Origin of the sequence: Streptomyces sp. NPDC092296 (assembly GCF_044755465.1) — a bacterium.
Taxonomy (GTDB): Bacteria; Actinomycetota; Actinomycetes; order Streptomycetales; family Streptomycetaceae; genus Peterkaempfera.
On record NZ_JBIVRB010000021.1, the window covers coordinates 1 to 57,671 of the forward strand.

47 protein-coding genes, 1 tRNA gene and 1 pseudogene (1 of these 49 running past the window's edge) are annotated in these 57,671 nt (G+C 71.3%); 16 read left to right on the forward strand and 33 right to left on the reverse strand.

The genetic code is table 11. The annotated features are described in order from the left end of the window. The 15 genes from ACIQGZ_RS27870 to ACIQGZ_RS27940 form a co-directional block, all read right to left on the reverse strand. On the reverse strand, positions 1–561 hold a 561-nt coding region (locus tag ACIQGZ_RS27870; RefSeq protein ID WP_402607033.1), incomplete at its 3' end, for a flavodoxin-dependent (E)-4-hydroxy-3-methylbut-2-enyl-diphosphate synthase. A 109-nt stretch (positions 562–670) separates the two neighbouring features. Then, positions 671–1,699 carry an adenosyl-hopene transferase HpnH gene (hpnH, locus tag ACIQGZ_RS27875; RefSeq protein ID WP_402607036.1) on the reverse strand — a complete coding sequence of 343 codons (1,029 nt, stop codon included), beginning with the start codon at positions 1,697–1,699 and terminating at the stop codon, positions 671–673. Positions 1,700–1,701: 2 nt separating this feature from the next. Then, on the reverse strand, positions 1,702–2,439 hold the full coding sequence (locus tag ACIQGZ_RS27880) for a 1-hydroxy-2-methyl-2-butenyl 4-diphosphate reductase (protein WP_402607038.1): 738 nt from the start codon (positions 2,437–2,439) through the stop codon (positions 1,702–1,704). Further along, positions 2,436–4,670 carry a squalene--hopene cyclase gene (shc, locus tag ACIQGZ_RS27885; protein WP_402607168.1) on the reverse strand — a complete coding sequence of 745 codons (2,235 nt, stop codon included), beginning with the start codon at positions 4,668–4,670 and terminating at the stop codon, positions 2,436–2,438. The genes ACIQGZ_RS27880 and shc overlap by 4 nt, the downstream gene beginning before the upstream one ends. Before the next feature lie 63 nt (positions 4,671–4,733). Then, positions 4,734–5,816, reverse strand: a complete 1,083-nt coding sequence (locus ACIQGZ_RS27890) for a polyprenyl synthetase family protein (protein ID WP_402607040.1) — start codon at positions 5,814–5,816, stop codon at positions 4,734–4,736. A 125-nt stretch (positions 5,817–5,941) separates the two neighbouring features. Then, positions 5,942–7,486 (reverse strand): FAD-dependent oxidoreductase, encoded by a 1,545-nt coding sequence (locus ACIQGZ_RS27895; protein WP_402607042.1) that lies wholly within the window; start codon positions 7,484–7,486, stop codon positions 5,942–5,944. Between the two features lie 109 nt (positions 7,487–7,595). Next, positions 7,596–8,453: a presqualene diphosphate synthase HpnD gene (gene hpnD, locus ACIQGZ_RS27900; protein ID WP_402607170.1), complete on the reverse strand. Its 858-nt coding sequence runs from the start codon at positions 8,451–8,453 to the stop codon at positions 7,596–7,598. Between the two features lie 41 nt (positions 8,454–8,494). After that, entirely contained in the window at positions 8,495–9,544 is a 1,050-nt protein-coding gene (gene hpnC / locus ACIQGZ_RS27905) for a squalene synthase HpnC (protein WP_402607172.1), read from the reverse strand. 322 nt (positions 9,545–9,866) lie between these two features. Then, a complete protein-coding gene (locus tag ACIQGZ_RS27910; protein ID WP_402607045.1) occupies positions 9,867–10,697 on the reverse strand; it encodes an ABC transporter ATP-binding protein in 831 nt (276 codons plus the stop codon). Next, entirely contained in the window at positions 10,690–11,604 is a 915-nt protein-coding gene (locus ACIQGZ_RS27915; protein WP_402607047.1) for an ABC transporter permease, read from the reverse strand. Before ACIQGZ_RS27915 ends, ACIQGZ_RS27910 begins: the two co-directional genes overlap by 8 nt. A 127-nt stretch (positions 11,605–11,731) precedes the next feature. Then, positions 11,732–12,577, reverse strand: coding sequence for a glycosyltransferase family 2 protein (locus ACIQGZ_RS27920; protein WP_402607174.1), 846 nt, complete (start codon positions 12,575–12,577; stop codon positions 11,732–11,734). Between the two features lie 50 nt (positions 12,578–12,627). Further along, positions 12,628–13,443, reverse strand: a complete 816-nt coding sequence (locus ACIQGZ_RS27925) for a CDP-alcohol phosphatidyltransferase family protein (protein ID WP_402607049.1) — start codon at positions 13,441–13,443, stop codon at positions 12,628–12,630. Beyond that, entirely contained in the window at positions 13,421–14,482 is a 1,062-nt protein-coding gene (locus ACIQGZ_RS27930) for an iron-containing alcohol dehydrogenase family protein (RefSeq protein WP_402607052.1), read from the reverse strand. The genes ACIQGZ_RS27925 and ACIQGZ_RS27930 overlap by 23 nt, the downstream gene beginning before the upstream one ends. Then, entirely contained in the window at positions 14,470–15,225 is a 756-nt protein-coding gene (locus tag ACIQGZ_RS27935; protein ID WP_402607054.1) for a sugar phosphate nucleotidyltransferase, read from the reverse strand. The genes ACIQGZ_RS27930 and ACIQGZ_RS27935 overlap by 13 nt, the downstream gene beginning before the upstream one ends. Next, positions 15,222–17,177, reverse strand: a complete 1,956-nt coding sequence (locus ACIQGZ_RS27940; protein WP_402607176.1) for a DUF5941 domain-containing protein — start codon at positions 17,175–17,177, stop codon at positions 15,222–15,224. Before ACIQGZ_RS27940 ends, ACIQGZ_RS27935 begins: the two co-directional genes overlap by 4 nt. Positions 17,178–17,602: 425 nt before the next feature. On the opposite strand from ACIQGZ_RS27940, the gene ACIQGZ_RS27945 reads away from it, so the two are divergent. Both ACIQGZ_RS27945 and idi read left to right on the forward strand, forming a co-directional pair. Further along, the gene (locus tag ACIQGZ_RS27945; protein WP_402607057.1) at positions 17,603–18,541 is read left to right on the forward strand and encodes a cation diffusion facilitator family transporter; all 939 of its coding nucleotides are present in this window, start codon (positions 17,603–17,605) and stop codon (positions 18,539–18,541) included. A gap of 228 nt (positions 18,542–18,769) precedes the next feature. Beyond that, on the forward strand, positions 18,770–19,339 hold the full coding sequence (gene idi / locus ACIQGZ_RS27950; protein WP_402607059.1) for an isopentenyl-diphosphate Delta-isomerase: 570 nt from the start codon (positions 18,770–18,772) through the stop codon (positions 19,337–19,339). Positions 19,340–19,556: 217 nt separating this feature from the next. Here the strand turns inward: idi and ACIQGZ_RS27955 are convergent, their stop codons facing one another. Both ACIQGZ_RS27955 and ACIQGZ_RS27960 read right to left on the reverse strand, forming a co-directional pair. After that, a complete protein-coding gene (locus tag ACIQGZ_RS27955; RefSeq protein ID WP_402607062.1) occupies positions 19,557–20,051 on the reverse strand; it encodes an ATP-binding protein in 495 nt (164 codons plus the stop codon). A gap of 208 nt (positions 20,052–20,259) precedes the next feature. Continuing rightward, on the reverse strand, positions 20,260–21,006 hold the full coding sequence (locus tag ACIQGZ_RS27960) for an HdeD family acid-resistance protein (RefSeq protein WP_402607064.1): 747 nt from the start codon (positions 21,004–21,006) through the stop codon (positions 20,260–20,262). A gap of 180 nt (positions 21,007–21,186) precedes the next feature. On the opposite strand from ACIQGZ_RS27960, the gene ACIQGZ_RS27965 reads away from it, so the two are divergent. Further along, a tRNA-Leu gene (locus tag ACIQGZ_RS27965) sits at positions 21,187–21,274 on the forward strand. Between the two features lie 350 nt (positions 21,275–21,624). Further along, complete coding sequence (locus ACIQGZ_RS27970) at positions 21,625–21,831, forward strand: hypothetical protein (protein ID WP_402607179.1); 207 nt, start codon at positions 21,625–21,627, stop codon at positions 21,829–21,831. Here the strand turns inward: ACIQGZ_RS27970 and ACIQGZ_RS27975 are convergent. Next, positions 21,740–22,198, reverse strand: a complete 459-nt coding sequence (locus ACIQGZ_RS27975; RefSeq protein ID WP_402607066.1) for a recombinase family protein — start codon at positions 22,196–22,198, stop codon at positions 21,740–21,742. The two genes, ACIQGZ_RS27970 and ACIQGZ_RS27975, sit on opposite strands and share 92 nt — an antisense overlap. Before the next feature lie 160 nt (positions 22,199–22,358). Here ACIQGZ_RS27975 and ACIQGZ_RS27980 point away from each other — a divergent pair, with 160 nt between their 5' ends. The 3 genes from ACIQGZ_RS27980 (at position 22,359) to ACIQGZ_RS27990 (ending at position 25,068) form a co-directional block, all read left to right on the forward strand. Then, the gene (locus tag ACIQGZ_RS27980) at positions 22,359–22,775 is read left to right on the forward strand and encodes a very short patch repair endonuclease (RefSeq protein ID WP_402607069.1); all 417 of its coding nucleotides are present in this window, start codon (positions 22,359–22,361) and stop codon (positions 22,773–22,775) included. 101 nt (positions 22,776–22,876) lie between these two features. Then, the gene (locus ACIQGZ_RS27985; RefSeq protein WP_402607071.1) at positions 22,877–23,869 is read left to right on the forward strand and encodes a DNA cytosine methyltransferase; all 993 of its coding nucleotides are present in this window, start codon (positions 22,877–22,879) and stop codon (positions 23,867–23,869) included. Between the two features lie 134 nt (positions 23,870–24,003). Continuing rightward, positions 24,004–25,068: a DNA cytosine methyltransferase gene (locus tag ACIQGZ_RS27990; protein WP_402607074.1), complete on the forward strand. Its 1,065-nt coding sequence runs from the start codon at positions 24,004–24,006 to the stop codon at positions 25,066–25,068. 68 nt (positions 25,069–25,136) lie between these two features. Here ACIQGZ_RS27990 and drmB read toward each other — a convergent pair whose 3' ends face one another. The 4 genes from drmB to ACIQGZ_RS28010 are packed head-to-tail and all read right to left on the reverse strand — an operon-like array spanning position 25,137 to position 36,851. Then, complete coding sequence (gene drmB / locus ACIQGZ_RS27995) at positions 25,137–26,990, reverse strand: DrmB family protein (RefSeq protein ID WP_402607076.1); 1,854 nt, start codon at positions 26,988–26,990, stop codon at positions 25,137–25,139. Beyond that, positions 26,987–30,217 (reverse strand): helicase-related protein, encoded by a 3,231-nt coding sequence (locus tag ACIQGZ_RS28000; RefSeq protein ID WP_402607078.1) that lies wholly within the window; start codon positions 30,215–30,217, stop codon positions 26,987–26,989. Before ACIQGZ_RS28000 ends, drmB begins: the two co-directional genes overlap by 4 nt. Beyond that, a complete protein-coding gene (locus ACIQGZ_RS28005) occupies positions 30,214–32,133 on the reverse strand; it encodes a UvrD-helicase domain-containing protein (protein ID WP_402607081.1) in 1,920 nt (639 codons plus the stop codon). Before ACIQGZ_RS28005 ends, ACIQGZ_RS28000 begins: the two co-directional genes overlap by 4 nt. Then, complete coding sequence (locus tag ACIQGZ_RS28010; protein ID WP_402607084.1) at positions 32,130–36,851, reverse strand: DEAD/DEAH box helicase; 4,722 nt, start codon at positions 36,849–36,851, stop codon at positions 32,130–32,132. The genes ACIQGZ_RS28005 and ACIQGZ_RS28010 overlap by 4 nt, the downstream gene beginning before the upstream one ends. Positions 36,852–38,155: 1,304 nt before the next feature. Here ACIQGZ_RS28010 and ACIQGZ_RS28015 point away from each other — a divergent pair. From ACIQGZ_RS28015 to ACIQGZ_RS28030, 4 genes are all read left to right on the forward strand, one after another. Further along, entirely contained in the window at positions 38,156–40,282 is a 2,127-nt protein-coding gene (locus ACIQGZ_RS28015; protein ID WP_402607086.1) for a helix-turn-helix transcriptional regulator, read from the forward strand. Continuing rightward, positions 40,279–41,256 (forward strand): hypothetical protein, encoded by a 978-nt coding sequence (locus tag ACIQGZ_RS28020; RefSeq protein ID WP_402607089.1) that lies wholly within the window; start codon positions 40,279–40,281, stop codon positions 41,254–41,256. Before ACIQGZ_RS28015 ends, ACIQGZ_RS28020 begins: the two co-directional genes overlap by 4 nt. Beyond that, a complete protein-coding gene (locus ACIQGZ_RS28025; protein WP_402607092.1) occupies positions 41,253–42,158 on the forward strand; it encodes a DUF6339 family protein in 906 nt (301 codons plus the stop codon). The genes ACIQGZ_RS28020 and ACIQGZ_RS28025 overlap by 4 nt, the downstream gene beginning before the upstream one ends. A 72-nt stretch (positions 42,159–42,230) precedes the next feature. Continuing rightward, positions 42,231–42,419 carry a hypothetical protein gene (locus ACIQGZ_RS28030; protein ID WP_402607095.1) on the forward strand — a complete coding sequence of 63 codons (189 nt, stop codon included), beginning with the start codon at positions 42,231–42,233 and terminating at the stop codon, positions 42,417–42,419. A 74-nt stretch (positions 42,420–42,493) separates the two neighbouring features. Here ACIQGZ_RS28030 and ACIQGZ_RS28035 read toward each other — a convergent pair whose 3' ends face one another. The 3 genes and pseudogenes from ACIQGZ_RS28035 to ACIQGZ_RS28045 all read right to left on the reverse strand — a co-directional run bounded on the left by ACIQGZ_RS28035 (position 42,494) and on the right by ACIQGZ_RS28045 (position 43,843). After that, positions 42,494–42,619 carry a hypothetical protein gene (locus ACIQGZ_RS28035; RefSeq protein WP_402607098.1) on the reverse strand — a complete coding sequence of 42 codons (126 nt, stop codon included), beginning with the start codon at positions 42,617–42,619 and terminating at the stop codon, positions 42,494–42,496. Positions 42,620–43,061: 442 nt separating this feature from the next. After that, positions 43,062–43,541, reverse strand: a pseudogene (locus ACIQGZ_RS28040) (IS3 family transposase); the annotation flags it as partial. A 2-nt stretch (positions 43,542–43,543) separates the two neighbouring features. Further along, positions 43,544–43,843: a transposase gene (locus ACIQGZ_RS28045; RefSeq protein ID WP_402607101.1), complete on the reverse strand. Its 300-nt coding sequence runs from the start codon at positions 43,841–43,843 to the stop codon at positions 43,544–43,546. 3 nt (positions 43,844–43,846) lie between these two features. Between ACIQGZ_RS28045 and ACIQGZ_RS28050 the strand changes: the two genes are divergently transcribed. Then, entirely contained in the window at positions 43,847–44,509 is a 663-nt protein-coding gene (locus ACIQGZ_RS28050; protein ID WP_402607104.1) for an FG-GAP repeat domain-containing protein, read from the forward strand. Positions 44,510–44,670: 161 nt separating this feature from the next. Here ACIQGZ_RS28050 and ACIQGZ_RS28055 read toward each other — a convergent pair whose 3' ends face one another. Beyond that, on the reverse strand, positions 44,671–45,051 hold the full coding sequence (locus ACIQGZ_RS28055; RefSeq protein WP_402607107.1) for a VOC family protein: 381 nt from the start codon (positions 45,049–45,051) through the stop codon (positions 44,671–44,673). A 471-nt stretch (positions 45,052–45,522) separates the two neighbouring features. Here ACIQGZ_RS28055 and ACIQGZ_RS28060 point away from each other — a divergent pair, with 471 nt between their 5' ends. Both ACIQGZ_RS28060 and ACIQGZ_RS28065 read left to right on the forward strand, forming a co-directional pair. Then, a complete protein-coding gene (locus ACIQGZ_RS28060) occupies positions 45,523–45,888 on the forward strand; it encodes a DUF485 domain-containing protein (protein ID WP_402607110.1) in 366 nt (121 codons plus the stop codon). Beyond that, positions 45,885–47,504: a cation acetate symporter gene (locus ACIQGZ_RS28065; protein WP_402607113.1), complete on the forward strand. Its 1,620-nt coding sequence runs from the start codon at positions 45,885–45,887 to the stop codon at positions 47,502–47,504. The genes ACIQGZ_RS28060 and ACIQGZ_RS28065 overlap by 4 nt, the downstream gene beginning before the upstream one ends. Before the next feature lie 107 nt (positions 47,505–47,611). On the opposite strand, the gene ACIQGZ_RS28070 is transcribed toward ACIQGZ_RS28065, so the two are convergent. Both ACIQGZ_RS28070 and ACIQGZ_RS28075 read right to left on the reverse strand, forming a co-directional pair. Continuing rightward, a complete protein-coding gene (locus ACIQGZ_RS28070; protein WP_402607116.1) occupies positions 47,612–48,292 on the reverse strand; it encodes an NADPH-dependent F420 reductase in 681 nt (226 codons plus the stop codon). Positions 48,293–48,323: 31 nt separating this feature from the next. Then, entirely contained in the window at positions 48,324–49,136 is an 813-nt protein-coding gene (locus tag ACIQGZ_RS28075) for an inositol monophosphatase family protein (RefSeq protein ID WP_402607119.1), read from the reverse strand. A gap of 125 nt (positions 49,137–49,261) precedes the next feature. Between ACIQGZ_RS28075 and ACIQGZ_RS28080 the strand changes: the two genes are divergently transcribed. Beyond that, positions 49,262–50,179: a LysR family transcriptional regulator gene (locus tag ACIQGZ_RS28080; RefSeq protein WP_402607122.1), complete on the forward strand. Its 918-nt coding sequence runs from the start codon at positions 49,262–49,264 to the stop codon at positions 50,177–50,179. A gap of 59 nt (positions 50,180–50,238) precedes the next feature. On the opposite strand, the gene ACIQGZ_RS28085 is transcribed toward ACIQGZ_RS28080, so the two are convergent. Continuing rightward, entirely contained in the window at positions 50,239–51,567 is a 1,329-nt protein-coding gene (locus ACIQGZ_RS28085; protein ID WP_402607125.1) for a hypothetical protein, read from the reverse strand. A gap of 607 nt (positions 51,568–52,174) precedes the next feature. Between ACIQGZ_RS28085 and ACIQGZ_RS28090 the strand changes: the two genes are divergently transcribed. Continuing rightward, on the forward strand, positions 52,175–53,491 hold the full coding sequence (locus tag ACIQGZ_RS28090; protein ID WP_402607128.1) for a PP2C family protein-serine/threonine phosphatase: 1,317 nt from the start codon (positions 52,175–52,177) through the stop codon (positions 53,489–53,491). A 29-nt stretch (positions 53,492–53,520) separates the two neighbouring features. On the opposite strand, the gene ACIQGZ_RS28095 is transcribed toward ACIQGZ_RS28090, so the two are convergent. The 4 genes in view from ACIQGZ_RS28095 to ACIQGZ_RS28110 are tightly spaced (at most 3 nt apart) and all read right to left on the reverse strand, a layout consistent with a single transcriptional unit that may run on beyond the window. Continuing rightward, complete coding sequence (locus ACIQGZ_RS28095; protein WP_402607131.1) at positions 53,521–54,426, reverse strand: ECF transporter S component; 906 nt, start codon at positions 54,424–54,426, stop codon at positions 53,521–53,523. Then, positions 54,423–56,096: an ABC transporter ATP-binding protein gene (locus ACIQGZ_RS28100; protein ID WP_402607134.1), complete on the reverse strand. Its 1,674-nt coding sequence runs from the start codon at positions 56,094–56,096 to the stop codon at positions 54,423–54,425. The genes ACIQGZ_RS28095 and ACIQGZ_RS28100 overlap by 4 nt, the downstream gene beginning before the upstream one ends. Further along, a complete protein-coding gene (locus tag ACIQGZ_RS28105; RefSeq protein WP_402607136.1) occupies positions 56,093–57,313 on the reverse strand; it encodes a CbiQ family ECF transporter T component in 1,221 nt (406 codons plus the stop codon). Before ACIQGZ_RS28105 ends, ACIQGZ_RS28100 begins: the two co-directional genes overlap by 4 nt. 3 nt (positions 57,314–57,316) lie before the next feature. Continuing rightward, positions 57,317–57,671 carry the end of a hypothetical protein gene (locus ACIQGZ_RS28110; RefSeq protein WP_402607139.1) on the reverse strand. 638 nt of this gene lie beyond the right edge of the window, so 355 of the gene's 993 nt are visible here — the last part of the coding sequence; its start codon lies beyond the right edge, outside the window; its stop codon occupies positions 57,317–57,319.

A 57,671-nucleotide genomic window follows, 5' to 3' on the forward strand; every position in this document is an offset into this window, starting at 1 on the left:
GATGTCCCGGAAACCGTGCTCCTCGAAAAGCGAGCACTCCCACAACGCCGACTCCACCAACGCCTCAGGCGTCGCCCGCCCGTACTTCTCCAGCAGCCGCCGGTCCAGCGACCCCGCGTTCACCCCGATCCGAATCGGCGTCCCCGCGGCCGAAGCAGCCTTCGCGATCTCCCGCACCTTGTCGTCGAACTGCTTGATGTTCCCCGGATTCACCCGCACCGCCGCACACCCCGCGTCAATCGCCGCGAACACGTACTTCGGCTGGAAATGAATATCCGCGATCACCGGAATCTGCGACTTCCGCGCGATCAGCGGCAACGCCTCCGCGTCATCCTGCGACGGCACCGCCACCCGCACGATCTGACACCCCGACGCCGTCAACTCCGCGATCTGCTGCAACGTCGCATTGACATCAGCCGTCACCGTCGTCGTCATCGACTGCACCGACACCGGCGCATCACCACCCACCGGCACACCCCCCACCATGATCTGCCGCGACCGGCGGCGCACAGCAAGCGGCTTGAGCGGCATGGAAGGGATACCGAGTGAGATCGCGGTCATGGGTGTCACCCTCACTGTGATGCAGTTCGGTTCTGGGGAGTAGATGGGTGAGTGGGCGCCCGCCGTGGCGCGGGCCGGCGGCCCGCGCCACGGCACACGGTGGTGCTGCTCAGTGGCCGCGGTTGCTCGCGACCGTCTCCTTGGCCGCCCGGATGGACGCCTTGAGCGACCCCATGGTCGCCAGCACGGCGGTGGGCTCGTAGCCGCAGTGCGCCATGCAGTTCTCGCACCGCGCGTCACGGCCCCGGCCGTACTTGGACCAGTCGGTCTTCTCGATCAGCTCACGGTAGGTGGGCACATACCCGTCGGCCATCAGGTAGCAGGGGCGCTGCCAGCCGAAGAGCGAGTAGTTGGGGATGCCCCACGCGGTGCACTCGAAGTCGACCTTGCCCTCCAGGAAGTCCAGGAAGAGCGGGCTGTGGTTGAGCCGCCAGCGCAGCCGGTTGCCGCCGGCGAACGCCTTCTTGAACAGCTCGCGGGTCTGCTGCACACCCAGGAAGTGCTCCTGGTCGGGTGCCTTCTCGTAGGCGTAGCCGGGCGAGATCATCATCTCGTCCACCTTCAGCTCGTCATTGAGGTAGTCCAGCACCTCGATGACGGTCTGCGGGGTGTCGGTGTTGAAGAAGGTGCTGTTGGTGGTGACCCGGAAACCGCGCGCCTTGGCTTCCTTGATCGCCGCCACCGCCTCGTCGAAGGTGCCTTCCTTGTCCACCGAGGCATCGTGCCGCTCCCGCAGGCCGTCGATGTGCACGGTGAAGGCGAAGTACGGCGAAGGGGTGAACTTGTCCAGCTTCTTGCGCATCAGCAGAGCGTTTGTGCAGAGGAAGACGTACTTCCGCTTCTCCACCAGCTGCCTGACGATCTCGTCGATCTGCGGGTGCATCAGCGGCTCGCCGCCCGCGATGGAGACCATCGGGGCGCCGGACTCCAGCACCGCGCCGACCGCCTGGGCGACCGGCATCCGCTGCTTGAGCACCCCGGCGGGGTGCTGGATCTTGCCGCAGCCCTCGCAGGCGAGGTTGCAGGCGAACAGCGGTTCGAGCTCCACGATGAGCGGGAACTTCTCCCGGCGCTTCAGGAGTTTCTGCTGAAGGAGGTACGTGCTGATCCGCGCGGTCTGGCGCAACGGCATGGCCATGACTAGCTCGCCTCCTGAGGGAGCGTCCGGATGGTGGTTTCGGATGTGTGGGTACGGTCGGGTGCGCTGTCCTGGGAGGCCAGAGCACGATGCCAGGCGGTGAAGGCGGGCACGGCGGAGCGGAGTGCACGCCAGGCGCGCACTCCGCTCGGGACGGTGCCGGGGCGCAGCAGCTCCTGCTCGGGGGTGTCGACCACGATGCGAGCGGCGGCCACGGGCAGCCCGGGGGCTGCCCGTCGGGCGGCGGCGAGCACCGCGGCGGTCTCCATGTCGACGGCAGTCGCGCCGCCGGAGTGCAGTCGGTGGCGGGCGGCGGCACCGCGCACCACGTGGTCGGCCGAGTGCAGCCTGCCGGTGTGCACCGTCAGACCATGGGCGCGCAGGGCGTCGGCGAGCAGGCGGGACGTGGGGATCTCGATCGAGGTCTCCTCGTCGTCGCGCACCTCATCGGCAACAACGGCGTCCCCCGGACGTATTCCCGGGCTGACGGCGGCGCAGAAGCCGGTGACCAGCAGGGCGCTGTGCCCGTCGGTGCCACCGGCGAGCAGGCCGCTGACGGACCGCCCGGCGCGGTCCGGGCCCATGCCGGTGGCGGCGAGCACCGCCGGGCCGCCGGCCCGGGAGTGCCCACCGGGCGCCGTCCAGTCGCCGCCGCGCAGCGCCCACCGCTCCACACCGAGGGCGCAGACCACCAGCAGCGGTGCGCCTGGGGTGGAGGTGGGCGATGCTGACGGTCTCATCGCACCGCCCTCGCCCCGGCCTCGCCCGAGCCGGTGACCGGCCCGTCGCCCCGGTCGGTGGCGGGGGCCGCAGCGGGGGCCGGCAGGCTCGGGGCGCTCGGCCCACCCTGCCCGCCCTGGCCGCCCTGCCCGCTCTGGCCGCTCTGGCCACCCTGGCCGCTCTCCCCGCTCTGCGCGACGACCTGCGGCGCCTTCTCCGGCTGCGCGGGCAGCTCCGACAGCTCGGGCTGCCCGACCCGGTCCTCCTGGACGGCGGCACCGGGCCCGGGGGAGCCGTGCAGATAGCGGCCCAGTGCGGTGACCGGGAAGACCAGCCGGTAGAGGTTGTAGTTGATGGAGAAGTCCCACGGGAATCCGGTCCCGGTGAACTGCGGCTCGTCCCAGGTGCCTTCGGGCAGCTGGGTGGCGGCCAGCCAGGCGACGCCCCGGTCCACCGCCTCGCCGCTCTCCCCCGCCGACAGCAGCGCCATCAACGACCAGGCGGTCTGCGACGCGGTGGAGTCACCGCGACCGGACCAGTGCTCCGGGTCGTCGTAGGAGCGCATGTCCTCCCCCCAGCCGCCGTCGGCGTTCTGGTGCTCCTCCAGCCAGCGCACCGCCCGGCGGATCGCCGGGTGCGCGGTGGGGATGCCCGCCGCGATCAGCGCGGGGAGCACCGAGCCGGTGCCGTAGACGTAGTTGGTGCCCCAGCGGCCGAACCAGGAGCCGTCCTTCTCCTGGTTGCGCAGCAGCCACTCGACGCCGCGTCTGGTGCGCGGATCGCGGGCCTTGCCGACGTCCGCCAGCATCTCCACCACATGGCCGGTGACATCGGCCGACGGCGGGTCGATGACCTCTCCGAAGTCGCAGAACGGCAGCTTGTTGGGCAGGCTGCTGGTGTTGTCGACGTCGAAGGCGCCCCAGGCGCCGTTCTTGGACTGCATGCCCAGATTCCAGGCGACGCCCCGGTCCACCGCGGCGCGCACCCGCTCGGGGTCGGGGTGGGCCACCCGGCGCAGCGCGAGCACCACCTCGGCGGTGTCGTCGATGTCCGGATAGGTGTCGTTGTCGAACTCGAACGCCCAGCCGCCGGGGGCCAGGTCGGGCCGCCGCACCGACCAGTCGCCGCCGCGCCGCACCTCCTCGCCGAGCATCCAGTCGGCGGCGGCCACCAGCGCCGGGTGGTCGGCGGGCAGACCCGCGTCGGCCAGGGCGATGGTGGCCAGGCAGGTGTCCCAGACCGGGGACTGGCAGGCTTCCAGCCAGCGCCTGCCGTCGGCCGTGTGGACGGTGAAGCGGTCGAGCGCGCTGAGCCCGGCCCGCATCACCGGGTGCTCCAGGGCGTACCCCTCCAGGTGCAGCGCGATCAGCGAGTAGACGGCGGGCGGCTGGATACCGCCCCAGCAGCCGTCGGCCTCCTGCCGCTCCACGATCCAGCGGGTCGCCTGACCGAGCGCCAGTCGGCGGATCGGCCGCACCGCCCGGTTGTGGTAGGCGTGCAGCACCCGGTCCAGCCGCTGGAACAGCCCGTCCCAGCTGGTGGGCGAGTCCATCCGCCCGCTGGGGAAGGGGTCGGCCAGGTCGGTGTGCAGCTCGTCCAGCGCGAACGGCGCGGGGCGGACCGGGCGGTGGGCCGAGACCACGGTGAGCGGCACGATGGTCTGCCGGGCCCAGCAGCCGAAGGAGTAGATGTTCAGCGGCGCCCACTTGGGCAGGAACATCAGCTCCGGCGGCATCTCCGGCAGCCGGTCCCAGGGCCACCAGCCGAACAGGGCGAGCCAGATGCGGGTGAAGACCCTGCTGGCCGCGATGCCGCCCTGGGCCCTGATCCAGGCCGCGGCGGTGGCCATGTGCGCGGCGCCGGGGTCGTCCCCGGCGAGCTTGAGCGCGACATACGCCTCGACCGTGGTGGACAGCTCGGGCGGGCCGCCGTAGAAGGTGGCCCAGGTGCCGTCGTCCCGCTGCTGGGAGCGGATCCACTCGGCGGTGGCCCGGGTCTCCTCGTCGGTCCGGATGCCGAGGAACTGCCGGAGCAGCAGGTCCTCGGCGTCCATGGTCACATTGGTCTCGAGGTTTCCCTTCCACCAGCCCTGCTCGTTCTGCAACGAGAGCAGATGGGCGGTGGCGCGCTCCAGCGCGGTGGCTGCCGCGAGCCGGGGCGGTACCGGCTCGCCGTCCGAGGCTCCCGTCCCCCCGGGGGCCTCGCTCTTACCGTCGGGCAGCTGCCCGAGGTCTTGCAGAGAACTCTGCATCGCGACCGGCTCGGGATCGTACTCGGGGTCGAGCCGGCCGTCCGCAGTTGTGGTCACGTGGATTCACCTCTCCCGTACGACGACGAATTCGGCGAGTGCGACAAAGTGCTCGCGCACCACGTCGGGCATGGGCACCTCGTCCAGGGCGGCGAGGGCGGTCTTGTGCTGGCGGCGGGCTTCGTCCTGCGTCCAGGCGCGGCCGCCGGCCTCCTCGATCAGGGCCGCGCGGGCGGCGAGCTGCTGCTCGTCCTCGTCGCCCCGGCCCTCCGGGTCGGCGAGCAGCTCCGCGAGCCGCAGCGAGGCGGGGCCGCCGTCGGCCAGGGCGGCGGAGACCGGCAGCGACTTCTTGCGCTGCCGCAGGTCGCCCCAGTGCGGCTTGCCGGTCACCTCGGTGGCGCCCCAGATGCCGAGCAGGTCGTCCACCGCCTGGAAGGCGAGGCCGAGGTGGTAGCCGTAGCGCTCCAGGGCGTCCGCGACAGTGTCGTCGGCGCCGGCCAGGACGGCTCCGATGGAGGAGGCGCAGGCGAGCAGGGCGCCGGTCTTGTTGCCCTCCATCTCCAGGCACTCGTCCACCGTCACCCGGTCCCGGTGCTCGAAGGAGAGGTCCTGCGCCTGGCCGTCGATCAGCTTGCGGGTGGCGACGGTGATCCGCCGGACGGCTCGGGCGGCGTCGACGGGGCTGATGGCGGAGGTGTCCGGTGCGTCGAGCAGCACCTCGGTGGCGAGCGCGAACAGCGCGTCACCGACCAGGATCGCCTGGGCCGCCCCGAAGACCGTCCAGGCGGTGGCGCGGTGGCGGCGGGTCTCGTCGCCGTCCATCAGGTCGTCGTGCAGCAGCGAGAAGTTGTGCACCAGCTCGACGGCGGTGCCGCCCGGGGCGCCGATCGCCGGGTCGGCGCCGACCGCCTGCGCGGACAGCAGCGCCAGCGCGGGCCGGACCGCCTTGCCGCCGTCGCCTGCGGCGGGTCGGCCGTCGCGGTCGATCCAGCCGAAGTGGTAGGCGGCGACGGTGTCCATCGGGGCGGCGAGCCGTCCGACGGCCTCGCGCAACTGCGGGGTGCACAGGGTGCGGCCCCGCTCCAGGAGGGCCGGCACCGACACCGTCCCCTCCACGGGCTGCGTGTCGAGGCGTGAATCCACGCGCATTCCCTCTCCCTCGGGTGTGTGGTCCGCTGCGTGCGGTGGCGCCTGGAGCGGCGCGGGTTCGGCGGGGTCGCCCCGCCGGTGCGGCCGGGCCGGGGCGGACCCGGCCCGGGGCGCGGTCGGTCCGGTCATCGCGGCCACCGTCCCGCCGCGTAGGCCGCCGTCAGGTCGGCGCGTCGGTGGCCCAGGGCGGCGAGCGCCTCGTCCGCTGCGGTGTGCCCGCTGCGGACGGCGCCCTCCATGGTGGCGGGCCACCCGGTGGCGGTCCAGGCGCCGGCCAGCAGCAGTCCGGGCGTCCGGGTGCGGGCGCCCGGCCGCAGCCGGGCGCTGCCCGGCGCCGGGTCGAAGGTGGCGGTGCGCTCCCGGGTGACGAAGAAGTCCAGCACCTGCGCGTCCCGGGTGGCGGGCAGCAGCCGCTCCAGCTCCGGCAGGTAGCGGCGGCGCAGCTCGGCCACCGGCAGGTCGATCTCGTCGTACGCGGCCGACTGGGAGAGCGCCAGGTACTGGGCGTGCTGGTCCTGCGCGGCGAGCCCGGAGTGCCGCGTACGGTCGAACACCCACTGGACGGGGGTGCCGATGCCGGCCAGGAACGGCCGGCGCAGCACCTTGCGGTCGTAGACGACGTGCACATTGAGGATCGGTGAGGTGCCGAGGCGGCGCAGCCGGTCCTGGTCGTCGATGCTGTCCGGCGGGAGCAGGTCGGCTGCGGCGTCCTGGGGCACGGCCAGCACCACCGTGTCGGCGGGCAGCAGCTCACCGCCGGCGGGCAGCTTGTCGCCCTCGACCCGGACGATGTGCCGGTCATGCCCAGGAGTCGCACGACCGTGCGTACTCGAACCTTGGGGCGTGCCACGGTCGGCGTCCGAACCGTCCACGCCGGGGCTGTCCGTTCCGCCGGCGGACGACTTCAGGGAGGTCGCCCTGGCCCGCAGCAGCACCCGGACCCCGCCCCGGTGCAGCGCGTCCAGTGCCGTGTCATGGTGCAGGACGCCCAACGGGGCGTCGGCCCAGCCGATGTCGGAGGCGCCCGGGGCGGAGAGCAGCCCGGTCTTGAAGACCATGGCGGCCAGCGCCAGCGACACCTGGTCGGCGGTGGCGTTGAGGGTGGCGACGCCGACCAGGTCCCAGAGCGCCTCCAGGGTGCGCGGGGACTGCCGGTACTGCCGCAGCCAGTCGCCGAAGGACCGGTCGTCCAGCGCCGGGTCGGCCGGGTCCAGCCCGTACAGCGCGAGGGCCGCCCGGACGACCCGCAGCCGCTCGACGGCGCTCAGGTGCGGGTAGGTCGCCAGGCTCGCGGCCAGGTGCAGCGGCACCGGCAGCCCGGTGCGGCGCAGCCGGCCGAGCCGCAGGCCGGCGGTGCTGCCGGGCCGCGCACCGGCGACGTCCAGCACCGGCACGTCGAGCCGCCGCTGGAGGGAGACCAGCCGCCCGGCGCCGAGCCGGTCGATCAGGCCGCGGTAGGCGGTGCAGCAGCGCAGGAAGACATGCTGGCCGTTGTCGACCGTCAGATTGCCGCGCTGGAAGGAGAAGGCCAGGCCGCCGAGGCGCGGCCTCCCCTCGACCAGGGTGACGGCCAGCCCGGCCTCGGCCAGCCGGAGGGCCGCGGTGACACCGGCCAGCCCGCCGCCGATGACCACCGCGGTCGCGCGGTCCCCGCGCACGGTGCTGCTCATCGCCCCTCCCCCCGGGTGCGGTCCCCGCCGGCCGGCGACCGCACCGCTGCTCCCCTGGTCGGGCCCGGCCGACCGCCGTCCGCGGCGGCGACCGGTGCCGGTGTCGCGGTCAAGAGCGACCTCCGGCCAGGCCGGAGAGTGCCACATACGCCTTCTCCCAGCCGGGCAGCGACACCCGGCCACGCAACACCGACAGCGGCTCTGCGGCAATCCGCTGCAGCAGCCTGTGGTAGATGCCCGCCATGGCGGCGGTACATGCCCGGCTGCGGCGGTCCAGCATCGGGAGGAGCAGCAGCCCCTCCTCGAAGTACTGCTGGGCGCGGGCGGTCTGGAAGGCGATCAGGCCGGTGAAGTCCGCACCGCTGGGCGGCTGCGGGGCGTCGAAGCCGCCGGCGCAGCCGAAGCGCTCCAGATCCTCGGCGGGCAGGTAGCTGCGGCCGGTGGCCGCGTCCTCCCGCAGGTCGCGCAGGATGTTGGTCAGCTGGAGGGCCAACCCCAGGGTGTCGGCGTACTCGGCGCCCAGCTTGGGGTCGGTGCAGCCGAAGACGCCGAGCGACAGCCGGCCGATCGAGCCGGCCACGCAGCGGCAGTAGGTGCGCAGGTCGTCGAAGGTCGTGTACTGCGCGCCGCGCAGGTCCATCTCCACGCCGTCGATCAGCTCGTCGAAGGCGTCGATCGGGACGGGGAAGCGCACGGCGGCGTCGGCCAGGGCGACCTTGATGGGGTCGGTGTCGTTCTCCTGCACCTCGCCGGCCCGCACCTCGCCGAGCAGCGCCCGGGTGCGGCCCAGCAGTTCCGCCTTGCGCTCGGGCGGGAGGTCGCCGTCGCCGATGTCGTCGACCCGGCGGGCGAGCGCGTAGAGCGCGGACATGGCGAGCCGCTTGGGCTCCGGGAGCAGCCGGATGCCGTAGCTGAAGTTGCGCGCCTGCATGCCGGTGACCGCTTCGCAGTACCGGTACGCCGCCATGACCTGCGCGGACGCCAGTGGTGATGCCGCCACCCCGGGGCTCACCTTCCCTTCACGTATGTGGCCGCCGCTTCCCGCAGGAGGCGGCCCTTGGCGGGCTTGGGCGGCCCGAGCAGTACGTCGTACCCGACGGCGGTGATCGCCCCCAGGGCGGCGCGCCCGCCGGCGGTGAAGCCGGCCAGCAGCAGCCTGAGCCGTCCACGCACCGTACCTACCAGGGGAGCCCCTTGATCGAGCAGGGTCCCCGCTCGCTGCGACTGAAAGGCGATCAGGTCGCGCACTCGCCCACCGGCGGTGGGGGCGGCGAGGTCCGCCTCCGTCACACCGAACCGGTCGAGGTCCTCCGTGGGCAGGTAGACCCTCCCCCTCGTCAGATCCTCCGCAACGTCCTGCAGGTGCTCGATCACCTGTAGGGCGCTGCAGACCGCGTCCGAGCGCTCCACCCGTTCGGGTGTGGAGACGCCGGCGATGGAGAGCACCAGCCGGCCGACGGGATTGGCGGACAGCTCGCAGTAGCCCAGTAGGTCCTGGTACGTGGCATACCTGGTGGTCTGTTGGTCCACCCGGTTCGCCTGGATCAGGTTACGGAAGGGATCGGGGGTCAGCCCGTGCTTTTCCACCAGCGGCACCAGAGCACGCATCAGCGGATGGCGCGGCGCCTCGACTCCGCCGGAGCCGAGCACTATAGCGAAGACCCGGTCCAGGTCGCGATCCAGTCCGTCCAGCAGGGCCAGCCGGAAGGCGATCTCGGCCGCGTCGGGCGGACCGGCGGCGGCCGCCGGTGACTGCGGCCGGGCCGACGGGGACGACTGGGATGGCTGGGCTGACGGGGATGGCTGGGGTGGCTGGGACGGTTCCGGTGACTGCGGGCGCGGGGTGTCGACGCCGAGGACCTTGGCGACCAGGTCCGGCTCGTCCAGGTCGCCGTCGCCGGCGTCGTCGACCAGCCGGGCGAAGCCGTAGACCGCCATCAGGTCGTCGCGCCAGGCCGCGGGCAGGAAGAAGGGGGCGACCGGGAAGTTCTCCCTGGCCGCCTTGCCCAGCACGGCGCCGTCGGACGGCGCACCGGGAGTCGGAGAGCTGCTGTCCACGGTCACCGGCGACCACCCGGTGGGCTGCCGGTACGTCGCGGCACCGGGCCGCGCGCCCCCTCGAAATGGGCCGAAGCCGCCACTGGCGTCACTCCCCCGTTCTACACCGATCTTGACAGCGTGCACACAGCGGACACGCCCTCACCCGCAGGACAGCACATCACGCGCCGGTTCCCACGGGTGCGGACTCACTCTAGGTGGCCGCTCGGACAATGGACCCGCCGGGGTGATCATTCCTCGGGAATAAAGTGAAAGGCCGAGGGCCGGCACCGGGTACGGCCCAGTGCCGGCCCTCGGCCGGACGCGAAGCGGAGCGGCGCGGTCAGCGCTTGTTCTCCTTCTCGTACGCCTTGATCACCTCGTCGGTCGGGCCGTCCATGACCAGCTCGCCCTTCTCCAGCCAGATCACGCGGTTGCAGGTGTCCCGGATCGACTTGTTGTTGTGGCTGACCAGGAAGACCGTGCCGGCCTCCTTGCGCAGCTCCCGGATGCGGGCCTCGCTGCGGCGCTGGAACTTGGCGTCGCCGGTGGCCAGCGCCTCGTCGATCATCAGCACATCGTGGCTCTTGGCCGCCGCGATGGAGAACCGCAGCCGGGCCGCCATACCGGAGGAGTAGGTGCGCATCGGCAGCGAGATGAAGTCGCCCTTCTCGTTGATCCCGGAGAACTCCACGATGTCGTTGAACCGCGCCTTCACCTCCTCCTGGCTCATGCCCATCGCCAGTCCGCCGAGGATGACGTTGCGCTCACCGGTGAGGTCGTTCATCAGGGCCGCGTTCACGCCCAGCAGCGACGGCTGGCCCTGGGTGAAGACGGAGCCCCGCTCGGCCGGCAGCAGCCCGGCCACGGCCTTCAGCAGCGTCGACTTGCCGGAGCCGTTGGAGCCGATCAGGCCGATCGACTCGCCCTTGTACGCGATGAAGGAGACCCCGCGCACCGCGTGCACCTCGCGCACCGACGGGGAGCGCCGCTTGGAGACGATCCGGCTCAGCGCCGAGGTGGCGCTGCCCTTGCCGCTGCCGGCGCCGTGCACCCGGTAGACGATGTGCAGGTCGTCCACGACCACGGTGGGGATGTGCTGCTTGACCAGCTCGTCGACATCGACGTCCGCCGTCGCGTCCACGGCCTTGGTCTCGGTCGGTACGTCAGCCACGGCCGTACTCCTCCTCAGCCTTCCAGAAGTACAGGAACCCGCCCACGCCCGCGAGCACGGCCCAGCCGACGGCCCAGGCCCACACATGGGGCGGCAGCACGTCGGACTTGACCGAGTCGAGCAGCAGGAAGCGCATCAGGTCGATGTAGACGGCGGCGGGGTTGGCGTCCAGCACCAGCTGGGCCCAGCCCGGCGCCTTCTTGGCGAACGCCGCCATCGGGTACATCACACCGGAGGCGTACATCCAGGTACGGGTGATGAACGGCATCAGCTGCGCCGTGTCGGTGATCTTGGCGCCGACCCTGGCCAGCCCCAGCGCCAGGCCGGTGTTGAAGACGAACTGGAGCATCAGCACCAGGATGACCAGCGCCCACGACACCATCGGCGGGTTGGCGAAGGCGACGATCACCAGCAGCACGATCATCGAGAACAGCAGCTGCTGGAGCTGGATGATCGTGAACGCGATCGGCAGGCAGGCCCGGGGGAAGTGCAGCGCCCGGACCAGCCCGAGGTTGTCCGCGATCGACCGGGTGCCCGCCAGGATGGCGTTCTGGGTGAAGGTGAAGACGAAGACGCCGATGCACAGGTACTGGATGAAGTGCGGAGTCCCGCGCTTGGTGTCCAGCAGCAGGCCGAAGATCAGGTAGTAGACCGCGCAGTTGAGCAGCGGAGTCATCACCTGCCACAGCTGCCCCAGCTTGGCCTTGGTGTACATCGCCGTCAGGCGTGCCGTGGCGTAGGCCACGATGAAGTGCCGCCGCGACCACAGCTGTCGTACGTAGGCCGGCAGGCTCGGGCGGGCGCCGCTCACCGACAGGCCGTACTTGGCGGCGAGCTGCGCCGGGGTCAGGCCCTGGTCGGGGCCCGCCGCCACTGCGGGGCGGATGTGCTCACTCACTGTTGACACTTTCGTCCTATGCGAGATCGGCAGGTCCGGCTTCCGTTCAACGGGCGCTCCCCTGCAATCGTGCCGTTGCTGCTGCAACGGGGATCTTCGCGGGCCTGAGTCCGCAGGTCAAATGAGGAACCGATGATCAGATGACGGGTGGGCGACCGAGCCGCGTCAACCGCCACACCGTACGCCAGCGCATGGGTCTGCGCGGACCGCAGGGGGTTCTCCATCCTTCCCGGAATCCTCCCACCCAGGCCCGCAGCGCCGCCCGGGAGGGGCGGCGCGCCAGGGTGAGCAGGACCCAGGTACCCAGGTACGCGGGGACCAGCAGCGCGGGCAGGTTGCGACGAGCCAGCCACACCCGGTTGCGGGCCACCATCCGGTGGTATACCGCATGGCGACTGGGCAGTGTGGTCGGGTGATGCAGAACGATGTCCGACCGGTACTCGATGGACCAGCCGGCGTCCAGCGCCCGCCAGGCCAGGTCGGTCTCCTCGTGGGCGTAGAAGAACTCGCCCGGCAACTGCCCGGCCTGCGGGAAGACCGCACTGCGCACCGCCGAGGCGCCGCCCAGGAAGGTGGTCACCGGCGAGGAGCGCATCGGGTCCGAGGCGCGCAGCCGGGGGACGTGGCGGCGCTGGGTGACGCCGGTGTCCGGATCGGCGATCCGGAAGCTGACGATGCCCAGCCCGGGGTCGGCGGTGAAGGCCGCGCGGAGCTTCTCGGCGGTGTCGTCGCCGGGCAGCAGCCCGTCGTCGTCCAGGAACAGCACCGCGTCGACCCCCGAGCCGTCCGGTCCGAACGCCTCGATGCCGACGTTGCGGCCGGCCGGGATGCCCAGGTTCTCCGCCAGCTCGATGCCCCGGACACCCGGCGGCAGCGGGGGCAGCGGCGCGCCGTTGCCGACCACCACCACCTCGACGGCCGGCCCGCGCTGGGTGGCCACCGAGTGCAGCAGGGCGTTCAGCTCGGCCGGCCGGTTGCCCATGGTGAGCACCACGGCGCCCAGCCGGAAGCCGTCCGGGGCGGCGGCCGCGCTCACCGCAGCCTGCTCGACAGGATGATGCTGGCCAGGTGCAGCAGGGTCTGCACCACCGCGATGGCGGCCAGCACCGCGACCGCGATCCGGGTGAAGAGCAGATCGCCGTGGACCGTGTCGGCGATCCCGACGGCCAGGATGACCAGGGACGCCTCCACGCCGCCGACCAGGCGGTGGAACTTCAGCGCGGCGGCCGCCTTGCGGGCCTTGGCGACCCCGGAGGACCGGGGGGCGGAGGCGGTGTCCTGCACGGCGGGCAGGCCGCTGCGGATGCGGGCCACGTCCACCAGGTCGGTCTCGGCCTTGATCAGGATGGCGCCGAGCGCGGCGACCGTACCGATGAAGGCCCACTGCCAGTGGGCGGCGGCGCCGTCCCGGTGGAACAGGTCGGCGGCGCGCAGGCCGGCCCCGGTGAGCAGGGCCGCCTCGGCCAGGTAGTGGCCGACCCGGTCCAGGTAGACGCCGGTGACCGAGGTCTGCCGGCGCCAGCGGGCGACCTCGCCGTCCACGCAGTCCAGCAGCAGGTAGAGCTGGATCAGCACGGCGCCCAGCACGGCACCGGCCACGCCGGGCACCAGCAGGCCGGCGCCGGCGGCGATGCCGGTGAGCATCATCAGGTAGGTGAGGCTGTTGGGGGTGACCCGGGTGTTCACCACCAGGCGGGTGATCCGCAGCGAGATGGACCGCATGTAGATGCGGCCCGCCCAGTGTTCACCGCTGCGGCGGTCGAGGAGGCCCCCGGGGTGGACGACCGAGCGCAGCTCGTCAACCGAGGGGCGGGGGGCGGTCAGCTCAGCTGTTGACGGCTTGGACATAGTCGGTGTACGCGTCCCGGATGGCAGAAGGGGAAAGGTCGAGGTGCTCGAGGATGGTGAACCGGCCCGGCCGGGTCTGCGGCGCGTAGTGGACCGCCTCGGTGAACTCCTCCTCGGAGAAGCCGATCTCCTTGGCGGTCACCGGCAGCCCGTGGCGCGCCAGGCTCCGGGCGATCAGCCCGGCGCCCTCCCGGTCGCCGCGCAGGAAGGTGGCGAAGGCGGCCCCGAGGCCGACCTGCTCGCCGTGCTGGGCGGACCGCTCGGGGTGCAGCAGGTCGAGCGCGTGCGAGATCTCATGGCAGGCGCCGGAGGACGGGCGGGTGGAGCCGGCGATGTTCATCGCGATGCCGGAGAGCACCAGTGCCTCGGCGAGGGCGCAGAGCAGCGTGTCGTCCGCCAGCGTCCCCGGGTGGCGCAGCAGCACCTCGCCCGCCGAGCGGGCCATGGCGACCGCCAGGCCGTCCACCGGCTCGCCGGTGATCCGCTGGGAGAGCTCCCAGTCGGCGCAGGCGGAGATGTTGGAGACCGCGTCGCCTATGCCGGACGCCACGAAGCGCCGGGGGGCGCTGCGGATGACGTCCAGGTCGATGACGATGCCGATCGGGCTCGGCACGCCGTACGAGCCGCGCCCGGCGTCGTTGTCCAGGATCGACACCGGGGAGCAGATGCCGTCGTGGGCGAGGTTGGTGGCCACCGCGACCACCGGGAGGCCGACCCGCGCGGCGGCGTACTTGGCGGCGTCGATGATCTTGCCGCCGCCCAGGCCGACCACCGCGTCGTAGTGGCCGGCCCGCATCGCGTCCGCGAGCAGCACGGCGGAGTCCAGCGTGCCGTCCGCGACCGAGTACCAGTCGGCGCCGGGCAGCTGGGCCTCCAGCCGTTCGCGCAGCACGGCGCCGGACCCGGCGCTGATCACCACCGCGATCCGGCCGGAGGTGGACAGCCGCTGGTCCGCGAGGACCGCCGCCAGGTCGTTCAGCGCTCCGGGGCGGATGTCGACGACGACCGGCGACGGGATCAGGCGGGTCAGTACCGGCACGCGATCTCCCTGGCCTTCGCGAGGTCGTCGTGGTTGTCGATCTCCACCCAGGAGACCTCGCCGATCGGCTGCACGTCGATCCGCAGGCCGCGGTCGACCATCTCCTGGTAGCCGTCCTCGTAGTACAGCTGCGGGTCGCGCTCGAAGGTGGCCTGGAGCGCGGAGGCCAGCGCGTCGGCGGCGGAGGGGTTGATCAGGGTGACGCCGATGTACTCACCGGTGGCCTCGGCCGGGTCCATCAGCTTGGTGATCCGCCGGACGCCCTTCTCGGCGTCGGAGACCACCTTCATCTCCTCGTCGGCCAGCTGCTTGACCGTGTCCAGGGCGAGCAGGATGCCGGGCTGCTCGCCGGCGGCGGTGCGGCGCTCGTTGGCCTCCAGCATGGTCCGCTCCACCGAGACCGGGTGGACGGTGTCGCCGTTGGCCAGCACCAGGCCCTCGCGGAAGAGGTCGCGGGCGCACCACAGGGAGTAGGCGTTGTTCCACTCCTCGGCCTTGTCGTTGTCGACCAGGGTGAGGGTGACGCCGTACTTGCGCTCCAGCTCCGCCTTGCGGTCGTACACGGCCTCCTTGCGGTAGCCGACGACGACGGCGACGTCCCGCAGCCCGACCTCGGCGAAGTTGCCGAGGGTGAGGTCCAGGACGGTCGTCTCGCCGTCCACCGGCACCAGGGCCTTGGGCAGGGTGTCGGTGTACGGGCGCAGGCGGCGGCCGGCTCCCGCGGCCAGAACGAGGCCGATCATGCGGTGTCTCCTGTTTCGTCGTGGACTGCCGGCGCTTCGCCGCCGAAGACCCAGAAGCGGATGCTCTCGGCCAGGACGACCAGCGCCAGGACGGCCGCCATGGCCGCCAGGGTGAGTTGCAGGGCGTGGGCACCGGGCAGCTGGTGGCCGGCCGCTCCGTGCGGACTGCCGCCGTAGGCGAGCGCGGCCGCGACAGTGAGCAGCAGCACCCGCCCCTCATGGCCGCCGGCCGCGCGCACCAGCCACCGCGGCGGCGCCCCGGTGCCGCCGCGGATGCGGTACACCGTGTCGTAGTGATGGTATGCGACGGCTGCGACCAGCCCGAAGGCGGCGGGCAGCGCCGCGTCGGACAGCCGGGCGGCCAGTCCGAGCACGGTGAGGTATTCGGCGGCGCGGAAGACCGGCGGGACCAGCCAGTCCAGCGGGCCACGCAGCGGGCGGGCGACCGCCAGCGAGGAGGTGACCAGGTATCCGGCGGCGGCGGCCACCGCCCACCACGTCCCGGCGCCGCCCAGCAGCACCCCGGCGAGCAGCAGCGCCGCACCGGCCACCGCGACCACGGGGGTGGCGAAGGCGGGCAGCCGGCGCGCCGACGGGCGCAGCAGGCGGGCGCCGGCCTCCGCGAGGGGGCCGGAGTCGGCCAGGTCGCCGAGCGCGACGGCGGCCCGCTCGGTGCGGACCCGGTGCCGGGTGACCGAGCGCAGCACCCGGCCCGCGGTGGTGTAGCAGGCGGCGAAGGCGCAGCCGATCAGCAGCACGATGAAGGTGGTGCGCGGCGTGGTGACGGCGGTGAGCACCGCGATCAGCGCCCAGCGCTCCCCGATCGGGAGTACCACGATGCGGCGCGCCCAGACCGTCCAGCCGACGCCGTCCAGCCGGTTGGAGAGCTGCGCGGTGGGGCTGGAGTTGCCCTCGGCGTCATGGTTGGCCTCGGTGAAGGCGAAGTCCACCACATGGCGGCAGCTCTGCAGCACCATCGCGCCCAGCGCCAGCGCCCATACGTCGTGGCCGCCCCGGGCGGCGCCCAGCGCCAGGCCCGCGTAGTAGGCGTACTCCTTGGCCCGGTCGAAGGTGGCGTCCAGCCAGGCGCCCAGCGTGGAGTACTGGAGCGAGTAGCGGGCCAGCTGGCCGTCGGTGCAGTCCAGGACGAAGGACGCGATCAGCAGCACGCCGGCCGCGACGAAGCCGGGGCGGGTGCCGGTGGCGGCGCAGCCCGCGGCGATCAGCGCCACCAGCAGGGAGGCGGTGGTGACCTGGTTGGGGGTCAGGCCGCGCCGGGCGCACCAGCGGGCGAGGTAGCGGGAGTAGGGGCTGACGCAGTGGGTGGTGAAGAAGCCGTCGCGGGACTTCACCGCGCGCCGGAGCCGCACCGCCTCGTCGTCGACGGCGGCGACGGCCTGGGCGGCGCGCTGCCGGTCGGCGTCGGCGGCGGGGACGGTGGCGACCAGTTCGCCCAGCTCGGGGCGGTACACCTCGGTGCCGGACTCCTGGAGGGCGGCGGCGAGGGCGTCGGGCAGCACGGTGGCGGGCAGCAGGGCGGCGCCGGCCCTGGTGTCCCCGGCGGGCCTGCTGTCGCCGGAAGACTGGGGGCCGGCGGAGGGCTGGGGGCCGGCGGCCAGCCGCTCGGCGGCGGCGGTGAGCGCGGCGCGGGCCTGCGGCCCGTCGGCGGTCAGCGCGCCGGGGACGGCGGCGGCGGGGAAGCGGGGGTCGGTGAGGCCGAGCCGCAGGGCGTGCCGGTGGCCGACGAAGCGGCGGTCCAGCACCGCGACGCGCTCACCGGCCGGGGCCTCGGCGAGCATCCGGGCCAGCTCCCGGGGGCCGCCCGCGTCCAGGACGCGGCGGTAGCCGAGCGCGGCGAGGTCCGCGGGCAGTGCCCCGTGCGCCCCACCCGGATCGCCGTCCGGCGCAGGAGTGCCGCCCGGGGCAGGACCGGTGAGGATGGCGGTGGACAGCGGATCTCACTCCCTGGATGTGCTGGGACCGGAAAGTGCTGGGACCGGAACGTGTTGGGACCTGAACGTGTTGGGACCTGAACGTGCTGGGACGGCCGCCTGCCCGGCAAGGTCGCAGGCAGGGCCGGGGCGGATGCGCCGCTCCGGTGGATGGTGTCGGCAGAGGCTATCGGATGACCTGTCGGAGAACCCCAGGGGAGTCCCCGGAGTCCAATTGGCTCCGTCCGGCCGTGTCGATCATCTTTGCCGACGGCGGGGCGGATGGACAACCCGCCTCCGGGGAACGCCTCACAGGTGGCCGAACCGGGGCGTTTCACCTCCCGGCACCAGGCCGCTCCGCGTACGCTGCCCGCTGGGGGCGGAACCCCCCGGCGTACCCTCGGGGGGTATCGAGGCGGGGAACCGCCAGGGAGGAAGAGGATCGCATGGGTGCGGGACATTCCCACGACCACGGAGCAGCGGCCGGCACCCATGGCACGGCGGGGGGCGCCCACCGGGGCCGGCTGCGGTTCGCGCTCTGCATGACGGTGACCGTGCTGCTGGCCGAGGTGGCGGGCAGCTTCGTCACCGGCTCGCTGGCGCTGCTCGCGGACGCGGGCCACATGGCGACCGATGCGCTGGGCCTGGGCATGGCACTGGTCGCGGTGCACTTCGCCAACAAGCCCGCCGCCGGCCGCCGCACCTTCGGCTACGCGCGGGCCGAGATCCTGGCCGCGATGGCCAACGCGGTGCTGCTGTTCGGGGTGGGGCTGTACATCCTGGTGGAGGCGGTGCGGCGGTTCCTGGAGCCGGTGGCGGTGGCGGGGGGCGCCACGGTCCTGTTCGGCCTGGTGGGGCTGGTGGCCAACAGCGTCTCGGTGGTCGTACTGCTGGGCGGCCAGCGGGAGAGCCTCAACACCCGGGGGGCCTTCCTGGAGGTGCTGGCGGACGCGCTCGGGTCGGCCGCCGTGGTGGTCTCCGCGCTGATCATCCTCGGCACCGGCTGGACGGCCGCCGACCCGATCGCCTCCATCGCGATCGGCCTGATGGTGGTGCCGCGCACCTGGTCGCTGCTGCGGGAGGCGGTGGACGTGCTGCTGGAGGCGGCGCCGCGCAATGTGGACCTGGACGAGGTGCGGGCGCACATGCTGGCGCTGCCCGGCGTGACCGGGCTGCACGACCTGCATGTGTGGACGGTGACGTCCGGGCTGCCGGTGATCTCGGTCCATGTGGTGGTCACCGAGGAGGCACTGCGCGACCAGGGGCACGAGGGCATGCTGCACACCCTCCAGGAGTGCCTGGGCGCCCACTTCGACGTCGGGCACTGCACCTTCCAACTGGAGCCGGAGGGCCACGCGGCACACGAACCCAGTCTCTGCCACTGACCCGGCGCCCGGCGTGAATGCGTGCGTCGGTCGGACCGGCGCTGCCCTGTACGGCAGACTGGGGCACCGGTGCCGCTTCCGCACCGGCCGGAGCCGGTCGGCGGAACGCGGCGCCCAGCCGACCACCGGACCGGGCGGGTGGGCCCGAGCACACGGCACGGGCGGCGCCCGGTCCACGCGCCGAAAGGGGCCACATTGGCGACCAGCGGAACGACGAGCCCAGCAACCGTGGGCGGTGCCCGGGGCGATGCCCGCCCGGCGCCCGAGATCCTGCTGGAACTCGTCGACGACGAGGGACTCACCATCGGCACCGCGGAGAAGCTCTCCGCCCACCAGGAGCCCGGCCGGCTGCACCGGGCCTTCTCGGTCTTCCTGTTCGACACCGAGGGGCGGATGCTGCTCCAGCGCCGGGCCCTCGGCAAGTACCACTCCCCCGGGGTCTGGTCGAACACCTGCTGCGGCCACCCGTACCCGGGCGAGGCGCCGTTCGTGGCGGCCGCCAGGCGGACGGCCGAGGAGCTGGGCACCGCCCCCGCGCTGCTCCGGGAGGCCGGTACCGTGCGCTACGACCTGCCGGACGCGGCCTCCGGGCTGATCGAGCGGGAGTGGAACCACCTCTTCGTGGGCGTCGTCACCGCCCCGCTGCGGCCGGACCCGGAGGAGGTGGACGACGCGGCCTTCGTCACTCCCGGGGAGCTGGCGGCGCTGCGGGCCGAGCGGCCGTTCTCGGTCTGGTTCGAGACCGTCTTCCAGGGCGCGCTGCCGACGATCCGGGAGCTCACCGGCCTGGACTGGTAGCCCTCAGGGGCGCGAGAACCCCACCGTCCGCACCTCTCGCGCCCCAGGGCGGCCGCCCGGCCTCCCTTGAGCCGCCTCTGAGCCTCGCCTGGGCCCGCAAACCGGCACAACCGGGCGCCGCCCCGGCCCCGGGGGTGCGAGGAACCGCACCATCCCTCCCCCGGACCCACACAAGACGACCGACCGGACCCCGCCGTCAGCCGCTCCCCCGACCGGGCTACCGATACGCGGCGGGCCCAGGCAGCGCCAACCGCCCGGTAGGAACGGGGACGGGGACGGGCAGCGACGCCCACACCACCTTCCCGCCGTTCACCGTCCGCTCGACCCCGCAAGCCCCGCCGGCCTCCAGCGCGAACGCCTTCACCAGCAGCAGCCCCCGGCCGCCGGTGCGCCCCTGCTCGTTGTAGAGCGCCTTGGGCCGGTACGGATGGCTGTCCTCCACCGCGACCCGCACCCACCCGCCGCCGATGACGACCTCCACGACCAGCTGCGGCGACAGCACGGCGGCGTGCTTCACGGCATTGGTGACCAGCTCGGAGACGATCAGCAGCAGCCCCTGGACCAGCTCCCCGTACGGCGGCCGACCGGCCAGCCCCTGGGCGGCGAGCAGGTCGCGCACCGCGTGCCGCACCCGGGGCACCGACGAATCCTGGGAGGCGGCGGCGAACCGCCAGGCCCCCTCGCCCGGCCCGCCGTCGCTGCCCTGCCCCACGTCAAGCCGCCCTTCGACCCATCGGACCCGGCCCTGAGCCGCAGCATGGCCTCGCACCCGGCGCGGGCGGCCCGGCCCCGAGGCTAGCGGGCTGCGCGGGCGGCCGGGCGCGGTGCTCGAACTCGACGGATCACGACCGCCCCAGCACGAAACCGGTCGGCAGGAAGCGCCTCCGCTTCGCTGCCGACCGGTCCGCTTGCAGATCCGGTCAGATGCCCATCGGCGGGGTGGGCGGCTTGCCCGTACCGCCCGGCCGCGACCCGGAGGCGTCACCGCCCCGCTCCTCCTGCGGGGCCCCCTCCCGCCGCCTGCCGCGCGCCGCCCCTCGGGCGTGCTCCCGCCCGGCCAGGTACGACCGCACCTCGGCGTTGCGGCGGTCCTCGTCCACCATGCCGATCACCCGCCGGCCGCCGATGCCGGTGCCGATCAGGCTGAGGCCGTCGAAGAGCAGGGCCAGCGAGAAGAACAGCCCCAGGGTGTAGAGCGAACTGCTCGGCCACTGGTGCAGCACCAGGGCGCCCAGCAGCAGGTCCAGCAGGCCCAGGAAGACCGTCCAGCCCGACTGCGACCCGCGTACCGCCAGACCGCCGACCACCCGGAAGACCCCGGCCGTCAGGAAGAGCAGCGCGGCGAACAGGGTCAGCCCCACCGCCGCCACCGTCGGATGGAGCACCATCACCAGGCCGGCCGCCAGGTTGACCGCCGCCACCGAGGCGCCCAGCCAGAAGAAGTTGTCCCGGCGGGTCTGGAACGCGTGCACCAGCCCGACCGTGCCGCCGGTCAGCAGCAGGCAGCCGAACAGCAGCACGCTGGTCAGCGTGGCGACCCCGGTGTAGATCAGCCCCACGATCCCGCCCAGCACCAGCACGGCCCCCAGGAAGACCAGCACCCCGAAGCTCCGGTGCAGCCGCTCCCCCGGAGCGGCCTCCCGGTCCTTGCCCTGCGTTCTCCTCACGGCGACCTCCACGGCCGATGGGCGATCTGTCCGGACTGCTCCACCTACCCGAAAAGGTGTGATCCATCCCGTTCGGCCCCCAGCCCCGCCCGGCGGATACGCAGGTGAGGACCACCCCCCGGGCCTGGTATTCTTTCCATGTCGCCACGGGGAACCGCACGGACCCGAGGCACACACCCTGTCCGGGTGGCGGAATGGCAGACGCGCTAGCTTGAGGTGCTAGTGCCCTTTATCGGGCGTGGGGGTTCAAGTCCCCCCTCGGACACCACATCATCACCCCACGGGGCGATGGCACAGCATTCCAGTGCGGGTCGAGGTCCACCTCGACCCGCATTCTGTGCTTCCCCGGGTGGCAGCTGCCCCAGATGCCGAGTTCCCGGCAGACCGGGTCTCGACCATGTCACTTCTGGACCCCGACCTCGGTTGTCCAATGCGATGGCTACGGCATCGCTGTGCGGGTCCGGTGCCGGACCCGGTAGCCCGGGCCATGCCATGGCTTCGTTTGCGGCCATCCAGACGGTGCTGGCCGCTCGCGGGCCCAAGGGCTTCGTGCCGCAGCGCGCTCCGCATCACCACACTTTCCGCGGCGCGATATCCTGAGGCGTGTGCTCGCGCGCGATGCAGGGCCACTGGAGCCACGACGAGCCGTACTACCGCTGCCGCATCCCCGGGGAGTACGCGCTCGCCAACCGGATCCAGCACCCGCGCAACGTCTACCTGCGCGAAGCGGACGTCATCCCCCCGTTGGACGCCTGGCTCGCGCGCACCTTCGCACCCCACCATCTGGCCCAGACCATCGTCTCATCGCCAGCAGGGTGTGGATGATGTCGTCGGAGTAGATCCACTTGTCCGCCGGATTCCACCGCATAACCCCGACGTGCCCCATGCTCACATCTTCAGTGCCGAGGAAGACCTCGTTCTTGCGCTGCTCGTTCCAGACCTGGCGGCCCGTATTGCGGGGGTTGGTAAGGATGACCCGCACGGCGCTCTTGGACCAGCAAACGCCTATCCGGTGAGGGTTGCGCGCGGAGTCATGGGAGGAGGAACAGGAGATGCCGTCACGGGTCAGGCCCTCGGCGATCGCGAACAGTCTCCTCGTGCCGTACCGTCCGAGACATCCGGACTCCTCGGGCTCACCCAGGGCGCGCGTAACGCGGGAGGATTGCCCATTATGCCCCGGTAAGATCCTCATCAGGTTGGTATGCTCCCGTCTCAGGCTGGCCGGTGATCTCTACCGACCGTGGCGGTTCACGGTCGAGCGGGTCTGATCGCGCCAGTGACCTCTCCCACGAGCTGGAAGGAGTTTCACAACCTTTGGTTCCCTTCCGGAAGCGATCCGGGAGAATCGCATCATGCGCCCCGCTCCATCCTCACCATCAGTGACCATTCGCATGCGCCACCAGGCGCGTAAGGACACGACACCCGAGCTCGCGGTCCGCAGGTTGCTCCACCGAAGCGGGCTTCGGTACAGGGTCAACATGCCCGTACCCGGTATGTCCCGCCGGACGGTGGACATCAACTTCCCACGAGCGAAGGTCGCGGTGTTCATGGATGGCTGCTTCTGGCACGGCTGTCCGGAACACGCGACCGAACCGAAGGCGAATGCAGAGTGGTGGCGGGCCAAGCTCGACCGCAACATGGAGCGCGACGAGGAGACGACACACCACCTCACGGCCCAGGGATGGACCGTGCTGCGGTTCTGGGAACACGAGGCGGCCTCGGACGTCGCTGCGACAATCATCGCGACCGTGCGGAGGGAGCCGGCCTGAGCGCCCGCCGCCGTCCTCTGTCAGTGGGGGAACCTACGCTTCACGGAGTACCCGGTGCATCAGTCGCACCAGTGCGACCGAGGCCGAGACAAGGGGGAGCGATGACCAGGTTCACATCACTGGAGTTGTGCGCCGGGTCGGGCGCTCAGGCACTCGGCTTGGAGCGCGCCGGGTTCGACCCGGTTATGTTGATCGACAACAACGAGTTCGCATGCCGGACAATCGGGCTGAACCGCCCGGGGTGGGATGTTCGCTGTCGAGATCTGATGAGCTTCGACCCGTTGGACGAGGACGAGCCGGACCTGCGCAAGGTTCTGGACATCGACCTCATCAGCGGAGGAATGCCGCGCATCAAGGCTGCGGCGGCGGTCGCACGCCGTGGTGGGGACGATCACGAGCGTGCGCTGCTCAAGGCGGCGGTCAGTGTGCTGATGGCCGTCAAACCGAAGGCGCTGATGCTGGAGAATCTGGAGGGGCTGGTCCAGAGCGAGGACTGTGCGGAGGACCGGTCCTGGATGGAGGCGGAGCTGCAGAACCTTGGATATCGCCCCTTCTGGAAGGTGCTGGATGCCGCGGACTTCGGCGTGCCGCAGCACAGGCGGAGCGGCTTCCTGGTGGCCCTCGCGGACGACTACAGCCACGGATTCGTCTGGCCCGAGCCGAGCGTCGCCCCGACACCGACCGTGGGCCAGGCGCTGGGGCCCTCGATGGGGGCCAACGGGTGGCCCGGCGCGGAGCAGTGGGCGGCAGCGGCGGACCGACCCGCTCCCGCCCTCGTCGGCGGCTCGGACAATCGCGGTGGCGGGGATCTCGGGCCGACCGGCAGTAAGAAGGCATGGGCGGCAATCGGCGTCGAGGGGACCAGCCTGAGCGACGCCAGCCCCTCGGTCGACTTCCCCGTCGACGGCAGACCCCGGCTGAGCGTGCGGCAGGCAGCGATCTTGCAGGCGATCCCGGAGGACTGGCACATCTACGGACGGAAGACACGCGCCTACCGCCAGGTCGGAAACGCGCTGCCCCCGCCGGTCGCAGAAGCCGTAGGGCGATCGATCGCAACTGCGCTGTGCGGCGGCGCACCTTCGACCAACAGCTGATCCGATGCCCTCCGTACCGGCGTGGCCCGGACTGGCGACAGCGCCGGCTAGCATGGTCCGTCGCGGCCCTGCGGTCCAGGGGCCAGAAGGTCAGCCCGTGCCACGATCCAGACCCCGCTCAGCAAGGAATCCGCATGTCCGCGCCGTTCACGATTGTCGACCTGTTCGCCGGCCCCGGCGGACTCGATCTTGCGGCGCGTCAGTTGGGCATTCCAGCTGTGGGCATCGAGTGGGACGGCGGCGCCCGCGCGACCCGTGCGGCGAACGGGTTGGACACGACACCGGGCGACGTCCGCCTCTTCGGACCCGAGCAATTCGAGAACGCCAACGTTTTGGCGGGTGGTCCCCCGTGTCAAACGTTCACGGTGGCCGGAAGCGGCAGCGGGCGAAAGGCCCTGGACCAGGTACTCGAATTCGCCGACCGTTTCGTGACCCGCGAACCGCTGGAAGCGATCCGCGCCGACCTCTCCACGCTGGAGGACGAACGCACCGGCCTGGTTCTCGAACCGCTGCGTTGGGCGTTGCAGGCCCTGGATGCCGGCCGCCCCTTCGAGGTGATCGTCCTTGAGCAGGTCCCTGCGGTCCGCCCGGTGTGGGAGAAGTACGCCGAACTGCTCGACAAGGAAGGCTACTCGGTCGCGGATCCCAAGGTGCTGCGCACCGAGGAGTACGGTGTGCCGCAGACCCGCCGTCGAGCGATCTTCATCGCCCGGCGACGCGACTCGGATCGTCTTTCCGGCATTCCCGGCATGCCGCAGCCCACGCACGACCCGTTCAACCCGATGAAGAAGGTCCGGGCCGCACGCCTGCACGGTCGGAGGGACCCCGTACCGATGGCCACGGCGCTCCCGGACCGACCGGCCCCCTTCGTCGTGATCTCCAACTACGGAACCGGCGGCAACCCGAAGGCCCGTGGGCGTCGGTACTCCCACGAGCCGTCGGCGACCGTCACCGGCAAGGTGTCCCGGAACCGGGTCGAGGCGCCCGGGGGCGTTGCCGCCGACCGGTTCACCTGGTCCGAGATGGGACAGTTGCAGACGTTCCCCGCCGCGCCGGACTGGACGTGGGCGGGCAAGGACATCTCCCAGCAGATCGGGAACGCCGTGCCGCCCCGGCTCGGCATGCACATCCTCGCCGCCGCCCTGGACATCCCGCAAAAGGATCTCGACGCGGCGATCCGGAAGCATTACACCTACTGACCTCGTGGATCGTCAGGTCGCCTCGGGCAGGGCCGGAGTTCCCGCCCCTGCCCGAAAGCCCCGCTGGGTCAGAAAAGGCCGGACACCACCCCGTCCGGCGTGCCGACGAGGGCGACCCGGTCGAGGAAGGCGTTGTTCGTCTCACAACTGGTCTCGGGGAGCAGGACGCAGGCGTGGCACGCTGCGAGGTTGACGCTGTCGGCGCCGCTGGCCGCTGCCTCGGAGCAGAGGGGGTCGTTGGAGCACCAGGAGGCCCGGAGCAGCGCGGACTCCAGCGAGGAGGTGAGGCGCTCGGGTTCGCCCTGGGCAACGATGCCGCCGAGGCTTCCTGCGGAATCGCTGGTCGCCGTGTAGATGAGGAAACCGGCCATGTCGTCGCCGATGTACAGGCGCTCGCGCAGGGACGCGGCCGGGTAGCCGCCGTCGAGGCTCCACTCGTTGATGAGCAGGTGCGCGAGCGTGTGCACCGCCAGGTAGCGGGGGGAGATCGGGGACGGCGGGACGGGCCGGTCGGAGTTGGCGTAGCGCTCCCGGAGCAGCGCCTCGTGGTTGCGTCGAACGCGCGCCGCACGCTCCTGCGGTTGGGGCCGCTGCTCCCACGCGGCGAGCCATTCCGGGTCGAGGCGGACGAAGACGCCCTCCCCACTGACCTCGATGGCGGGCAGCCAGTCCGGCTTCCGGAGAGCGAGCGCGGCCCGGCGGGAACTGCTCGCGGTGTCGCCGACGGCCGGCTCCTCGACCCGGGTGAAGGAGTGCAACACGCGAATCTCCCGGACCCGCTTGACGAGCATGACCTGTCCAATACCATCCGGCGTACGGTCACCGCTGGGCGGCTCGCAGACGAAGTCCTGCAGCTCGTCACGCCCATCCTCCGGACGCTCACGCTGAAGAGTCCGGTACTCCTCCTGGTAGAGAAGATCGCGCGGCGACAGCGTGGTGTGCTCCTCGGCCGGCGGCTCCGCCTCAGCCTCGCGAGCCCGCAGCACCGCGGCGACCGCGTCGTCGACGGTCAGCCCCCGGTTCTTCTTCTCGAACTTCGCCACCTTCAGGTAAGCGCGGATTTCGGCCTCGTCCTCGGCCTCGTCCTGGATGTTGTTCCAGTGAGGGCCGAGGGCCTTGAGCACACCGTCGCTCCACGGTGGGATGGACAGGGCGGAGTGGACAACCGGGTACCACACGGTGGAGGAACCGCGCTGAAGGGTGCGCGGCGGCTCGCCGCACTGCTGGGCGGGGGCGTCCTTGAGCCAGGGGCGACGTCCGGTGCACCGGATGCCGAGGTCGCGCAACGCCTGACTGCGGAAAGCTCCCTCCATGGACACCTCCTTCGCGCCACAGGTGCAGCCGATGACGACACCGCGGAGGGAGGCCGTGGAACCTTCGGCGCGCAGTCGCAGCTTGCCGCCGCACCGGCCAACCGAGCCGGCCTCGCCCGGCCCGTAGGAGAAGGAACGGTGGACCCACTTCCAGTACGGGAAGTCGTCGAGGTGACCGTTGACGCAGGCCATCACGAAGCGGGACGGGACGAGGTCCCGCTCACAGGCGCCGCAGACCGCTTTGTCCTTCGGCGGGTTGAACTTCGAGTAGTACTGCAACTCACGGCACTCCGGGCACGAGTACAACTGCGGGAAACGGGCGGCCCGCACCCCGTCACGGGCATCCTCCGAGTCGACGGCGGGCGGCAGTTTGAACTCATGGGCACCCGTCACCCTGGTGAGGCGGGGCTCCCAGAGGGTCCGGGTCCGGCTGACGTCCCAGGTGTCGAGCCCGGCGATGACGAAGGACTCGTTGTCGACCGCGATCATGGAGCCGACGCCGTAGGTGGTGATGGCCTGGGCACGGCGGATCTCGCCGAGCTTGCGCAGGGGCGTGATCGGCGCGCCGGGTCGGACGGTTCCTCGCTTGCGAGGGGGCGGCGGGGTCATCGCTTCTCCAGAAAGAAGGTCGAGGAGGCGTCCACGTCGCGCAGGCTCCACAGCGTGGGCCAGCCCGTGCGACCCTCCGGGAGGTCGTTGTCGAAGGCGCTGAGGAGAGTGGTCCTGCCGCTCCTGGCGTGGGCCTCGTAGAGCAGGTTCGGATCGACGGCCGCAGCCTCGCGCCACCAGTCGACGAACTCGTCGAAGGCGGCAGCTGTGGCGCAGTGTTCCCGGGGCGCGACTCTCGCGACCCGCTCCAGCAGCGCGTCCCGAACAGCGCCGTTGATCTCGTCGACGAAGTCCTCGATCCGGGCCGCCGCCGCGTTGTCGCGCGCGCCCGGGACCATCAGCCGCGCCAGGGCCACGATCACGGCGTGCAGGCCGCGGTCGCGGGCACGCGCCGAGAAGGGCGTGACGCTGGTGGACTCGACCTCGCGGTAGAGGGCGGAGTGGAAGTGCTGGAAGCTCTCGTAGTGCGAACGGTCCCGGGATCGGGTCGAGTTGAGCATGACTGCAACCAGACCCGGATGACGTCGGCCGACCCGGCTGGTCGCCTGGATGTACTCTGCGGTGGTCTGTGGCTGGCCCATGACCGCCATCAGGCCGAGGCGGTCGATGTCGACACCGACGGAGATCATGTTCGTGGCGAGCAGGACATCGGTGGTGTCCGGGGACGGGAGCCTGCGCTCAATGTCCTTGAGGCGCTTGGGGATGTCGCTCGCGCTGGCCCGGCTGCTCAGCTCCGTCACCGCCTCGGGGTGGCGGGGCTTCTCAATACCGTCACGGGCGGCGAGTTGCTCCATCCGGTCCTGCACGTCGTCGAGAACCTGGAGTTCGGCGGCGGACAACAGCCGCAGGCTGTTGAAGTAACCGACGAGGGTCCAGTAGGCGTCCTTGACCTCGTCGTCGGCGTCGCCGAGCTGAATCTGGTGCAGCAGGGCGGCGTAGGTACGGATCAGCAAGGTGGACTGGCTAGTGCTGGAGGTCAGCAGGCCGATGTACCGGCGGGTGGCCTTGTCCTCGCGGGATGCCTCGACCGCGAACCAGGAGTCACGGGAGTCGAGTCCGGCCGGCGGGAACTGGCAGACCTCGCGGTTGAAGAGGTGCAGGCCTTGTTCGTCGGCGCGCCGGATGGTCGCCGTGGACGCGATCACCTTGGGCCGGTTCGCCAAGATGTCCACTGCGGTCTCGTAGAGCCCGGTGAGCGTCCCGAGCGGGCCGGAGATGAGGTGCAGCTCGTCCTGGACGATCAGCTCCGGCGGCCTGGTCTCCTCCAGATCGCGGTTGAACAGCGCGGCCGTCCGCTCCCGCCACGGCATGGACGCGAACTTGTCGACGGTGGCGATGATCAGCGTCGGGTGCGCGGCGTAGACGGAGTCGTCGACCAAGTGCACGGGCAGTCCCTCGCCGCGATGGAACGCGCAGTCCGCGTCCGGGCAGTGGACGTACATACGCGCGTATTCCGGTGCGGCTTCGTAGTTCGACGCGTCGAGCCGGCTGCCGCACCAGGGGCATGCCTGGAGCTGCACCGGGTTCTCCTTGTCGAGCGAGCGGCCGCCGGCACGCAGGGCGTCCAACTTCTCGCGGGCCGTCACCAGGTCGTTCGGGGTCGCGGACTTCCCCACCCACATGCCGATGGAGATGCCCTCCTGTCCCAGTTCCACCTCGTGGCGGGAGCGCGTCAGCTCCATCGCGCAGATCAGCGCGGTGGCACGCTCGAACTGTTGGAGCGTCAGCAGTCGTAGGGTGTAACGCATCAGCACGGTGACACCACCACCGTGCGTGGAGTCCTTGAGACGGCGCAGGAAGGTGGTGAAGGCGACCAGGCCGAGGTACGCCTCGGTCTTGCCACCACCGGTGGGGAACCAGAGCAGGTCGGCGATTCCACGATCGGGGTGCTCGTCCTCGACGATGCCCTGGAGGCAGAGCAGCAAGAAGCAGATCTGGAAGGGACGCCAGTACTCCTTGCTGTCATCCGGTCCACCGGCGGGCTTGCCCGCCCTGACCCAGGACGTGCGGGCGCGCTGCTCGGCCATGGCCCGGTTGGCGAGCTGGAACGCCCGCATCGCGTGGGCATGCGCGGGCTCGGAAAGCAGCGCGACGCCCATGCTCATGCGGGTGAGCGCCGTCTCGCACGCCTCGATCCGCTCCTGCGCGGCGGGCTCGTACTCGGTGCCGGCCAGGGTCTCCGCCTCGGCCTTGCGTTCGTCGATCCACGTCCGGTATCCGTCGAGGAGCGCCCCGAGCGCATCCACCACCGCCTTCGGGTCGGCGGTGCCGAGACCCCGCATGGACAGCGCATCGACGGCGATGGCTCGGTTCGAGTCGGTCAGCAGCACCTCGTGGGTGGGCACGAACTCTGTCCGGACCTCGGCGACGGCGGCGCGCCCAGTGATCGGGGCACCGATCGGCGGAGGCGTCCAGTCCCAGACGGCCGCGCAACCGTGGCCGGTTGCGAATCCGGGGGCGTGCCGGTGGAGCAACCGACCGAGTATCAACTCCCGGTCGTGGCTGCCGGAGGAGGTACGGCGCTCGACGAAGGGCTCGGCGCCGGGCGTGCCTGCGCGGATCCGGAGGGTGGGCTGGTAGTAGCAGGCGGCATCCTTCAGCTCCCGGGAGCCGACCGTGCGGGTGTTGATCAGCGAGGCGGTGACGGTCACGGTGCCGTGCCGGCCCCTGGGGCGTACCAGGACCCGGAGTTCCAGCCCCTCTGCAAGGGGCTGCCCGACCGTGGTCGGCGTCGTCACGTCCACCTCGACGTCGGCCAGGTCGAGCGGGACCCGGCGCCAGCGCTCGCGCTGTTCCTGGGTGCTCCGGGCCTCGGTGCGCGCGGCCGCGACGGAGTTGCCCTCGGCGTCCTCGGGGCGGTAGACGGCGGCCGTGGTGTGCAGCACGATCCGCTCCGCCACCGTGGGGTCCACGGCGAAGGTGAGCCCCATGGAGGAGGGCCGCCGCATGTTGGCGAGCGAGACGCTGCGCTCGACGGTCTCCTCCTCGCCGTCGCCGCCGCGGACGAGGGCGGGAGAGTCGTCTCCGTCGGTCTCGTGGCCGTCCCGGTTGCCGCGGGCGGCCTCGGGCGTCTCCTGGGGGAACAGGACCCCGATCGGATATACCGTCACCGGCGCGTCGTCCTTGAGGATCTCCTCCTCACCACCGACCGGACCGAGGAGGTCCAGACGGAGGGCGGCACCGAGCCGGTCGCGCAGGGCGTAGTAGTCGTGGATGGAGGGGCTCATGAGGGAAATCGCTCCGGGTTCGAGTCATCGGACGGGTCGGTCCAGTTGAAGCGGCCGAGGCCGCTGAGACGGGGGGCGAGCCAGGCTCCCGAGCTGCCGAGACCGGCACGCTCGGTCGCGATGTCGCTGCCCGCGACGGTTTCGACGCAGTCGATGTAGAGGCCGGTGATCCGGCCGGGGACGTTGTACTCGGACCAGCCGCCGCCGCGGCTGAGCATGAGATGCAGGGCGCGACGGAACGCCTCCGACACCTCGGCAACGGGGCGACCGTCATGGAGGACCGCGTACGGTGGCGTCTGGTCCTCGCCTTCGGGCAGGCGGTGGAGCAGGGAGAGCTCGACGGCATCGCCGGCGCGGACCTCGTGAGCAAGGTATCGCTGAACCTCGACGGGGTCGGCGGCCACGTTGCGCACCCCCGGGGGGTGTGCGTGGCAGACGTCGCGGCCGAGTACCTCGACGCCGTTGCGGGCCCACGATCGGCTGCCTCCGATGTACCAACGGTCCAGACACCTGTCCTTGCGGACCAGCCAGGTGTTGGGACGGTCGAGTCGGTAGAGGTCGTCCCGAGGCCGGGTCATCGCGACGTAGAGGAGGCGGGCTTCTGCGGCCGGGTCGTAGTCGATCTTCTTCTTGGCCACCTCCTTCGGTCGTCTCAGCTCCACCGGCTCCACGACCAGGACGCGGTCGAACTCCAGCCCTTTGGCGCGGTGCACCGTCGAGACGACCAGCGAGGCCGGTTCGACCGCCGTGAGCTCGTCGGGGAGCCGCCTCTCCGCCACCGCCAGGCGCAGCGCGGCAAGTTCGATCCGGCCACGCCGGTTGCCGGTGACCCCGCGTACCGCTCGCGCGAGCACCGCCGGATCCAGGTCCGGCCGGTGGTCGAGGCTGGCGACCAGTTCGGTGAAGCGCGCCTCGGGGAGGTCGGCCGCATCGGTGGCGGCGAGCAGGCCGGCGATCCAGGCGGGAGCGGGACGGTCCCGGACCGAGCGCTGGAGCCGGTGGTCCACTCCGGCCTCGTGCAAGGTCTGGCTGATGGAGAGAGCCTGACCGTTGTCGCGGCACAGGATCGCGGTCGGTCCGTCGAAGTACCGGAGCGAGTCCAGGACGAAGGGGTCGTCCAGCGTGCCGAAGTGGGGGGCCTCGTCGAGCAGGAGTCGCAGCTCACGGTGGATCTGCTCGGCCTGGGCCTCGGCCGGCTCCCGCTCGGCGACCAGCCGTTGGAGCTGCGGGCCGTAAGAAAGAGCGACCCTGGCCTGCTCGGTGCGGGCTCGAAAGTTGTCGCCGAGCTGGATCTCGACCAGGTCCTCGGCGAACGAGCCACGAATCCAGTCGAAGAAGTAGTTCGTCTCCTGCGCCCGCTGGTCGGCGTCGGTGACCTGGAAACCGTAGACGGCCTGGGCGCCGTCCCCGACCACGGTGAAGCCGCTCTGTGCCTGGAAGCGGTCGAGGAGCACCTCGACCATCTCACGCCGCACCCCGACAAGATCTTGGACCTCATCGATCAGCACGTGGGCTGGGGCGCCGAACTCGCCCGCCTCGACCGCGCCCCTCTCGATGGCCTCGGTGGCGGCCTCGATGCGCTGGTCGAAGGTGGTCCCCGACCAGTCGCGGTCCGGATACGCCCGTCGCAGCAGGGTGGCCGCCCAGGAGTCGAAGGTCTGGGCGCGCACCCTACAGGCGGCGTCGGCGTGGCTCTCGATCCGCTCACGCAGCTCGCGCACCGCGGCCCGGGAGAAGCTGAGGACGAGGATCTCGTGCGCCTCCAGCTCCTCCCGTTCGACCAGCGCTTCCAGGCGGCGGATCAGGGTATGCGTCTTACCGGCGCCGGCACCCGCCGTGACAAGGGTGCGGGCGTCCCACGGCTGGCTGACGACGGACTGCTGCGCCGGGGTGATCGCGCGCTGGGGCTCGCTCACTTGTCCCCGTTCCACAGGTAGTCGAACTTGGTGAAGGCCAGCTCGCCCTGGTAGTTGACCACGTTGTCACGCACGTTGAGGATCAGGCAGGTTGGCGTGCCATTGTTCTTCGGTCCGCGCAGACCCCGGCCGATCATCTGCTGATAGACGTTCGGACTGTAAGTGGGACGGGCGACGACGACCGCACGGGTGGCGGGGGCGTCGAAGCCCTGGGCGAGGACTCCGTAGTTGGTGAGCACCTGGATGCGGCCCTTGCGGAAGTCCTCGATGCGCTTGCGGCGCTCGGACACTGGCGTGGCCGAGTCGATGGCTGCAGCGCGAATCTGTCGGTCGTTCAGCTTGGCGGCCAGGAACTTGGCGTGGGCGACCGAGGTGGCGAAGACGAGGATCGGCCAGTCTGCGGGCAGGTTCTCGATCTCCTCGATGATGCGCTGATTGCGGTCCCGGTCCTCGGCGAGGCGCTGCTCGGCGCGCTTGGGCAGCACACCGAACTTCTCCGAGCTGGAGACCTCGTCGGAACTGAGCCGGATCTCGGCCCCGAGGAGCTCACGGTGCCTGACATGGGCCAGGACGCCGAGGTCCTGGAGCCGCCGGATGGCCTCGTTCTGGTCGCTGGCGAAGACGTCGAGGTCGAGGCGGGTGCCGAAGCGGCGCACCAGGCGCAGGGTCAGGTCTTCGTTGTTGCGGTAGGGGGTGGCCGTCAGTCCGACCAGGTGGCGACGCGTCATCGGCGGGTTGACACCAAGGTGCTCGAAGATCTCGCCGTAACGGGGGGAGGTGGCCCGGTGCGCCTCGTCGACGATGACCAGGGCGGCGTCCCGCAGCCAGGCGTAGTCCTCGTGGCCGAGCACACTCTGCAGCTTGGCGTCGGTGGCGACGACCAGGTGCGGCTCACCCGTCACCGGCGCGGCCTCGTTGGCGGACCAGAGGCGGCTGATGACCAGCGGCATCTCCGCGCCCACCTTGGACCAGACGAACCGCCAGCTCTGCACGGCCTGCTCACACAGCTCCTCGCTCTCTGCGATCCACAGCACCGGCCCAGGGAGCTCGCCACGCTTCCGGATCCACCGGATCACGGCCTCGGAGGTGACACGCGTCTTGCCGGCGCCGGTCGGGATGGACAGCATCCCGCGCTGCGGCACCGGGTTGTCCAGCAGCCGCTGGAGCGCCTGTGCCAACTGTTCCTGGTACTCGTGCAGCGCGGGGAACTCGGACGGGCCCTCCACCTGGATACGCGCCTCCAGCGGCGGCACCCGGGAGCCGGCGAACGAGTCGGGGAGCCCGAGGTCGGTGACGAACTTAAGTGCCTTGGCGTCGCCCGTGAAACTGCTCGGCGCATTGCCGGGGAACGCGCGAGCCAGGTCCCGGCTGTGGATGTGCAGAATCTCCTCGCCGTGGGAGTTGAAGGCCAGCTCGGCGATACGCCGGGCGTCCGGCTGCTCACCGTCACGCTCGGCAACCTCGCTGTCCAGAAGGCCCGGGGGCAGCTCGGTGCGCAGTTCCTCCTCGCCGATCAACAGGGCGATCTTGTCGATGACGCTCTCGGCCTCGGCGATCTGCCGCAGTCGAGCGCGGGTCTCCCGGTCCTGCTCCTGACGCGTCTGGAGGTCCAGCACGCTCTTGCAGCCCTGGCGACCGAGCTGCCAGCCGAACTCCCGGTCGGCGGCCTCCAGGACATCGATCGGGGAGAGCGTGTCGAGCACCAGCAGAGTCGACCCGTTGCGGGCCGAGGACAGCGGCCTCAGCTCCGCACCGCGCGGCGTGCGGATCTCCTGCTCCAGCTCACCGCAGCGCTGGACCTTCCGGTTCTCGACCGACTTGCCGAGGCGCTGACGCAGCGGCGGGAACTCATCGACGAGCAGCGTCGGCCGGGTCGCCCCGGCCTTGCGGACCTGCTTGCTGATGACGTCCTCGACCTTGAGCATCCCCCACTGCTCGATCATCTGGGCCGCGGTCGCGGCGTCGGCCTTGTCCGCGACCAGGAGCGCGGGGAGCTGCTCGCGGACGAGTTCGCTGAAGTCCGCTGCGGATGTTGCCACCACGATCTCCGTGTCGGGACGCAGGTCCCAGGCCCCACCCACACGGCAGCGGGTCAGGACGTCCTCGGGAAAGTCCATGCCGACGCGCAGCATCAGGGCGTAGGCGTGGCCGATGAAGGCGTCGTCCTCGCTGACCAGCACCCGGTCCAGCAGAGCGCGCCAACGGTTCGCCGGCACCTCTTCCGGGGTGGCCGGCATGCGCAGTTTACGGGCCTTCGACTCGGAGATGTCGGTGACGACGGGCAGCACCTGCGCGTATGCCTTGAGCTGCGGGCCGACGGCCTCGCGCACCGAGGTCAGGCCCAGCGAGGTGCGCACGAGGCCGTGCTTGTTGAGCATCCAGCGCAGCGGGGAGGCCACTTCGGTGCGGCCGTTGGAGGAGGTGCCGTAGGCGCGGGTCCAGCTCTCGACGACGCCGACGTCCGGGATCGCGGCGACGAACGCGGCGCGGCCCTCCTCCGAGAGGCGGGTCAGCAGGTCCAAGGGGCCGGCGGGCGCGGCTCCCTCCAGGACGAGCCGGTTGATGTTGGTCCGCGGGGCGTCTGCGGCAAGTCGGCGCAGGTACTGGTCGTGCACCGCCTGCCGGTACTCCTCGAACCAGGACTGCCGCTTCGGATCGTGGGCGACGACGGGCCGGTCGACCAGGCCGAGGTCGCGGAAGATCGCGGCGTCCGCGCCGTGGAAGTTCGTGTCCACGGCGATCGATGCGTCCCTGCTACCGTCCCCGGGCACGACGACGCCGGGCAGCAGGCACGAGGCCATGGGCCGGAAGTGCCCGTCGACCGTGCGGACGCGGAGCACGGCTCGGGCATCCGGGTAGCGGCTGCGGATGCGGTCCACCTGGGCGTTGCCTCCCGCGCTGCGCAGCAGTATCCAGAACTGGGTCCACAGCTCCGGGGTGTAGCCCTCGAAGCCCTGGTCCAGCACTCCCTGGAAGCGGCCGTGGGCATCGGCGATACGAATGCCGATGGTGTGCAGGTGGCGCTGCATCTCCATCCGCTCGGAGATGGCCGTGTGCACGTAGACCATGTCGTCGCGGAGCTCGTCCGCACCGGTGCGGTGGAAAACCTTGCCCGCGACCGGGGCCACCATCCCGTGGGCGTCGGTCAGCACGATGCGAGCGCTGCGCGCGGCCTCCAGCGTCTCCTTGTCCCCGTTGTGCTCCACCATTGCTGCGAGGATACGGATCGCGTGACAGGACGACTCGGCGGTACCGTCCGAAACCAGTGCCTCCAGCCAGGTGCGGACGCTTTCCGGCGACTTCCTGGCGGCCAGCAGGATGTGCTCCATCTTGCCGTGGCGCAGCGGGTTGGCGTCGACGGAGGGGTGCACCCAGTCGCGCGGGCGCCCGGGGTACTCGGCCCACATACGCAGCCATTCCGGCTGCAGCTTCTCGGGGTGGATGTGCAGGTCACGGGGAATGCGGAGTACGCCGTCCTGGTCAGGCAGGGACGGCAGCTGCGCGGCGGCGTCCCAGACATGGCGGATGAAGTACTCCTCCGCCCAGTTCACGGCCTCCTTGGTGCGGCCGGGCAGGAGCGGCAGGCAGGCGGCGGGGTCCTCCTTGCGGGACAGCCGGGGCAGGGAGGTGACCACCAGACGGGCCGCGACCTGAAGCAGTTCACGGTTGAAGGCGCTGCCGTCGAGGAGGTTCTGCCGGTCCTCGTTGGTCTTCCACGCCGCGTTCAGGTAACCCGTCACGGAGACCGGGTACTTGGTGGGGAAGTAGGACCAGAACTGGCCGCGCCCCGGGGGAACCGTCAGCAACCCGTCCTTCTCGACGTAGGCGGGAACCGCCCAGGAGACATCGATGACGCTGCGGTCGTGCAGCTCACCGGCACTGCCACGGGCCTCCGCGGTGGGCTCGTGGGCGACCGTGAAGACGTTCCACTCGCTCGCCGTCTCCTTGATCCCTGTGCCGACCTCGCGGATGACCCGCCGCTCACCGGAGACCTGCACGGACAGCTTGCGGCGCTGGATGGGAAGCCGACGCCGGTCCTCCAGCAGCACCTCGCCGACGTGGGAGGAGAAGATCTGGAAGCCGGAGGGAAAGGCGTTGGTCTCGCGACCGTCGCGGTGCTGGAAGCCGGCGATGTCGTGCCCCAGGCGCTCGGCCGCCCCCGGCAGCAGGGGGAGCTTGACCACAGTGGTCGCCCAGGCCAGGAGCTCCCGCAGGACGTCGTCCTTGTCGAGCTCCTCCTCTCGGTCGAGAGGACGGGCCATCCGGAGCACCGGGGTGTCCATGTCGAGGGGTTGTTGGAGTCCAAGAGCCTCGGCGATCCGGTCGGCGGACCAGGTCCGGTCGAAGCCGAAGCATCCGCTGGTGCTGAAGAACTGTGGCGCGTCGGTCACCGACAGCACCGACTTCACGCCGACGCCGAAGCGGCCGATCTGGCCGCCGCGCTTGCGGGAGACACTCATGCGCAAAATCGTGTCGGCGCCCTGAGCGGTGACCGGGGTGCCTTGGTTGGCGCAGTAGAGCGTATCGTCGGTCAGCACCACGGCCAGGCGGCCGCCGGGTTTATTTACGATCTCATCGGCACCGTTCTGCACGAGTTCGAACAACTGACGCTCGCCGTATCCACCCTGCGTTATCCGCAGCTCGCCGTTGGCGTGCTCCTGTACCAGGCCGGGATCGATGCGATAGGTCTCCAGGGTGCGGGTCGTCTGCTCCGACACCGTTTCAATCACCAAGTCATCCGAACCTTGCGACGACGTCTGATCGCTCACGACCCAGCTGCTTCCTGTCCGGGATGGCCCGGACCAAGTATCAAGATGAAGATCGACGGAAAACAGAAAAGCAATGCGCTTGCCGGAGATACGGAGCGTGTCGATCCCTCGATGGCATCCGTGCCGACAACAGCCGGGGCCGGCCCTCCGATCCCGCAGGCTATCGGAGGGCCGACCACCACCGCCCCTACTCTTCGGGCAGCACGATGACAATCCCGAGCAAGGGAGCAGAGGGACGCCCCCGGAGCCCAAGCCGGCGGCCGGCGCCGGAAGGACGCCTCCCCGGACCGGTGGCAGCGAACCCCCGCGACGGAGGAGCCGACCGGTACCGCCAACGGGCATTGCCGTTGACCCCACCAGCATCGAGCAGGATTTCAACACGCTTTGGCGCGCTCGGAAGCCGAAGGACAACCACCACTGCCTTGCGCCCGGACGACACGTTGCCGTCGGGTCCCGACGTCGAACTCCTCTCCTCCCACGACGCATTGGTCGACGACCGCTGCCTGCGGGCAGCACGGCGCCGCCGCTCGTGAGCCGCGACCATCGACCTCCAGCCCTCCCGCGTCATCCCGATCGCGTCGAGAAACTCCGAACGCAGATACGGGTCCATGGAGTTGTAGTCCCGAATCAACGACGGGGTGTCGTCGTCACTGGGGGAAAGCGGAGCCACGGCAGCCTCCTACGGGCACGGCGAGGTCGAAGAACAACGGTGCATGGAACAGGGAGAAAAAGGGTGTGCTGTCTCGCCGAGAGGCTCAACGTCAGTGAAATGACACTCCGTCCGACGTTCAGCCGAACGGGACATGCAATTGCCGTACAGGGGCAACCCAAAAGGGGCCCAAAAATTGCTTAACTGGCTTGCCGTCATCGCGATCCAACAGTACGTCAGCTGCGCATATGGTGGCACAGTCCCCCCGTCCGCGTCCAGCGGCATTCCACCCGCAGAGCACACCGTCGCTCAGTCGCCCCAATTGCCTCAATTTCAATGTCTTTACGCCCCTTTGAGAGACGGGCACGCGGACAGAAGTCGAAGATCCACATCCTTCCCCCATCGCCACTCCCACCACCGGAAGCCCTCGATCAGGGTGCTGTCATTCATTACCAGGCACCTACTGGCGCGGCCTGGAGTGGCCGGACGACAAGCGAATTTGACACATTGATGAGCGCAAATATCACTGCTAGCATGCTTCTGACCAGTATGAACAACCGGCGACATACGGGGTCGACGGCACCGGCGGAGGGGAACGCCCACAGTGATCAACGAGAGTGAAGACTTCGGACCCTGGCTCGGGAGGCAGCTCCGACGCCGCGACATGACCCAGGCCGAGCTCGCGGCCGTGGTCGGCGTCACCCGAGCCGCAGTGTCCGCATGGATCACTGGTCGGGCGCAGCCACGGCCGGAGACGGTGCGCCTGATCGCGGATGCCTTCGGCACCGATCTGGCCACCGTGTACCAACGCACGAGCGACGCTGTCGCCGCACGGCCGGTGACTTGGTACCACCGCCCGGCGCACACCGATGGTGGACGGGAGTTCGGCAACGCGGCGGCGTTCGCCTTCGACGCGGACCTCGGTGTCCTCGCACGCGAGGCGACGCAGAATTCCCTTGACGAGCGGCGTGACCCGACGCGGCCGGTCCGCGTCCGGTACATCCTGCACGAGCTCACCGGTGAACATTTTCGCAGCTTCCTGGATGCCGTGCGGTGGGAATCGCTCAAGTCCCACTACGCCGCCGCCGCGACCACCGACCAGAAGGTCGGCCGGGCGCTCGCCGAGGGGCTGCGGGAGATGGAAGCCTCCGGCTCACTCCTGCTGCTCCGGGTCGACGACTACAACGCCAACGGTCTCACCGGACCCGAGTACGACGACGGCCGCTTCGCCGCCGTCGTCCGACGTCAACTCGACAGCCACAAGGGCGACAACCGCCGAGCCGGTGGCTCCTACGGCCTGGGCAAGGCGACCCTCTGGGCAACCAGCCGGCTCGGCCTCGTCCTCATCAACAGTACCCTCTCGGTCCCCCACGAGGGCCGCACGGCAAGGCGGTTGATCGGTCGCCTGGACCTGCCCTGGCGCGAGGTGGGCGGCGAGGCGTTCGCCGGACCGGCCTGGTTCGGCGAACCGGACAGCGACCGCGCCTTCGAGAACGTCTCCCGCTCCTGGTGGGGCGTCGAGCAGGAGACCACGAACCTCCATCTGGAACGTGAGGGTGAGGACCCGGGTACCTCCTTCCTGGTGGTCGGCGCCCACGACGCCGCCGCCGTCGCGGCCGGGGACGAGGGCCTCCAGGCCATGCACGACAAGCTCTGCGACTCCCTGGCGGAGAACTTCTGGGCCGCGATGACCGGAACGGACTCCGTGCCACCGCTGCTGGAGGCATCGGTCCGGACCCTGCGCAACGGGAGCGAGTTGATCCCGGAGACTCGTGTCAGCCCCGAGCAGCGCCGCCCCGCCCTGGCCCGTGCCCTGCGTGCCTACCTGGCCGGAGAGACCGTCACCGAGCTCACCAGCCGGACCGACGTGGTCGAGCGCGCCGTCACGCTCACCGTGCCGCCACTGCGCACCGACGGCAAGGGGGCCACGGCTGTCACCCACGACGCGGTGCTGCTGCTCACGCCGGCGGACAACAGCGACCGGACCCACAGTCAGGTCGTCTCCATGCGGGGCAATCGCATGCGGATCACCAGCCGCAGGCCGCGCGACCTGGGCCTCGGCGTCGAGCCCTACCAAGCAGTTCTGCTCGCCGGCTTCGCCACCGCCCGTGACGGGGAGGACGTCGTACGCGCCGAGGCCTTCCTTCGCGCGTCGGAGCCGCCCGAGCACAACCGCTGGGAGTGGACGGAGGAGCTGTCCGACACCTACGTGCGCGGAGCGAAGAGGCGCCTCGACGAGTTCCGCGTGGCGGCCGACAACGCCGTACGCGCGATCGTCGGCGTGCGGGCTGTCACGCCTGTAGCCGGAGCCGGCCCCGAGCTGCTGCGGAGCCTGCTGAAGCTCACCGCAGCAACTGGCGGTGTGCGGAAGCCCGCCCGTCGTGGCCGCGGCTACCCCACCGTCGACGACATCGACGGCGAGGTCGACACCACCGGGGCATGGTCGCTGCGCGTGCGCGTCGCCGTCCCGCAACAGGACGACCCCTGGCACCTCTCGCCGACCGCGTGCTTCGGCGCCGGCGGGTCGGGCTCCGGAAGCCCGGTCCGCTGGGCAGAACTGACCGCCACGGAGAACTGCTCCTTCGTCAAGGACGTCCTCGTCATCGCCCCGGGCGTCCGGTACGCGATGTTCAGCGGCGTCACCGACGTCGACAGCCACCCGGTGACCGCTGGCCGGACCAACGTCACCGTGAGCCTGCGCAAGGCCGTCGAAGGAGCTGCGCGTCCATGAGCCGGATCATCTACCCCTACGCCGTCCTGAGCGGGCGGGTCGAGGTCGAGATCACCCGCGTCCGGGTCGACAGCCGTCCACTCGACTACGCCAAGATCTCCCCCTCACTGCAGACCGTCGCCCTCGATGACGCCGGCCGCGACGACTGGCAGGAGGCGGTGTTCGACGTCCGGGCCGTACTGCCGGAGGAGGAGATCGCCTACGGCCCCTGGTCCGAACTCGTCTGCGTGGCCGTGCTGGAGGAGGCGACCACCAACACCAGGACCGTTCAACGCCTCACCAAGGATCGCGGCTCCGGCACCTGGCAGGGCTCCGTGCGACTGCGCCGATCCCGGCACCGTTCCCGGGCCACCCTCGGCGTGCAGGTCGTGGCGGCGGTCGAGGGAGTCCGGGGGCGCATGGTCGGGCGGAGCGAGACCGACTGGGTGATCGACCTCCAGGCCGAGATCCCCGTCCGGGACAAGGAGATCCGGATCGTTGAGGCCGACTTCCGCGACGGCCCGTACGCCTGGCTGCGCCCGCTCAAGGACGCACCCTGGTTCGTCGACACCTCCGGTGATATGCCGACCGTCTACCTGAACCAGGGCGTCGAGGGACTGACCGCTCTGCTGCGCGGCAGCAGCACCGTGGAGAAGGCGACGGCCGCTCTCGTCAACGCTCAGATCGTCAGCGACGTATGGGAGACGATGTTCCACGCGGCGGTGAGCGATGTCGAGTTCGACGAGGATGGCCGGCTGCGGATGCCCACCGGGTGGCGCGAGTCCGTCCTCGAAACGATGCTCTCCGACGTTCTCCCCGGACTGTCCCCCACGGACGCGATCGTCGAACTGCGGGCGCGACGTGAGGAGGGTTACGGCTGGACCGAGCTGCAGTCCCGCATCCAGTACGCCGCCGCGCTGCGCGCCCAGCTACCCAAGCAGCTCGCCACGACGCTGCGCCTCACCGCCCGCTCGTCCCAGGGAGAAGACCGGTGAAGTTCGAGCACGCCACCGAGGATCGACTCGCCCTGCTGCCGGTGGGAGTGGCCACCCGTCACCTCAACCAGGCCGTTCTGTCCGGAGCCGAACCGCCCGCGCAGGTCGCTCTGCTGCGCGCCGCGACCGTGATCGCCGACCCGTCGGCGCGGTGGAACACCGCACCGGTCCGGGAGCTGCTGGACCAGGCCATGGCCCGCTTCGCGAGCGACCGCACCGACGCCGACGCCTGGCTCGCGCCGCGCCTGCACGCGACCCTGCGACTGACCAGGAGTGAGGCTGCAGACAAGGACCTGTGGGCATACCTCGCCATGGTCGTCGCCCCGGACTACGTCCTGTGGCGGCACCTCCCGGCAGGGGGCGAGGACGCGCGACGGACTCCCGTCGTCCAGGCCTCCCGATTCGTGGGAGGCAGCTCCGTCCAGGCGTTCGCCCGGCTCTGGTGGGCCGCCGAGATGTGCCGCGACGGCGCCGACTACCGTCCTGTCGAGGCGGCCTGCGGCAACCAGGACTTCCTCAACACCGCCCTGCGCCTCGGCGTCATGGACCACCGCCCCACCGCGCTGGCCGTGCTCGGGGTCATGGAAAACCTGGCCGCGGCCGGCGCTCCCCGATTGGGCGACCAGTTGAACGCGCTGTGCAAGGCCATCGGCATCGCCAGCAGCACCCTGATGTACGAGATCATCGGGCCCGACGAACTCCCGGACGACGCGGAGCTGCTGGCCTGGATCGGCGAGGCCGACTCCGCTCCCCCCGTCGCCTGGGACCGTCTCCCCGACGGCCCCGGCGACGGCACCGCCCCCACCGCGTCCGTCGACACCCTTACCTGCCTCTTTGAGGACATCAACGCGCACCTGGGCCGGCTCCGCGACCGAGGCCGCACGTCCGTGCCGCTCGGGTGACACCGAACCGTCCTCGCCGCCGGGCGCGCACCGCAGCGCCCGGCAGTGCCCCATATTTCCGAAGGACCCAGAGTGATCCACACCCCCGACGAACTGGTCAGCGACAAGGACGGGCACGTCACGCTCCCCCTCAGCCTTCTGGCCGAGGCAGGAATCAACCCGGTGATCACGTGCTGGCCTACAGAGACGGCGACGGACGGGCTGGTGCTGCGTCGCCACGCGGACGCCATGAGCAACCTGCTGGAGCGTGGGACTCCCTGATGCCTTTGGCCGGATCCGCGTGATCCGTATGGGGTGCGGCATCTGTCGGCGGCGCGCTCGTCCTCTCCGAGGAGTCAGAAGATCGTGAGAGCGTCCTCGCCAGCCTCGTCGAAGGCGAGCTGGTAGCGGCTGTCGTCCTCCTGGCGGCCGTGCACAGCGGGCTTCAGGTCGTACGGATGAGTGGTGTACGAACGGTGCACCAGGATCGTGAAGTTTCCCTGGGATCTTGGACACTCGTTCGTTATGCCGCGAGGGTGTGTTGATGCCGCTCCTGGTCTCGGACGGTGTGAGGTAGCCGAAGACCTTGTGCTTGCGCAGGCGGCGGCGGTTGTAGAAGGTCTCGATGAAGGTGAAGACCTCGGCGCGGGCGGTGGCCCGGTCGGGCCAGGTCCGGGTTCCGGTCTCTTCCTTGAGCAGGGCCAGAAACTCTCCGCCGCGGCGTTGTCGAAACACGATCCGGTGCGTCCGCGGCTCTGTCGCATCCCCAACTCCCTTGTTCGGTCCCGGAATCGCGCCGATGTGTACTCGCTGCCGCGATCGCTGTGGATCACGCATCCGGGCTCCGGACCGCCTCGGCCGTAGGCCACCCGCGAGGTCGTCGACGACGAGCTCGGCGCGATGGTGATCGGCCATGGCATAGCCGACGACCCCGCGGGTGACCGGGTCCAGCCAGCGGGCAAGGTAGAGCCAGCCCTCGGCCGTCGGCAGGTAGGTGATGCCGCCGACCAGCTTCATCCCGGGACGCGCGGCGTGGAAGTCGCGGCCGACCAGGTCCGGGGCCGGCTTCGCCTTCTTGTCGGGCCGGGTCAGCGAGCGGTGCTCGCGGCAGGTGACGCCGCGGATGTCGCGCTCGCGCATGGCGCGGGCGACGCGCTTGCGGTTCACCCGCCGCCCCGGACGCCGCAGCTCGGCGTGGATGCGCGGGACGCCGTAGGTCCGACGGGAGGCGATGTGGAGCACGGTGATCTCGTGGGCGAGCGCGTCGTCGGCCACCTGGCGTTCTCGGCGGGCGGCCTCGCCCTCGCGCCAGGCGTAATAGGAAGAGCGGGCCACGTGCAGCACCCGGCGCAGCAGCACGATCGGGTAGTTCGCCTTCTCCGCGTGGATCAACCGGTACAACATGGTCACCGGTCGCTCTCCTTCACGAAGAAGGCCGTCGCTCTTTTCAGGATCTCGATCGTCTGCTGCTGTTCGCGGTTCTCTCTGCGCAGCCGGCGTAGCTCCTCACGCTCCGCGCTGGTCAGCCCGCCCGGGGCGCCCTCGCTCCGGTCGGCCTTGGCCCGGCGGTACCAGCCGCGCGGGGACTCGGAGCTGATGCCGAGCTCCCGGGCGACGGCGGTGACCGTCTTCCCCGACGAGTCGACGAGCGCGATCGCGTCCCGCTTGAACTCCTCGGTGTACCGCTTCGTGTACTTGCTTCCCACCTGGTGCTACTTCCTCTGGAACCTCAGGTCCCAGTCTCCAGGTGTCCACGATCAAGGGGAAGGTTCAGCTACGCCTTTGGCGGGATCACGGACACGAACCGGGACGGCTACCCGGACCTCGTCGCCCGCGATCCCTCCGGGAACCTGTGGTTCTATCCCGGAGACGCCAAGCACGGCCTGGCCACGCCTCGCAAGCTGGTTGGTACCGGCTGGGGTGGCCTGACCTTCATCGGTCTGCGTGACTGGGACGGTGACGGCAACCCCGACATCATCGTCAAGGACACCAACGGCGTCATCTGGAACTACCCCGGCAACCCGGACGGCACCCACGGCAGCCGCATCCAGGTCAGCACCGGCTGGGCGAACATGTCCTTCGGCGGTCTCGCCGACTGGAACAAGGACGGCTACATGGACGTGATCGCGCGCGACTCGCTGGGAAACCTCTATCTCTACCCGAGCGACACCAGACACGGCCTGAGCTACACCACCCGCTCCACCATCGGCACCGGCTGGGGGGACATGACCTTCGCCGGCCTGCCTGACTGGGACGGTGACGGCAATCCCGACATCGTCGCCCGCGATCAAGCAGGCACCCTCTGGCGGTACACGGGCACTGACGTGTCCGTCGGAACCAGCAGCCGCAGGCAGATCAGCACCGACTGGTAGTTACGACTCAGCTGCCTTGAGGTGACCGTGATCCGGCCCGGTCCTGCGTTGGGCGGTCCCGGGGTGAGCCCCGGGTCTTCATGGCCCCCACCGGTCAGGCCCGTTCGCCGAGCCGTCGGTCGCGGCGACCTGGCGCCGCGCTGTGGCATGGCGTCGGGGCCTCAGAGGTAGGTGCTGACCTCGATCAGGTTCTGGTCGGGGTCCCGGAAGTACAGGCTGAGGATCGGGCCGGTCGCGCCGGTGCGCCGGACCGGCCCCTCCTCGATGGGGACGCCGTGCGCGGCGAGTTCGTCGGCCACCTGCTCCAGGGGGTCGGTGGTGATCAGGCAGAAGTCCGCGCTGCCCGGGGTCGGCCGCAGGGCCTTCGGCTCGAATTCATGGCCTGCCTGATGCAGGTTGACCTTGCTCCGGCCGAAGGCGAGCGCGGTACGGCCTCCCCCGAACGTCACCGGCTCCATACCGAGCACACGGCTGTAGAAGTCCACCGTGGCGTCGATGTCAGCGACGGTGAGGACCAGGTGATCCAGGCGATCGATGCGCATATGCCGGATTCTAGGACGGTGGGGGTGCGCTGCGAGGGGAGGCGGGCCGACCTCACCCGGCGGACGACCACCGTCAGGCCGACCACCAGGCCGATCACCGGGCCGGATCTCCGCCGACCAGCTGAGTGACCGTCAGCCGAATGGCCCAAGGGCAGCGCGCGGACCAGGGCAGCTGGAGAAACGTTGCCGGAGCGCCGGGGGCGAGCGGGGGGAGTTGCGGCGCACGGCTCCGACCTCGGCTTTCACCGCTCGGGGGCGGCCGGCGACCGGGCAGGCCGACTCCAGTTCTGTCGGTGCTCTGTCATTTCAGGGTTTATGGCTGCACCATGTGGCGGATGTACAAAGGAGCGCCCCGGAGTGGCGCAGGTCACTTCATGGTGACGGTAGGCCATGCCGCCGCTCCGCAGGGCCTGCTCATGCACGGTCAGTACCCTCCGCAGCCCCCCCTGCGCCGACGTCAGGAGAGACCGAGTGGAAACCACACCGAAGCCGGACGTGCCACCGTCCGCCGCCCCGGACCTCCAGGAGTTCCAACGCATCGAGGAGGGTGAGGAGTTCCGCGGTCTGCGTCGCACCTTCCGAGGTTTCGCCTTCCCCCTCACGTTGGCCTTCATTGCCTGGTACCTGCTCTATGTACTGCTCTCCAACTACGCCGCCGGCTTCATGGGTGCCACCGTGGTCGGCCATATCAACGTCGCCCTGGTGATGGGTCTGTTGCAGTTCGCCACGACCTTCGCCATCGCCTGGTGGTACTCCCGCCACGCGGCCCGCCGGCTCGACCCGCCGGCCACCGCCATCCGCCAGCGGTTCGCCGCCTCCCAGGAGGTCGCCGAATGAGTGCCTCGGCCCTGCTCGCCACGGGTGTCAGCGACCACCGCGGCCTGACCATCACCCTCTTCACCGTCTTCGTACTGATCACGCTGGGCATCACCATCTGGGCCGGCCGGCAGACCAAGGACGCCACCGACTTCTACGCGGGCGGCCGCTCCTTCACCGGCTTCCAGAACGGCCTTGCCATCTCCGGCGACTACATGTCGGCGGCGTCCTTCCTCGGCATCGCCGGCGCGATCGCCCTCTTCGGCTATGACGGTTTCCTCTACTCCATCGGCTTCCTGGTCGCCTGGCTGGTCGCCCTGCTGCTGGTCGCCGAACCGCTGCGCAACTCCGGCCGCTACACCATGGCCGATGTGCTCGCCTTCCGGATGCGCCAGCGCCCGGTGCGGACCGCGGCGGGCATCTCCACCATCGTGGTGTCGATCTTCTACCTGCTCGCCCAGATGGTCGGGGCCGGCTCCCTGGTCGCCCTGCTGCTCGGCGTCACCGGTGACGCCGCCAAGCAGTGGACCATCGTCGGGGTCGGCGCGCTGATGGTGCTCTATGTCGCCATCGGCGGCATGAAGGGCACCACCTGGGTGCAGATCGTCAAGGCGGTACTGCTGATCGCCGGCACCCTGCTGATCACCATCCTGGTGCTGGCCAAGTACCACTTCAACCCGTCGTCGCTGCTGGGCGCGGCCTCCGAGGCCAGCGGCAAGGGCTCCGCCTTCCTGGAACCAGGGCTCAAGTACGGCCTCACCGGGACGACCAAGCTCGACTTCATCAGCCTGGCCGTCGCCCTGCTCCTCGGTACCGCAGGACTGCCGCACATCCTGGTCCGCTTCTACACCGTCCCGACCGCGCATGCCGCTCGCAAGTCCGTCATCTGGGCGATCGGCATCATCGGTGTCTTCTATCTGATGACGCTCGCCCTGGGCTTCGGCGCCGCCGCCCTGGTCGGCCCCGACGCCATCAAGGCGTCCAACGCGGCCGGCAACACGGCAGCCCCGCTGCTCGCCCAGGAGGTCGGCGGCGGAGCCGGCTCCACCGGCGGCGCCATCCTGCTCGCGGTGATCTCCGCAGTGGCCTTCGCCACCATCCTGGCCGTGGTGGCCGGTCTCACCCTGGCCTCCTCCGCCTCCTTCGCCCATGATCTGTGGGCCAATGTCATCCGGAGCGGCAAGGCCGGGGAGAAGGAGGAGGTCGGCACGGCCAAGATCGCCGCCGTGGTGATCGGTGCCGTCGCCATCCTGCTCTCCATCTTCGCCGACAAGCTCAACGCGGCCGCCCTGGTCGCCCTGGCGTTCGCCGTGGCGGCCTCCGCCAACCTCCCCACCCTGCTCTACAGCCTCTTCTGGAAGCGGTTCACCACCGCCGGGGCCGTCTGCTCCACCTACGGCGGCCTCACCGTCTCGGTGCTGCTGGTGGTCTTCTCCCCGGTGGTCTCCGGCAAGCCGACCTCGCTGATCACCGGCTCGGACTTCGCCTGGTTCCCGCTGGAGAACCCCGGCCTGGTCTCCATCCCGATCGGCTTCCTGCTCGGCTGGCTCGGCACCCTGCTCTCCAAGGAGACCGCCGATCCCGCCAAGTACGCAGAGCTGGAGGTGCGTTCGCTGACCGGGCTCGGCGCCCACTGACAGTCGGAGTACCCCCCGGTGGACGGCCGCCTCCTCGGTCCGGCCCGGCGATCCAGCTGGGCAGGACCGGGGAGGCGGCCGCGCTGCGTGGTCCGGCCGGAGGGCCGTCAGCGGGCCAAGGACACCGCGAACGGGTGGAAGCCACGGCGCCGCAGCACATGCGGGACCAGCAGGATCAGCGCTTCGGTGGCGCGGGCGGTGCTGATGTCACCGAGGTCCTCGATCCACTCCGGCCGCCAGCCCAGGTCCGCGAGCAGGCCGGCGACGACCTTCTTGGCGTCGTCGTCGTTGCCGGACAGGAATGCGGTCGGTGGGGTGGACAGGGATTCGGGGGCGGTCATCACCGTGAAGAGCATGGTGTTCAGGGTCTTGACCACCCGGGTGGCCGGCAGGGCGTGCTGAAGCTGCTCGGCCAGGCTGCTGCCGGGGTGGACCAGGTCTCCGGGGAGTCCGTCCGGGGCGTCATGGGTCGCGTTGGAGACATCGACGAGGATCTTGCCCGCGAGTTCGGCACGGAACTCCGTCAGGCGCTCCAGGGCCGTATCACCCGGCGTCGCGTTGATCACGATGTCGGCGGTTCGGGCGGTGCTGCGCTGGTCGGCGAACCGGATCGACGGGTCGGTACCGGCCGCGCGGGCTGCGGCCTCCTCGATGCCGCCGCGTCGGTGGCCCAGGGTGACGTCATGCCCGGCGGAGGCGAGTCTGCGGGCCAGGTTGCCGCCGACCCGGCCGGTGCCGAGGATGCCGATGCTGGTCGTGCCGGTGCCGGTCGTGCCGCTGGTGGTCATGTGGTGTGCTCCTTGGACGTACGTGGGCTGGTCAGGCGAGGGGTGACAGGACCTTGACGGCGGCGGCGTGGATGCCCGGGGCCGCAGCCACGAAGTCCCGGGCGGCCAGGCTCCAGGGCCGGCCGCCGATGTCGGTGACGGTGCCGCCGGCTTCGGTGACGAGCAGGGCGCCGGCCACCAGGCCGGAACGGACGTCGGAGAACTGCCAGAAGGCGTCCATCCGCCCGGCGGCGACCTGGATCAGTTGCAGGGTGGCCGGGACGGAGACGCGGACGACGAGCCCGTTGACCAGCATCGCGGTGACCGAGTCACCGATCTTGCGCAAGGTGTGCACGTCCTCGCCTGGCCTGGCCTGGCCGGTGCCGATCAGGGCCGCGCCCAGGTCGGTCTTGGCCGACACCCGCAACGGCGTGCCGTTGAGCTCGGCTCCGAGGCCGGTGCGGGCGGTGTACGTGTCGCCGGTCAGCGGCAGGTGGACGACGGTCAGGGCGGGCCGGTTGTCACGCACCAGCGTGGCGGTCACCGCCCAGTCGGCCATGCCGTGGACGTGGTTGATGTTCCCCTCGGCCGGATCGACCACCCACCACTCGCCGTCCGGCAGTGCGCCGCCGGCCAACTCGTCCTCGGCCCACCGGGACCCCGGCCGGGCCGCGAGCAGGGGCGCCTTCAGCACCTCCAGTACGGCGGCGTCGTTGGCGTGGATCTCGTTGACGATCTCGTCGAGGCCGACCCCGCGGGCGTGCGGGGTGTAGCGGTCGCGCAGCGTGGCCCCGGCGGTCCGTACGGCGGCGGTCACCGTGGCCAGGAGGGTGTTGTCGAGATCGGATGAGGTGCCAAGAGACATGACTGCTCCCTGGGTGAGATCAGATCGAGGCGGCGGATTCGGCTCGCTTCATCGCCTGCTCCTCGACGGTAGGCAGGCTGCGGATTAACAACAAGTGCATGCTTGTAACCCTTAGGATTACCGCCATGCACTTGGACTTGAATCTGCTCACCGCCCTGGACGCCCTGCTGGAAGAGGGCAGCGTGGCCGGAGCGGCAGCCCGCCTGCATGTCACCGCCCCCGCGATGAGCCGGTCCCTGGGCCGCATCCGCAAGGCCACCGGAGACCAGATCCTGGTGCGCAGCGGCCACACGATGGTCCCCACCGCCTATGCCAGGGCCGTCCGGGCGCAGGTCCACGACCTCGTACAGCAGGCCCACGAGGTGCTGGCCCCGGAGCGCGAGGTCGACCTGCGCACGCTGGACCGGGTGTTCACCGTGCGCTGGCACGACGCGCTCGCCGCCGCCTGCGGACCCGCCCTGGTCGCCGCGGCCCACCGGGAGGCCCCGGGCGTACGGCTCCGCCTGGTCGCCGAGTCGGGTTCCGACACACCCGAGCTGCGCCGTGGCGAGGTGGACCTGGAGTCCAGCTCCGCCGAGCCCACGGCGCCGGACCTCCGCCACCTGCTGATCGGGGCGGACCGCCTGGTCCTCGCGGTCCGCCCCGGCCATCCGCTCTCCTGCGGGCCGCTGACCGCCGACCGCTACGCGGCGGCCGAGCACGTCACCGTCTCCCGCCGTGGACGGCTGCGCGACCCGGTCGACGACGCGCTCGGCGCCCTCGGGCTGGAGCGGAGCGTCATTGCCGCCGCCCCTGCCACGGCCACCGCTCTCCACCTGGCGCTCGACACCGACCTGGTGGTGTCGGTCCCCGAGGCGGTCACCCGTGGCGCCCGGCGGGAGCTGGGCCTGCTGACGCTCCCCCTGCCGGTGGACATGCCGCCGATCCCGCTCCACCTGGTCTGGCACCGACGGTACGACAACGACCGCGCCCACGGCTGGCTGCGGGACCTGGCCCAGGCGGCCACCCGGGCCGTGTTCGCGCCGCCGGCCGCACCCGGGTAGCCCGTACCGCACCGCCTCACGGGCGGCTCACACAGGTACGGGACGGCAGGGGTCGGGTGCTAGGCCAGGTCGTGCTGTATGTACCGGTGCAGTCCCCTGGCCAGGTCCTGCGGTGCCTCCTCGGCGAAGCAGCGCCGGGCCGTCTTCACCGCGATCCGGGCGTCGTGGCTGCTGTGCACGATGTCGATGGCGAGGTCATGGGCGAGGGCGAACGGGACCGTCAGCACCCTGCGCGGCGAGTACGTCCGGGGCAGCGCGGGGAGGCCGTCCGGCGAGCCGCCCATGATGATGTTCGTCGACACGGTCTGCTCGGAGCGGTTGGGGGTCCGGAAGTTCGGTGCGCGGCGGACCCGGTCCCAGTCGTACAGGCCGTTGCGGTAGGCGCTGGACAGTTCGGTGTGGAAGCTCCGGTGCCGCTCCGCGAAGTCACCCGCGCCCTGCTCCCGCAGCACCCAGATCTCGGAGGCCAGGCAGGTGACCGAGTCGCGCAGCGCGGGCAGGAAGCGGTTGGAGCAGGACGTCTTGAGCAGCACCTGCCGCAGCCCGAACTCCTGGCCCGTGTAGGCGCAGACCAGGGAGTTCAGCAGGGACGGGACGGTGATCCCGGTGCGGGTGGCCGCCTGCGCCAGGGCAGCGAAGAGTTCCTTGCCGAGGTCGAACGCGCAGCTGTCCTCGATCTCGATCTCGCCGGGGTGCGGTGCCGGGGAGGGTGACCAGGGGGTGGTGAAGCGCGTACCGTGCAGCTCCAGCCACTTGGCGGTGTTGTGCCTCCCGCGCGGCTGGTCCTCGTACTGCTTCACCTGCCTCGGTTGGACGCCGGTCGGGGTGTGCGGGAGCTGGTCCGGCGCGTTGACGACGGTGTCGTCCCGGGCCGCCCGGATGATCGCGCTCCGCAGGGCCGCCATGGCCGTGCCGTCGAAGAAGGAGTGGTGGGCGAGGTAGCAGAGCACGGTGCCGCCGGGGCCGTCCCCGACCACGAAGAACGTCGACTGGACGAACGCGTCCAACCGCTTCTCCACCACCGCCTTCACGTCGGCCTCGGTCAGGGCGCCGAGGTACCGGAAGCTGTGCTCGAAGAAGTGGTCGATGCCGAAGACCTGCTGCCGGAGGCCGCCCTGTGCGTCCACCAGCACTCTGCTGCGTAATGCCTCGTAGCTGCGGCACATATGGGTGAGCAGGTTGCGCACCTGGCGCTCGGAGAGGTGGACGTCCAACTCCACGATGTCGAAGCTGGAGACCCAGGTGTTCTCCGGGAAGGCCAACTGGTCCTCCAGGAGGGCGATCTGACTGGAGGCCAGCGGGTATCGGCCCGTCTCGGGCGCGATGTCCTCGCGTTCCTCGGCGGCGGCCGGCACCGCTCCACCCGTGGACGGGTTCTGGTGGGTCATCTCAGCTGCTGCCTCCGGCTCGGGCGGGCCGTGCCCGCGCTGATCTGTGTCGGTCGACCGGGCCCCCGGGCGGCGGGGCGGTGCTTCAGCGGAACAGCCGCTCAAGGACAGCGACGCCGTCCTCGTCGCTGCCGGTGCCACCTCCTCGGCGGCCGCCTTCCGTTCTGGTGCGCCGGCCTCGGCAACGCCGTAGCCGGCTCAGGCTAGCAATCGGGGTGTCGCTTCGCATGCCCTCGAACGCGAGGATTTCCGAACCGCTCGGGCCCCGGGCGGCGGGCGACGAAGGCAACGAGAAATGGGCGCGGAAATGAGCGCGGATGCCCGCGCCGGGGAAATGGCGCATTCCGTCCGCGACGGGCAGGGGTGGGCCATTGCGGTGGCACCGGTGCTGCGGCGGGTGCAGCATGGAGGTGGCGATGAGGCTCGTCGTTGCCCGCATCCATCGGTGCTGATGGCCGCTACCGACTCCGCAGCGCATCCGGGAGGCCGCCATGGGTGAACGGCGCCGCGCCCCGCTTCCGTCCGGAGCACCGACTCCGGGACGCCGTACGGAATGGGGTCTGATCATTCATGCCTCCTCCCCGCACACGGCATGCGGGAGGACCCGATGAGTCGCAGGGAAGCGGCGTCCCGCGCCGCCGATACCGGGGAGCGGGCCCCCGCGCGGCTGCGGCTGCTGGCGGACATCAGCATCGCGCTGGCCAGCAGCCTGGACGCGGAGGAGGCCCTGCGGCGGCTGTCGCACCGGCTGGTCCCGCAGTTCGCGGAGGCATGCGTGGTGGACCTGGTCGACGGCGACCGGGTACGCCGGATCGAGGTGACCCACCGCGACCCGGACCGGGCGCTGCGGGGGCTGACGGCGGGCGTCCTCCCCGGGCCGGACGACTCCGCCGCGCCGCTGGCCAGGGTGCTGCGCGGCGCGGGCCCGCTGACCCTCACCGACCCCGTACGGCCCGCCGAGCCCGGCTCGCTGGAGGCCGTGCAGCAGGACCTCTACCGCACCCTGGAGGCCGGGCCGGTGCTGCTCGCGCCCATGCGGGCCCGCCGTGAGGTGCTGGGCGCGCTCACCCTGATCCGGCCGCCCGGCGGGGAGCCCTTCGGCCGCGAGGACCGGATGCTGGCCACCGACCTGGGCCACCGGGCCGGGCTGGCCCTGGAGAACGCGCAGTTGTACGCGTTCCAGCAGAACACCGCCGAGCAGCTTCAGCGCTCCCTGCTGCCCGACCTGTCCGGCCTGGACTGGCTGCCGCTGGCCGCCCGCTACGTACCGGCCCGCGAGCGCGCCGAGGTCGGCGGCGACTGGTACGACGCCTTCCCGCTGCCCGACGGCACCACGGTGCTGGCGATCGGCGACGTGATGGGGCACGACCTGGCCGCCGCCGTCCGGATGGGACAGCTGCGCAACATGCTGCGCGCCCTGGCGTACGACAGCGGGGGCTCCCCGGCGGAGGTGATGCGCCGGCTGGACCGGGTCATGCAGGGCATGACCACCATCGAACTGGTCACCGGAGTGATCACCCGGCTCCGCAGACCCGAGGCCGGCCCCTGGACGCTGACCTGGACCAACGCCGGGCATCCGCCGCCGCTGCTCACCCTGGGCGACGGCACCACCCGGCTGCTGGAAGGCGGCCACGCGCCGATCCTCGGACTCGACCCGCAGCCGCCCCGCACCGACGCGACCCTCCCCCTGCCACCCGGCGCGACCGTGCTGCTCTACACCGACGGGCTGATCGAACGCCCCGGCGAGGACATCGGCCACGGCCTCACCCGGCTGCGCCAGCACGCGGCGACCCTGGCCACCGCCCCGCTGCCGGTCTTCTGCGACGAACTGCTCACCCGGCTGGCCACCGGCTACCACGACGACGTCGCCGTACTCGCCTTCCGGGTGCCCGAGGCACCCGGGCCCCCGGCCGCAGCGGATTGAGCCCGGCCCGACCTCCCCACGAGGGCCCGTCACTCATGCCGGGGTGCGGGCCCGGTGGGTGGGTCCGGGTCGGGCGCCGGGGCCCGGTCCGGGGAGGCCGGCGGGCGGGGCTGGAAGCGGACCGGGGCGCTGAAGCGGGCGCGGCGGGCGGCGCGGCGGAAGGTGGTGAGGGCGGCGGGGCCGGCGATGAGGACGCAGACGAAGTTGGTCACGGCGCGGCCGGTGTCCCAGCCGAGCGAGGTGGTGGCGTCGAAGACGAGGTAGCGGTGCCACTGCTCGGTGAACGGCAGGCCGGGCAGGTAGGCGATGGAGCTACCCGGGTCCAGGGAGAAGGGCCAGAAGGACAGGTTGAGCAGGAAGCCGAAGAGGTAGCCGGAGGCGGAGCCGTACAAGGCGAGCAGCACGATCTCGGCCTTCCCCCGGGCGCGCGGCAGCAGCCCGGCGAGCATGCCGACGAAGGCGCAGCCGAACATCTGGTACGGCATCCACGGGCCGACGCCGCCGGTGAGCAGCGCCGAGGCGAAGAGCGAGGTGCAGCCGAGGGTGAAGCCGAAGCCGGGGCCGAAGACCCGGCCGGCCAGCACCAGGACGAAGAAGACCGTCTCCACTCCGGCGGTGCCGGCGCCCATCGGGCGCAGGGCGGCGTTGACGGCGGACAGCACGCCGAGGATGGCCAGGGCCTTGGCGTCGATGCCGCCGTCGGCGATCTGGGCGAAGACCACGGCGAGTACGAGCAGCAGCAGCACCCCGAAGATCAGCGGGGGCGCGTACGAGGCGCCGACGTTGCCCGGGGCGACGGCGAACGGCCAGAAGAAGGCGACCAGTCCGACGAAGGCGGCCAGCACCACGGTGACGACGGCCATGGCGTGCACCCGGACGGCGGTGGTCCGGGCGGTGGCGGGGCGCGGCCGGGCGGCGGCCGGTGGGCTGCTCATCGGTCGTCTCCGTTCGCGGTGAGGGCGGCGCCGACCTGGACCGGGGTGAGGTACGGCAGGGGCGCGAGGATCTTGGCGGTCTGCGGCGCGAAGGCGGGTGAGGCCACGATGACGTCGGCGGTGGGGCCGTCGGCGACGATCTCGCCCTCGGCCATGACGACGACGCGGTCGGCGCTCGCGGCGACGAACTCCACGTCATGGGTGGCGACCACGACGCTGCGCCCGGCGGCGGCCAGCTCGTCCACGATCCGGGTGAGTGCCTGCTTGGCCTGGTAGTCCAGGCCCCGGGTCGGTTCGTCCAGCAGCACCACGGTGGGCGCGGCGGTGAGCTGGATCGCCAGGACCAGGGCGAGTTTCTGGCCCTCGGACAGGTCGCGGGGGTGCAGTTCGTCGGGGATGCCGGGGGCGAGCCGGTCGAGGATGGCTCGGGCGGCGGGTTCGGCGGTGCGGCCGGTCTCCCGGTCGGCCTGGGCGAGTTCGGCGCGGACGGTCTCCAGGTAGAGCAGGTCGGTGGGTGCCTGGGGTACCAGGCCCACGGGTCGGCGTACCGCCCGTGGGACCGGGCGGCGCCGGGCGAACAGCCCGTGCCCGGTGGCGGGCTCGGCCTCCGGCGCCGGTGCGGACCCGGCCACCGTCACCCGGCCGGCCTGCCGGGGTCCGGCCCCGTGCAGCGCCCAGAGCAGGGACGACTTGCCGGAGCCGTTGCGGCCCATCAGCGCGGTGACCTGCCCGGCTCGCAGATCGAGGTCGACCTCGCGGACCGCGACCACGTCGCCGTGGCGGACCACGACGCCCCGCGCGGTCAGCAGCACGGGCGGGCCGGCGGGCACGGCCGGGCGCGGCGGCGGTACGGGCAGCGGGGTGAGCCGGGCGCGCAGCGGGGCGGCGGCGCGGCGGGCGTCGCGTACGGAGAGCGGCAGCGGGTCCCAGCCCGCCAGCCGGCCCAGGTCCACCACGGGCGGGGCGACCGTGGCGGCGCGGAAGACGGTGGCGGGCGGGCCGTCGGTGACGGTGCCGTCGCCGGTCAGGTGGATGACGCGGTCGGCGTACTGCACCACGCGTTCCAGCCGGTGTTCGGCGAGCAGGACGGTGACGCCGAGGTCGTGGACGAGCCGGGTGACGGCGGCCAGCACCTCTTCGGCGGCGGTCGGGTCGAGGGCCGAGGTGGGTTCGTCGAGGACCAGCACCCGGGGGTGCGCGGTGAGGACGGAGCCGATGGCGACGCGCTGCTGCTGGCCGCCGGACAGTTCGCTCAGCGCGCGGTGCCGCAGGTCGGCCAGGCCGAGCAGGTCGAGGGTCTCCTCGACGCGTTTGCGCATCACGTCGGCCGGTATGGCCAACTGCTCCATGGCGTAGGCGAGTTCCTCCTCGACGGTGTCGGTGACGAAGCCGGCCGGCGGGTCCTGGCCGACCACGCCGACGACGTCCGCGAGTTCGCGCGGCGGGTGGTGGGCGGTGTCGCGGCCGTCGACGGTCACCCGGCCGGCGAGGGTGCCGCCGGTGAAGTGCGGTACCAGGCCGTTGACGGTGCCGAGCAGGGTGGACTTGCCCGCGCCGGTCCGGCCGACGACCAGGCACAGTTCGCCCTCCTCGATCCGGAGGTCGACCTCCCGCAGCACGGGTTCGGCCGCGCCGTCGTACACCACGCTGACCTGGTCGAAGCGGATCACAGCTGGGCCTCGGGGGTGTCGGTGCCCGTGGCCGCCGGGCGGCGGGCCGCGCTCGGGGTACGGGCGGGCGGTGGCGCGGCGATGCCCGCGCCGCCGGCGAGCAGCACGGCGGCGGCGGGCAGCAGCGGCAGGGACGGCCAGTGCAGCGGGTAGAGCGTCGGGTTGAGGTCGTTGGCGTCGTAGCCCACGGTCAGGAAGAGCACGGTCGCGGCGGCGCAGCCGCAGACGGCGACGATCCACTCCGGCGCCCGCCAGGGGTCGGGCCGGTAGCTGGTGCGGCGTACCCGGCGGCCGCCCAGGGCCAGCCCGGCGCAGCAGAGCAGCGAGCCGGCGAGGAGGGCGGGCAGGCCCAGGGCGCGCGGGGCGGTGCCGCCCAGCAGCCCGTACACGCCGGTGCACAGGCCCAGCATGCCCAGCAGCATCAGGGCGCCGGTGATCCGGCGGGAGGTGCGGGTGGCGTTGCCGGCCCGGCCGTAGCCACGGGAGTCCATGGCGGCCGCCAGGTGGAGGGAGCGTTCCAGGGCGTCCTCCAGCACCGGGATGATGATGCTGCGCAGGGCCCGCAGGCCCTTGGCCGGGTCGGCTCGCAGGCGGCGGGCGCGGTTGACCCGCTGGGCGCTCTCCACGAGCTGGGGCGCCACGCTGAGGGAGACGGTGACGGCGACGCCGAGTTCGTACAGCGCCCCGGGCAGGACGCGCAGGGCGCGTTTGGGGTTGGCCAGGGTGTTGGCGGCGCCGATGCAGCACAGCAGGCAGGCCAGCCGCAGGCCGTCGATCGCGGAGGAGAGGGTGGCCTCCAGGGAGACCGGGCCGCCGAGTTGGATGCCCGCGTACCAGGACGGCGTGGGGATGTGCGGCAGGTGGAAGAGGATGTGGTCGCCGGGGGTGATGCCGGTGGCGAAGACGCAGCGGAAGACCACCCGGAGGGCGATGACGACCAGGGCCATGCCCAGGTAGTAGCGGAAGCCTCGGGCCCAGGGGGCGTCGGTGCGGCGTTCGGTGACGACCCAGCCGAGGACGGCCAGCACCAGGGCGAGCAGCAGCGGGTTGGTGGTGCGGCTGACGGCGGTGGCCAGCCCGATGCCCCAGATCCACCACGCCACCGGGTGCAGCGTGCGCGGCAGCCGCCGACCGGAGCGGGGGCGGTCGGCCGGGGCGCCGCCCGCGCGCGGGGGGCCGGGCGCGGGCGAGCGCGGGGGGTGGGCCGGTGTGGACACCGGCTACTCCGACCGGCGGCGCCGGCGGACCCGGAGCGCGGTGGCGCCCGCGATGGCCGCGACGACGGCTGCGGTCAGCGTGATCGGCAGGACGGAGCCCGACGACTGGTGGGGTGCGGCGGTGGGGGCGGCGTCCAGTACGGACACCGTGGGTGACGGGTCGCCGGGGGGCGCCGCGCCCGTGGTGCTGGACGGCGGCGTGCTGGACGGCGGTGGTGTGGTGCCGGGCGGGCCGGTGGGCGTCGCGGTGGGCGGCTTGGCGGTGGGGGCCGTGGCGGTCGGCTCGGCGGAGGCGGTGGGCGTTTCGGAGGCGGTGGGCGTTTCGGAGGCGGTGGGGGGACGGCTGGTGATCGGCGGC

Coding starts and splice junctions, on each gene's coding strand:
- ACIQGZ_RS27920 (WP_402607174.1), bottom strand. CDS start 12,577: ATGGGCAACCGGCCGGCCGAGCTGAACGCCCTGCTGCACTCGGTGGCC.
- ACIQGZ_RS28080 (WP_402607122.1), top strand. CDS start 49,262: ATGCACTTGGACTTGAATCTGCTCACCGCCCTGGACGCCCTGCTGGAA.
- ACIQGZ_RS27895 (WP_402607042.1), bottom strand. CDS start 7,486: ATGAGCAGCACCGTGCGCGGGGACCGCGCGACCGCGGTGGTCATCGGC.
- ACIQGZ_RS27890 (WP_402607040.1), bottom strand. CDS start 5,816: ATGCGCGTGGATTCACGCCTCGACACGCAGCCCGTGGAGGGGACGGTG.
- drmB (WP_402607076.1), bottom strand. CDS start 26,990: ATGACCCCGCCGCCCCCTCGCAAGCGAGGAACCGTCCGACCCGGCGCG.
- ACIQGZ_RS28070 (WP_402607116.1), bottom strand. CDS start 48,292: ATGACCACCAGCGGCACGACCGGCACCGGCACGACCAGCATCGGCATC.
- ACIQGZ_RS28090 (WP_402607128.1), top strand. CDS start 52,175: ATGAGTCGCAGGGAAGCGGCGTCCCGCGCCGCCGATACCGGGGAGCGG.
- ACIQGZ_RS27975 (WP_402607066.1), bottom strand. CDS start 22,198: ATGAGGATCTTACCGGGGCATAATGGGCAATCCTCCCGCGTTACGCGC.
- ACIQGZ_RS27935 (WP_402607054.1), bottom strand. CDS start 15,225: ATGATCGGCCTCGTTCTGGCCGCGGGAGCCGGCCGCCGCCTGCGCCCG.
- ACIQGZ_RS27990 (WP_402607074.1), top strand. CDS start 24,004: ATGTCCGCGCCGTTCACGATTGTCGACCTGTTCGCCGGCCCCGGCGGA.
- shc (WP_402607168.1), bottom strand. CDS start 4,670: ATGCAGAGTTCTCTGCAAGACCTCGGGCAGCTGCCCGACGGTAAGAGC.
- hpnH (WP_402607036.1), bottom strand. CDS start 1,699: ATGGCCATGCCGTTGCGCCAGACCGCGCGGATCAGCACGTACCTCCTT.
- ACIQGZ_RS27880 (WP_402607038.1), bottom strand. CDS start 2,439: ATGAGACCGTCAGCATCGCCCACCTCCACCCCAGGCGCACCGCTGCTG.
- ACIQGZ_RS28055 (WP_402607107.1), bottom strand. CDS start 45,051: ATGCGCATCGATCGCCTGGATCACCTGGTCCTCACCGTCGCTGACATC.
- ACIQGZ_RS27970 (WP_402607179.1), top strand. CDS start 21,625: ATGCAGGGCCACTGGAGCCACGACGAGCCGTACTACCGCTGCCGCATC.
- ACIQGZ_RS27980 (WP_402607069.1), top strand. CDS start 22,359: ATGCGCCCCGCTCCATCCTCACCATCAGTGACCATTCGCATGCGCCAC.
- ACIQGZ_RS28095 (WP_402607131.1), bottom strand. CDS start 54,426: ATGAGCAGCCCACCGGCCGCCGCCCGGCCGCGCCCCGCCACCGCCCGG.
- ACIQGZ_RS28020 (WP_402607089.1), top strand. CDS start 40,279: ATGAGCCGGATCATCTACCCCTACGCCGTCCTGAGCGGGCGGGTCGAG.
- ACIQGZ_RS28075 (WP_402607119.1), bottom strand. CDS start 49,136: ATGTCTCTTGGCACCTCATCCGATCTCGACAACACCCTCCTGGCCACG.
- ACIQGZ_RS28065 (WP_402607113.1), top strand. CDS start 45,885: ATGAGTGCCTCGGCCCTGCTCGCCACGGGTGTCAGCGACCACCGCGGC.
- ACIQGZ_RS27925 (WP_402607049.1), bottom strand. CDS start 13,443: ATGTCCAAGCCGTCAACAGCTGAGCTGACCGCCCCCCGCCCCTCGGTT.
- ACIQGZ_RS28085 (WP_402607125.1), bottom strand. CDS start 51,567: ATGACCCACCAGAACCCGTCCACGGGTGGAGCGGTGCCGGCCGCCGCC.
- ACIQGZ_RS28000 (WP_402607078.1), bottom strand. CDS start 30,217: ATGAGCCCCTCCATCCACGACTACTACGCCCTGCGCGACCGGCTCGGT.
- ACIQGZ_RS27985 (WP_402607071.1), top strand. CDS start 22,877: ATGACCAGGTTCACATCACTGGAGTTGTGCGCCGGGTCGGGCGCTCAG.
- ACIQGZ_RS27945 (WP_402607057.1), top strand. CDS start 17,603: ATGGGTGCGGGACATTCCCACGACCACGGAGCAGCGGCCGGCACCCAT.
- hpnD (WP_402607170.1), bottom strand. CDS start 8,453: ATGGCGGCGTACCGGTACTGCGAAGCGGTCACCGGCATGCAGGCGCGC.